46 protein-coding genes and 2 tRNA genes are annotated in these 50,452 nt (G+C 61.8%); 16 read left to right on the plus strand and 32 right to left on the minus strand.

Annotated features, from left to right (window positions below):
- Positions 1-184: 184 nt before the first annotated feature.
- Together E4O92_RS20565 and E4O92_RS20570 are read right to left on the minus strand one after the other, a co-directional pair.
- A complete protein-coding gene (locus E4O92_RS20565; RefSeq protein ID WP_135191533.1) occupies positions 185-2,461 on the minus strand; it encodes a polysaccharide biosynthesis tyrosine autokinase in 2,277 nt (758 codons plus the stop codon).
- 16 nt (positions 2,462-2,477) lie between these two features.
- On the minus strand, positions 2,478-3,590 hold the full coding sequence (locus E4O92_RS20570) for a polysaccharide biosynthesis/export family protein (protein WP_229483620.1): 1,113 nt from the start codon (positions 3,588-3,590) through the stop codon (positions 2,478-2,480).
- Between the two features lie 300 nt (positions 3,591-3,890).
- Between E4O92_RS20570 and E4O92_RS20575 the strand changes: the two genes are divergently transcribed.
- The 9 genes from E4O92_RS20575 (at position 3,891) to E4O92_RS20615 (ending at position 16,036) form a co-directional block, all read left to right on the plus strand.
- Positions 3,891-5,204 (plus strand): family 1 glycosylhydrolase, encoded by a 1,314-nt coding sequence (locus tag E4O92_RS20575; protein ID WP_135191535.1) that lies wholly within the window; start codon positions 3,891-3,893, stop codon positions 5,202-5,204.
- Positions 5,205-5,216: 12 nt separating this feature from the next.
- Positions 5,217-5,954 (plus strand): SDR family NAD(P)-dependent oxidoreductase, encoded by a 738-nt coding sequence (locus E4O92_RS20580; protein WP_135191536.1) that lies wholly within the window; start codon positions 5,217-5,219, stop codon positions 5,952-5,954.
- A 149-nt stretch (positions 5,955-6,103) separates the two neighbouring features.
- Positions 6,104-7,402 carry a phenylacetate--CoA ligase family protein gene (locus E4O92_RS20585; RefSeq protein ID WP_135191537.1) on the plus strand — a complete coding sequence of 433 codons (1,299 nt, stop codon included), beginning with the start codon at positions 6,104-6,106 and terminating at the stop codon, positions 7,400-7,402.
- Positions 7,403-7,978: 576 nt separating this feature from the next.
- Positions 7,979-10,822, plus strand: a complete 2,844-nt coding sequence (locus E4O92_RS20590) for a TonB-dependent receptor domain-containing protein (RefSeq protein ID WP_135191538.1) — start codon at positions 7,979-7,981, stop codon at positions 10,820-10,822.
- A 439-nt stretch (positions 10,823-11,261) separates the two neighbouring features.
- Positions 11,262-12,470 (plus strand): RtcB family protein, encoded by a 1,209-nt coding sequence (locus E4O92_RS20595; protein WP_135191539.1) that lies wholly within the window; start codon positions 11,262-11,264, stop codon positions 12,468-12,470.
- 42 nt (positions 12,471-12,512) lie between these two features.
- Complete coding sequence (locus E4O92_RS20600) at positions 12,513-13,460, plus strand: hypothetical protein (RefSeq protein WP_167759848.1); 948 nt, start codon at positions 12,513-12,515, stop codon at positions 13,458-13,460.
- Positions 13,461-13,608: 148 nt separating this feature from the next.
- Positions 13,609-13,725 carry an SEC-C metal-binding domain-containing protein gene (locus E4O92_RS25520; protein WP_370660019.1) on the plus strand — a complete coding sequence of 39 codons (117 nt, stop codon included), beginning with the start codon at positions 13,609-13,611 and terminating at the stop codon, positions 13,723-13,725.
- A gap of 327 nt (positions 13,726-14,052) precedes the next feature.
- A complete protein-coding gene (locus E4O92_RS20610; protein WP_135191541.1) occupies positions 14,053-15,417 on the plus strand; it encodes a tyrosine-type recombinase/integrase in 1,365 nt (454 codons plus the stop codon).
- Entirely contained in the window at positions 15,386-16,036 is a 651-nt protein-coding gene (locus E4O92_RS20615; protein ID WP_135191542.1) for a hypothetical protein, read from the plus strand. The genes E4O92_RS20610 and E4O92_RS20615 overlap by 32 nt, the downstream gene beginning before the upstream one ends.
- 50 nt (positions 16,037-16,086) lie before the next feature.
- Here E4O92_RS20615 and E4O92_RS20620 read toward each other — a convergent pair whose 3' ends face one another.
- Positions 16,087-16,674 carry a recombinase family protein gene (locus tag E4O92_RS20620; protein WP_135191543.1) on the minus strand — a complete coding sequence of 196 codons (588 nt, stop codon included), beginning with the start codon at positions 16,672-16,674 and terminating at the stop codon, positions 16,087-16,089.
- Between the two features lie 271 nt (positions 16,675-16,945).
- Here E4O92_RS20620 and E4O92_RS20625 point away from each other — a divergent pair, with 271 nt between their 5' ends.
- From E4O92_RS20625 to E4O92_RS20635, 3 genes are all read left to right on the plus strand, one after another.
- A complete protein-coding gene (locus E4O92_RS20625) occupies positions 16,946-17,443 on the plus strand; it encodes a ribbon-helix-helix domain-containing protein (protein ID WP_135191544.1) in 498 nt (165 codons plus the stop codon).
- Complete coding sequence (locus E4O92_RS20630) at positions 17,440-17,787, plus strand: hypothetical protein (RefSeq protein WP_135191545.1); 348 nt, start codon at positions 17,440-17,442, stop codon at positions 17,785-17,787. Before E4O92_RS20625 ends, E4O92_RS20630 begins: the two co-directional genes overlap by 4 nt.
- 64 nt (positions 17,788-17,851) lie before the next feature.
- Positions 17,852-18,754, plus strand: coding sequence for a hypothetical protein (locus E4O92_RS20635; protein WP_135191546.1), 903 nt, complete (start codon positions 17,852-17,854; stop codon positions 18,752-18,754).
- A 689-nt stretch (positions 18,755-19,443) separates the two neighbouring features.
- On the opposite strand, the gene E4O92_RS20640 is transcribed toward E4O92_RS20635, so the two are convergent.
- The 9 genes from E4O92_RS20640 to E4O92_RS20680 form a co-directional block, all read right to left on the minus strand.
- Positions 19,444-19,887 carry a lysozyme inhibitor LprI family protein gene (locus tag E4O92_RS20640; RefSeq protein ID WP_229483622.1) on the minus strand — a complete coding sequence of 148 codons (444 nt, stop codon included), beginning with the start codon at positions 19,885-19,887 and terminating at the stop codon, positions 19,444-19,446.
- A complete protein-coding gene (locus tag E4O92_RS20645; protein WP_135191548.1) occupies positions 19,875-20,615 on the minus strand; it encodes a LysM peptidoglycan-binding domain-containing protein in 741 nt (246 codons plus the stop codon). Before E4O92_RS20645 ends, E4O92_RS20640 begins: the two co-directional genes overlap by 13 nt.
- 29 nt (positions 20,616-20,644) lie before the next feature.
- Entirely contained in the window at positions 20,645-21,136 is a 492-nt protein-coding gene (locus E4O92_RS20650) for an Hcp family type VI secretion system effector (protein WP_135191549.1), read from the minus strand.
- Between the two features lie 589 nt (positions 21,137-21,725).
- Positions 21,726-21,802 (minus strand) — tRNA-Arg (locus E4O92_RS20655).
- 71 nt (positions 21,803-21,873) lie between these two features.
- Positions 21,874-21,950, minus strand: a tRNA-Pro gene (locus E4O92_RS20660).
- Between the two features lie 52 nt (positions 21,951-22,002).
- Positions 22,003-23,343: a phosphoglucosamine mutase gene (gene glmM / locus E4O92_RS20665; RefSeq protein ID WP_135191550.1), complete on the minus strand. Its 1,341-nt coding sequence runs from the start codon at positions 23,341-23,343 to the stop codon at positions 22,003-22,005.
- Between the two features lie 21 nt (positions 23,344-23,364).
- A complete protein-coding gene (gene folP, locus E4O92_RS20670; RefSeq protein WP_135191551.1) occupies positions 23,365-24,201 on the minus strand; it encodes a dihydropteroate synthase in 837 nt (278 codons plus the stop codon).
- 73 nt (positions 24,202-24,274) lie between these two features.
- On the minus strand, positions 24,275-26,161 hold the full coding sequence (ftsH, locus tag E4O92_RS20675) for an ATP-dependent zinc metalloprotease FtsH (RefSeq protein ID WP_135191552.1): 1,887 nt from the start codon (positions 26,159-26,161) through the stop codon (positions 24,275-24,277).
- Between the two features lie 195 nt (positions 26,162-26,356).
- Positions 26,357-27,037: an RlmE family RNA methyltransferase gene (locus E4O92_RS20680; RefSeq protein ID WP_135191553.1), complete on the minus strand. Its 681-nt coding sequence runs from the start codon at positions 27,035-27,037 to the stop codon at positions 26,357-26,359.
- 45 nt (positions 27,038-27,082) lie between these two features.
- Between E4O92_RS20680 and yhbY the strand changes: the two genes are divergently transcribed.
- Entirely contained in the window at positions 27,083-27,553 is a 471-nt protein-coding gene (yhbY, locus tag E4O92_RS20685; protein WP_135191554.1) for a ribosome assembly RNA-binding protein YhbY, read from the plus strand.
- Positions 27,554-27,648: 95 nt separating this feature from the next.
- Here yhbY and E4O92_RS20690 read toward each other — a convergent pair whose 3' ends face one another.
- The 13 genes from E4O92_RS20690 to pstS form a co-directional block, all read right to left on the minus strand.
- Positions 27,649-28,092 carry a DUF4149 domain-containing protein gene (locus E4O92_RS20690; RefSeq protein WP_135191555.1) on the minus strand — a complete coding sequence of 148 codons (444 nt, stop codon included), beginning with the start codon at positions 28,090-28,092 and terminating at the stop codon, positions 27,649-27,651.
- The gene (greA, locus tag E4O92_RS20695; RefSeq protein ID WP_135191556.1) at positions 28,092-28,565 is read right to left on the minus strand and encodes a transcription elongation factor GreA; all 474 of its coding nucleotides are present in this window, start codon (positions 28,563-28,565) and stop codon (positions 28,092-28,094) included. The genes E4O92_RS20690 and greA overlap by 1 nt, the downstream gene beginning before the upstream one ends.
- A gap of 106 nt (positions 28,566-28,671) precedes the next feature.
- Complete coding sequence (gene carB / locus E4O92_RS20700) at positions 28,672-31,902, minus strand: carbamoyl-phosphate synthase large subunit (RefSeq protein WP_135191557.1); 3,231 nt, start codon at positions 31,900-31,902, stop codon at positions 28,672-28,674.
- Entirely contained in the window at positions 31,903-33,069 is a 1,167-nt protein-coding gene (gene carA, locus E4O92_RS20705; protein WP_135191558.1) for a glutamine-hydrolyzing carbamoyl-phosphate synthase small subunit, read from the minus strand.
- A 359-nt stretch (positions 33,070-33,428) separates the two neighbouring features.
- Positions 33,429-33,839: a heme-binding protein gene (locus tag E4O92_RS20710; protein WP_135191559.1), complete on the minus strand. Its 411-nt coding sequence runs from the start codon at positions 33,837-33,839 to the stop codon at positions 33,429-33,431.
- 9 nt (positions 33,840-33,848) lie between these two features.
- Positions 33,849-34,772: a patatin-like phospholipase family protein gene (locus E4O92_RS20715; protein WP_135191560.1), complete on the minus strand. Its 924-nt coding sequence runs from the start codon at positions 34,770-34,772 to the stop codon at positions 33,849-33,851.
- Between the two features lie 288 nt (positions 34,773-35,060).
- On the minus strand, positions 35,061-36,353 hold the full coding sequence (gene phoR / locus E4O92_RS20720; protein ID WP_135191561.1) for a phosphate regulon sensor histidine kinase PhoR: 1,293 nt from the start codon (positions 36,351-36,353) through the stop codon (positions 35,061-35,063).
- Positions 36,354-36,374: 21 nt separating this feature from the next.
- Positions 36,375-37,061, minus strand: coding sequence for a response regulator (locus E4O92_RS20725; protein ID WP_135191562.1), 687 nt, complete (start codon positions 37,059-37,061; stop codon positions 36,375-36,377).
- 5 nt (positions 37,062-37,066) lie between these two features.
- Complete coding sequence (gene phoU / locus E4O92_RS20730) at positions 37,067-37,768, minus strand: phosphate signaling complex protein PhoU (protein WP_135191563.1); 702 nt, start codon at positions 37,766-37,768, stop codon at positions 37,067-37,069.
- A gap of 28 nt (positions 37,769-37,796) precedes the next feature.
- The gene (gene pstB / locus E4O92_RS20735) at positions 37,797-38,585 is read right to left on the minus strand and encodes a phosphate ABC transporter ATP-binding protein PstB (RefSeq protein WP_229483624.1); all 789 of its coding nucleotides are present in this window, start codon (positions 38,583-38,585) and stop codon (positions 37,797-37,799) included.
- 25 nt (positions 38,586-38,610) lie between these two features.
- Positions 38,611-39,474, minus strand: a complete 864-nt coding sequence (pstA, locus tag E4O92_RS20740) for a phosphate ABC transporter permease PstA (RefSeq protein ID WP_135191565.1) — start codon at positions 39,472-39,474, stop codon at positions 38,611-38,613.
- Positions 39,471-40,463 (minus strand): phosphate ABC transporter permease subunit PstC, encoded by a 993-nt coding sequence (pstC, locus tag E4O92_RS20745; RefSeq protein ID WP_135191576.1) that lies wholly within the window; start codon positions 40,461-40,463, stop codon positions 39,471-39,473. The genes pstA and pstC overlap by 4 nt, the downstream gene beginning before the upstream one ends.
- Before the next feature lie 122 nt (positions 40,464-40,585).
- Entirely contained in the window at positions 40,586-41,626 is a 1,041-nt protein-coding gene (pstS, locus tag E4O92_RS20750) for a phosphate ABC transporter substrate-binding protein PstS (protein ID WP_135191566.1), read from the minus strand.
- Positions 41,627-41,910: 284 nt separating this feature from the next.
- On the opposite strand from pstS, the gene sixA reads away from it, so the two are divergent.
- Entirely contained in the window at positions 41,911-42,369 is a 459-nt protein-coding gene (gene sixA, locus E4O92_RS20755; RefSeq protein WP_135191567.1) for a phosphohistidine phosphatase SixA, read from the plus strand.
- 22 nt (positions 42,370-42,391) lie between these two features.
- On the opposite strand, the gene E4O92_RS20760 is transcribed toward sixA, so the two are convergent.
- The 3 genes from E4O92_RS20760 to alr form a co-directional block, all read right to left on the minus strand.
- Positions 42,392-42,712 carry a PilZ domain-containing protein gene (locus E4O92_RS20760; protein WP_135191568.1) on the minus strand — a complete coding sequence of 107 codons (321 nt, stop codon included), beginning with the start codon at positions 42,710-42,712 and terminating at the stop codon, positions 42,392-42,394.
- A gap of 231 nt (positions 42,713-42,943) precedes the next feature.
- A complete protein-coding gene (gene radA / locus E4O92_RS20765; protein WP_135191569.1) occupies positions 42,944-44,320 on the minus strand; it encodes a DNA repair protein RadA in 1,377 nt (458 codons plus the stop codon).
- Complete coding sequence (gene alr, locus E4O92_RS20770) at positions 44,313-45,419, minus strand: alanine racemase (protein WP_135191570.1); 1,107 nt, start codon at positions 45,417-45,419, stop codon at positions 44,313-44,315. Before alr ends, radA begins: the two co-directional genes overlap by 8 nt.
- A 128-nt stretch (positions 45,420-45,547) precedes the next feature.
- On the opposite strand from alr, the gene lplT reads away from it, so the two are divergent.
- Entirely contained in the window at positions 45,548-46,798 is a 1,251-nt protein-coding gene (lplT, locus tag E4O92_RS20775; protein ID WP_135191571.1) for a lysophospholipid transporter LplT, read from the plus strand.
- Positions 46,799-46,940: 142 nt separating this feature from the next.
- Here lplT and E4O92_RS20780 read toward each other — a convergent pair whose 3' ends face one another.
- From E4O92_RS20780 to tsaB, 4 genes are read right to left on the minus strand one after another with little or no spacing between them, the layout of a single operon-like run.
- Positions 46,941-47,894, minus strand: coding sequence for a DUF1853 family protein (locus E4O92_RS20780; protein ID WP_135191572.1), 954 nt, complete (start codon positions 47,892-47,894; stop codon positions 46,941-46,943).
- Positions 47,878-48,693, minus strand: coding sequence for a uracil-DNA glycosylase (locus E4O92_RS20785; RefSeq protein WP_135191573.1), 816 nt, complete (start codon positions 48,691-48,693; stop codon positions 47,878-47,880). The genes E4O92_RS20780 and E4O92_RS20785 overlap by 17 nt, the downstream gene beginning before the upstream one ends.
- On the minus strand, positions 48,690-49,151 hold the full coding sequence (rimI, locus tag E4O92_RS20790; protein ID WP_229483626.1) for a ribosomal protein S18-alanine N-acetyltransferase: 462 nt from the start codon (positions 49,149-49,151) through the stop codon (positions 48,690-48,692). Before rimI ends, E4O92_RS20785 begins: the two co-directional genes overlap by 4 nt.
- Before the next feature lie 2 nt (positions 49,152-49,153).
- Complete coding sequence (gene tsaB / locus E4O92_RS20795; protein WP_229483628.1) at positions 49,154-49,876, minus strand: tRNA (adenosine(37)-N6)-threonylcarbamoyltransferase complex dimerization subunit type 1 TsaB; 723 nt, start codon at positions 49,874-49,876, stop codon at positions 49,154-49,156.
- An 81-nt stretch (positions 49,877-49,957) separates the two neighbouring features.
- Between tsaB and E4O92_RS20800 the strand changes: the two genes are divergently transcribed.
- A complete protein-coding gene (locus E4O92_RS20800; RefSeq protein WP_135191574.1) occupies positions 49,958-50,386 on the plus strand; it encodes a thioredoxin family protein in 429 nt (142 codons plus the stop codon).
- Positions 50,387-50,452 lie beyond the last annotated feature (66 nt).

The following is a 50,452-nucleotide window of genomic DNA, read 5'->3' on the forward strand; positions in this document are numbered from 1 at the left end:
GGTCCTGGGGCGCGGCGCCGGTTGCTGCGCTTTCGGCGCGCCCATCCGTCAGCTTGGCGTGGATCTGGTCGGCCAGCCCGCTGCGTCGTGGCCAGGTCGCGCAGCCCGGCTTGTGCGGCTCCGGTGGGCGCCGGATCGCGTCGCGCACCCGGCCCCACGGCGCGCACCGAGCGCCTGCGACGCCTCAGCCCGTATACTCCAGCTGGGCCGCATAGCCATACTCGCGGCCGTACGCCTGCAGGCGCAGCGGCATGTCGTTGAACAGCACGCCCTGCGGCGAGATGCCGGCGTGGTTCAGGCGCTTGATCGACTCGTTGATCTCGGCCTCGGTCGTCACCCCCGAGCGCGCGATGATGAACACGGCGCCGGCGTGGGCACCGATGATGAGCGCGTCGGCGACCGGCAAGATCGGCGGCGGGTCGAGCAGCACCAGGTCGTAATCGGCGCTGACGGCGTCCAGCAGCTCGCGGAAGTTCAGGTTCAGCAGGAAGTCCGAGCGCTTGCGCGGCAGTTCGCCGGTCGGAATGAAGTCCAGGTTCTCCAGCACCTCATGATGGATCACCTCCGCCACCGGCAGCGCCCCGGTAATGGCGCGCGACAGGCCGCGCTCGCGGCCGATGCCAAAGTAGCGGTGCAGCTGCCCGTTGCGCAGGTCGGCGTCGACCAGCAGCACCCGTTTGCCGCTGGCCGCGACCACGGCCGCGAAGTTCGCCGCCACGAACGACTTGCCAAGGCCGGGCGTGGCGCCGGACAGCATCACGATGTTGTTGCGGAAGTGGGGCATGGAGAACTGCAATGCCGCGCGGAAGCTGCGCAGGCTCTCGATGGCGACGTCTTCCGGCAGTTCCCTGGCCAGCAGCGGCAGCGGGCCGCCCTCGCTCTTGAGCTTGCGCATCATGCGTTCCTGGTTGCTGCTGTGAGGAATGGTCGCATAGACCACCCGCGCCTGCAGCATGCGCTCGATCCGTTGCGGGTCGTCGATGCCGCCCTTGATCGCCTTGCGCGTGAAGGCCACCAGGGTCCCGAGGAACAGCCCGGACACCACCGACAGCGCGACGATCAGCGGGCGGTTCGGCTTGATCGGGCTTTCCGGCGCCATCGGTGCATCGACCAGCCTGACATTGCTCACCCGCCCCACCGAAATCAGGCGCAGCTGCTGGGCGGTGTTGGACAGGGCGGTGTACAGGTCGGTGTTGACCTTGATGTCACGGGTCAGGCGCGCCTGGTCCTGCTCCAGCCCCGGCAGCGCCTTGATCCGCGCGGCGATCTGCGCGATTTCGTCGTCGACCTCCTTGCGTTGGCGGTTGATCGCCGCCACCAGCGGGTGGTCCTCGGTAAAGCGGGCGAGCAGCTCGGTCTTTTTCTGGATCAGCTCGATGCGCCGCGCGCGCGCCGCCGCGGCCTGGGCCAGGCTCATCTTCGCTTCCTCGTTCAGGTCGACGGTGCCGTGGGTGTTGCGGAACTGGTTGTAGCGGTCTTCCGCCTGTTCCAGCTGGTGCTTCAGCGCCGGCAACTGCTCATTGAGAAAGGCCAGCGACTTCTCGGCTTCCTCGGTCTTGCGCGCCAGGTTCTGGCGCATGTATTCGCGTCCAATTTCGGTCAGCAAGCTATTGATGCGCTTGGGATTGTCCCCCTGCATCTTCACTTCGATCACCCCCGACTGCTTGCCCTGTTCGGCGATGACGAGGGCATTCTGGATCGACTGGATGGTCGCCAGGCGCGACGCGCGGCTCAGGGTGAAGATGGCGCCCGGCCTGGCCAGCATTTTGTCGACCTTCAATTCGAGCACGCCATCGGCGGTCGGGACCCGGTAGAGCTGGCCGACCTCGCCCTCGATCACGAGCGGCTGGTCACCGCCAAAGAAACGGAACCGGTTGTCCGGGCGCGCCAGCAGAGTAAACTGCCGCCCCTGCCAGGCGTCGGGCACGTCGAACGCCGATACCTCGGCCTTCTCGCCGCCCCACACGTAACCGCCGTGGCCGAAGAGGCCAGGCTCGGACAGCTGGTTGGCGTTGCGGTTGGCGAACCAGAAGCCGACCAGCGGGAAATACTTGGGCTTGACGTTGAGGTACAGCTGGAGATTGTCGACCGCGCGCGAGATCACCATGCGCGAGCGCAGCAGCTCCATCTCGGCAATCGCCGCCTTCTTGGTTTCGAACAGGGACGACGCTTCGCTCAGGATGTTTTTCGCAGCGTTCGGGCTCTCTTCCTCGACGTGGATCATCAGGTTGGCTTCGTACACCGGCTTGGCCACCAGCGCGTACAGCACCGCGGCCAGGGTGATCAGGGCCGTGATGGCCCCGATCAGCCAGCGGCTGTCGTAGAGTGTGTTGATGTAGCTTTTCAGGTCGATCGCCGGCTCTTCCGATGCCGGATCCATCGGCGACTCGAACGGGATCGACCGGATGGGTGGGCTGTGGACGACTTTGGTCAGGGAGTGGTGTTCGCCGGGGGTGCTCATGTAACGCTCCGTTTGCTCAAGGCTTGGTGATGCTGAAGGCCTGGGTCAGCGCGCCCGGGAACAGCAGGCTCAGGCTCCTGTTCCAGTTGGCCAGCGGCGAGGCGGCGACATAGACCACGTCCTTCGGCCGCAGCTCGAACGCCTCGGCCATGGCGAGCGAGCCGGTGTCGCGCGCATCGAGCCGGAACACGCGGGTACGCTCGGGGGTCTTGCGCACCACGTAGATCTGGCGCGTGTCGCCGCTGAGCGGATTGATGCCGCCAGTCTCGCCGAGCGCCTCGTTCAGCGTGAGACGCCCGTCATGCATGGTCAGCGCCCGCGGGCTGATCACCTCGCCCGACACGAACACCTTGCTCTCGTCGCGCGAATGCACCCGCACCACGTCGCCCGGCGCCAGCATCACGTTGCCGGGGCTGATATTCTTCTGCACCAGCTCACGCAGGTTGATCGTATAGCGCTCCTCGCCGCGCTCGAGCGTGATGCGGCTCTGGTCCGCGGTCGGTTGCAGGCCGCCGGCCCGGTTGAGCGCCTCCATCAGCGTCATCGGGATGTCGTTGATCGCTTGCAACCCCGGGGACTTGACCTCGCCGTCGATGTAGACCCGTTTGCTGCGATAGGCCAGGACCCGCAGCGTCACGTTGGGGTTGGCGATGTACTTGGCCAGCTTGTCGGCCAGCTGCGTGCGGGCCTGCTCCTCGGTCAGCCCCTCCACCTTGAACAGGCCGGCGAACGGAAACTGGATGCGGCCCAGGTGGTCCACCACGAAGCCCTGGGGGGTGGCATTGGCCGCGTTCATGGCGGCGATGCCGTTGTCGCCATTGGCAGTGGCGGCCGGCATGCCGGCGCCGGCCAGCTCGGGGTGGTCCCACACCACGATCGAGAGCACATCGCCGCTGCCGATCACGTACGGCGGAGGATTGCTGACGATCAGGCGCGACAGGTCCTGCGCGGCGTGCTGACCGTTCTGTTGCCGCTCGGCCTGAATCAGTTGCTCGGTGATCAATTCAGTCGGCGGGGCCGCGTTCTCGCCCCCCGCTGAATCGGACGAATTGAAATGTAGCGTGGAAGCGCACCCGACCAGCGCCAGCAAAAGGAGCGGAGTGGAGCGCAGCAGCAATGCAATACTCATAGAAAATTTCATGGTAGCGCCTATCCGAATGGTCCCTGCGTTGCGGCTTTCAGGCTCAGGGTAAGGCGTCCGTCCAGCTCGGCTTTGCTGCACCTCAAACGCACTGTTCAATCGGGACGGGCTGGCACAGACCATGCAATGATTGACGAAATTTTAACGAAAGCCCTTGCTTCAACGCATCTTCCGGCTGCCTTCCGGCCCCGCTACCCGGCAGTGCCAGTTGGTGCGCACGCTACGTAGCGTGCGAGCTCGACACAAGCAAGCGGGCTAGAATGAAATCCCGCGATAAAAGGAGTCGCCATGGCCGCCCCAGGATTCATATTTGCGACGGGTATCGAGAACAGCGCCCCCACGATCCAGCATGGACGCGTGCGCATGGACGAAATGGAGAAATGCGGCCATTACCGCCACTGGCGGCTCGACTTCGACCTGGTGCAGGAACTGGGATTGAAAGTGCTGCGCTATGGCCCGCCCCTGCACCGGACTTTCCTGGGCCCGGGGCGCTACGACTGGGAATTTGCGGACCTGACGTTCAACGACCTGCGGCTGCGCAACCTGGCCACGATTGTCGACCTGTGCCACTTCGGGGTGCCGGACTGGATCGGCAATTTCCAGAATCCCGATTTCCCGGAACTGTTCGCGCAATACGCCGGCGCGTTCGCCCGGCGCTATCCATGGGTCCAGATGTACACCCCGGTCAACGAAATGTCGGTGTGCGCACTGTTTTCAACCTTGTACGGCTGGTGGAACGAACAGGAGCGCACCGACCGCGCCTACGTCACCGCGCTCAAGCACATCGTCAAGGCCAACATCCTCGCGATGCACGCGATCCTGGCGGTGCGGCCCGATGCGCTGTTCGTGCAAAGCGAATCCTCGGAATACTTCCATGCGGAGAGCCCGGCGGCGATCAGCCCCGCGGAATTTCGCAATTCGCGCCGATTCCTTTCGCTCGACCTGAACTACGGGCGCCGGGTCGACTCGCAGATGTACGAATACCTGCTCGACAACGGATTGACGCGCGACGAATACCATTTTTTCCTGAGCCACAACCTGAAGCATCACTGCATCATGGGTAACGATTATTACCAGTCCAATGAACATCACGTGACGGCGGATGGAACCACCTATCCGTCCGGTGAAATCTTCGGTTATGCGCTCATCACCCAGCAGTATTACAACCGCTACCGGCTGCCGGTCATGCACACCGAAACCAACCTGAGTGAAGGACCACGCGGCGACGAAGCGGTGCGCTGGCTGCGCAAGGAATGGGCGAATGTGCTGCGCGTGAGGAATAACGGTGTTCCGCTCGTCGGTTTCACATGGTATTCGCTGATCGACCAGGTTGACTGGGATAGCGCGCTGACGCAAAACAAGGGCAATCCGAACGCGCTGGGGTTATACGACCTGAACCGGAATATCCGGCCCGTCGGCATCGCCTACCGGGAACTGGTACGGGACTGGATGGAAGTACTGCCGACCAAGAGCGTCTGCCTGCAGGTGCCGATTGTTATGCCTTACGAGTACGACGTCAATTCGAGCGGAGCCGAATGGAGTGGTGCCGGCGGTGTGGAAAGCGGACCGGCAGCGCCCAATTCGGAGGCGAACACACAATAGACGGAGACTGCCATGCGATTTACGGGAAAGGCTGCCATCGTCACCGGCGCCGCCAGCGGCATCGGCCTGGCTGTCGCGACCAGACTGGCAAACGAAGGCGCCAACGTAGTGCTGGCCGATATCGATGCGAACGGCATTGCCACGCTCGAGCAACAACTGCTCGCGGCCGGTTGCCAGGGCGTCTTCTGCAGTCCATGCGACGTGTCGGACGAGGACCAGGTCCAGCGCGCCGTCGACGCGGCGATCGGCCGTTTCGGACGGCTCGACATCGTGGTCAACAATGCCGGCATCATGGTGTTCAAGCCGATCGAGCTGCAGACCAAGGATGACTGGCTGCGCGTGCTTGGCGTCGACCTGCTCGGTGCATTCTTCTTCACCAAGCACGCATTTCGCGCGATGACGCATGGCGGCGCAATCGTGAATGTGTCCAGCGTACACGCGGTCGAAACCGAGCCGCTGATCGCGCCCTACGCCGCAGCCAAGACGGCGCTGGTGTCCCTCACCCGTTCAGCCGCGCTCGAAGGCAAGCCCAAAGGAATCCGGGTCAATGCCGTGCTGCCCGGCGCGATAGACACCGATATGCTGTGGTCGAACCCGAACGTCAAATCGGGCCAGGAAAAAATCGCTACCAACGACGTGGGCAAGGCGGAAGATGTGGCCGCCGCCATCCTGTACCTCGCTTCCGATGACGCCGCCTTCGTTCAGGGGGCGATGCTGCGCGTCGATGGCGGGCGGCTCGACCGCCTGTAGCACCGCGCACGCCAGGCGCAGCCTGATACGGCGCCAGTAATGGCGTGCTCATCTCTTTTCCTGCTATTTTGCGCAGCATCAAGCCTTGACTGATCAGCCGGAACAGAATCGTGTTCAGTTCAATCTGAAGCGGAAAAGGAGGCACAGTCATGGGATTGGCATTGCGCTACCGCCTGATTGACCTGGCACGGGGAACCCGCTCCGTCGCGCTGCTGGCGACCCTGCGGCGGCAGCAGTTCGCCAGCGAGTCGCAATTGGCCGCCAGCGGGAGGGATGCGATCGAGCGCTACTTCGCGGCGCTGCGCAAGGCCGTGCCCAGGTTCCGGGATGTGGCCAGTTTCCATGACCTGCCGATCATCGACAAGCGTTTCGTCAACGAGCACCGTGACGAACTGATGAATCCGGATTATCGCGGCAAGACGATTCGCAAAAAAACCGGCGGATCAACCGGCGAACCGCTCGTCTACTACACCGGCACCCAAACCCAGTCGTACCTGTGGGCGGGACTGATGCTGGCGTGGGAAGCCGCCGGCTACCGGCTGGGCGACAAGGTGGCATCGCTGGCCGGCTCGGCCCTGTACGGCACCGGTCCCAAGCAAACGCTGTACTACCAGCTGCTGAACGTAACACTGATGTCGGCGTTCGACATGTCGGCCGAGCGCATGGAACAGTATGCGGCCCAACTGAGCTCCGGCGGCTACCGGCTGTTGTACGGTTATGCCTCGGCCATTCATCGTCTGGCGCGGCACCTGCTCAATCAGAAGCGCACGCTCAAGACCAAGCTGCGCGGCATCGTCTGCACGGCGGAGATGCTCACGCCGCCAATGCGCACCGATATCCAGGCTGCCTTTGGGGTTCCCTGCCACAGCCAGTATGGATGCCATGAGGCCGGGGTTTCGGCCTTCGAATGCGAACTGCGCAACGGGTTCCACCTGCTCTCGCCGCGCGCCCATGTCGAGGTGCTGGCCGATGGCAGGCTGATCTCGACCGATCTCAGCAATGATGCGATGTTCCTGCCGCGCTATAACACGGGCGACCTGGTACGCATGTCGGGGCGGCTCTGTCCATGCGGCCGCGGCTTGCCGCTGATCGATGAGATTATCGGGCGCCAGAACGACATCGTGGTCGATCCGCATGGCGGCGCTGTCCACTCCGAATTTTTTACGCACCTGTTCCGGGAAGACCTGCGCATCCATGCATTCCAGGTGAGCTTCGATCGGCACGCGCTGGTGGTCAACTTGCACCTGCCAGCCAAACCGGCCGATGAGCTTGCCGCCATCGCCAAACCGTATCGTGACCGCATCGCGAAGTCACTGCAGTTTGAAACGCTCAGGATCGTGTTCAACCAACCTTTCATCGCCCAGGCCAACAGCAAACATCGCTTTGTCGTCCGGCTGGACCAGGTCGCGAGCGAGCACGCGCTCGACAGCGAAGCGGCGACGCCCTGACCCTCTACCTCACGGAGGACGCCGCCGACGTTGGTCAGCGGAAAAGATAATTTCGCTCTAGTCCTGGTCGATGTGTGCTTGGGAGCAAACCTCGACTGCGGCTGTTCGACTTCTGACTTCGCCTTCTATTCTCCGCAGCTGATTGCCGGTCCGATCGTTCACTATTCGGCGCTGGCTGTTTGCCCCTGGCTGGATCACCCCTGATCAGCTTTATCTGGTTATTCCAGATACCTCCCCCGTTTGACAGTATTTCCGGCAAACATCGCAAGATCTAGACCTCGGTCGTCATCCACATTGCGCGATCTAAACGACTTAAATAGGTAACCAAGCTGTTACCTAAAGTCAACGCCTGCATTATTCCGGTGAAAGCTGTTACATAAAGACAACAAACGCATCATTCCGGTGCAAATTTGCAACTGTTGACGGTTTACGTATCGTATTGTATGCCTCGTGTTGCGAAATGTAACACCGTATCCAACAGGATGGATGACAACTTTGTTCATATGGGGAGATGGAATGATTCAAGAGAAGACTTTGGCACGTGCCGTAAGGTTAGTTGTATCAGGAGGCTTATTGATGGGCGCCAGCACTTTCGCGCTGGCCCAGCAACAAGAAGGCAAAATCGAGACGGTGCAAATTACCGGCACCCGCATCACCACCCCTGGCGCAACATCGAATAATCCGATTTCATCCATTTCCGCAGAGGAGATCAAAGCTGCCCAGCCAGTGGCGGTGGAAGAATTCTTCAAGGGCTTGCCGGCCGCTGTGCCAGCTGTGGGTCCGGGCACCAATAACGGTACCGGCGGCGCTGCGACCATCGACCTGCGTGGGCTGGGCACCAACCGCTCCCTGGTGCTGATCAATGGTCGCCGCATCGTGCCGTATAACCTGAACGGCGTGGTCGATACCAACGCCATCCCGATCGCACTCCTGAACCGCGTGGACCTCGTCACCGGTGGCGCCTCGGTGGTGTATGGCGCGGACGCCGTGTCTGGCGTGGCGAACTTCAACTTGAAGCGCAACTTCACTGGCGTAGACCTGACGTCCTCCTACGGTGTGTCCGGCGAAGGTGACGGCAAGCGCCACCGAACCGATTTGACCGTGGGCGCCAAGCTGGACGACAACCGCGGCAATGTGGTCATGTCCCTCGGCAAAACCAAAGTCGACCCAGTAACCCAGGGTTCCCGGCCCTATGGCATGACTAACCTGAACTCGGTGACCGGTGCGCCGACGGGCTCGGAGACGGGCGTGCCTGCCGGCTTCTCCACCGGCCAGGCCACGGGCGGCACCAGCACCCTGTCCGGCAAATGGCAGATCGACCCGGCCAGCGGCAAGCTGGTACAGCCTCTCGTGCCTTACAACACCAATCCGCTGAACTACTACCAGACCGCCCTTGACCGCAACCAGGTGACGGCCCTGGGCAATTACAAGATCAACGACTGGGTTGAAGTGTATTCCGATGTCTTCTACACCAGCAGCAAGGTCGCCTCGACCCTGGCGGAATCGGGCACCTTCGGCAACACCTTCCAGGTCCCGATCGGCAACCCCTACATGCCGGATGCGATGCGCCAGCAGCTGTGCGATCGTCGCGCCATCAGCGCCGCTAACTGCGTGGTCGGCAATGCCACCATGGTGCCACTGTTGGTCGATCGTCGCTTCGTCGAGTTGGGCCCGCGCTTGAACAACTTCGACACCAGGACCCTGCAGTACACCGTGGGCCTGAAGGGCGACCTGCCGTACGAATGGAACTATGATGCCTACTTCAGCCGCGGCATTTCTGACCAGACCCAGACGCGCCAGAATTGGGGCTCGTTGTCCAAAGTAGGCCAGGCGCTGAACGCCCTGTCCAAGACCTCCTGCGTGAACCCGGCCAACGGCTGCGTGCCGTTGAACGTGTTCGGCGCGGCGGGTTCGATTACTCCGGAAATGCTGAAGTTCATCAACTTGTCGGCGCTGCTGATGCAGTCGGTCCAGCAAGACGTATCGGCGATCAGCGTCTCGGGTGACCTGGGCCAGAAGATCAAGTCGCCGTGGGCTGACAATCCGATCGCCATGTCTCTGTCGGCGGAGCAGCGCAAGATGATCGCCGGCACCCAGTCCGACAGCGCATCCCAGATTCAGGGCGAAGTGCTGGGCACCGGCGCGCCGTTGCCTGACCGCAGCGGCAGCTTCCGGATGCGCGAAGAGGCGATCGAACTGGCCATCCCGGTCGTGTCCAAAAAGCCGTTCATCGAGGCCCTGAACCTCGAGGCGGGCTACCGCCACACCGAGTTCACCACTGTCGATTCGCGAAGCTACGGTAGCTGGAAGGGCGGTGGTGAGTGGCAGCCGGTCAAGTCGCTGCGCTTCCGCGGCATGGTCCAGAAAGCGACCCGTGCACCGAACGTGAACGAACTGTTCGCGCCGCAGGTGACGGGCCTGTCCAACTTGGCGGTGGACCCATGCCAGGGTAACCGCATCAACAAAGCCGATGCCAACACTGCGGGCACCTTGTCCAATCTGTGCCGCCTGACCGGTGTGCCAGCGTCCGAAATCGGCAGCCTGCCAGCGCCGTCTTCCGGTCAGATCAACTACCTCAGCGGCGGCAACCCGAACCTGGGGCCTGAAGAAGCCAAGACCAAGACCCTGGGCCTGGTTTGGGAACCGGTGTCGCGCATGATGGTGTCCCTGGACTGGTACAAAATCAATATCGACAAGGCAGTGTCCTCGCCGTCTACAACCGACATTCTGGACGGCTGCTACAGCGCCGCCCTGAATCCGGGCCTGACGATGAACACGGCGTGTGGCATGATCGGCCGGAACACCCTCAACGGCACTTTCAACGGCGTTGAATCGCGCGGCGTGCTGACCCCGCAGTCCAACCTGGGCACCCAAAGCACTTCCGGCTGGGATCTGAACGCAGCGTACCGCTTCAATGCCAATCAGCTGGGCCTGGACAGCAAGTGGGGCAACTTCGACGCGTCCTTCATGTATACCCAGGTGCAGAGCTACAAGTTCCGTGCGACCCCGGCCTCGATCGAGCGTGACTGCCTGGGCCACTATTCCGTGGCCTGCGCCAACATTGTCAATGCACCGGTGTTCAAGCGCAAATTCAACCAGCGCGCCAACTGGAACCTGGGCAGCTTCAGTGTGGGCTACAACTGGCGTTATATCGGCGCCGTCGATGTGGAACCGGGTGCCACGAAATTCCTGCCGGAATTCTCCCACATCAAGGCCTACAACTACCTGGACCTGAGCGGCGTGTATAACTACAACAAGCACGTGCGCTTCAACGTGTCGGTCAATAACGTGGCCAACAAGAAGCCGCCTATCGTCGGCGGCACCATTGGCGGTACTGGCCCGAACAGTGGCAACACGTTCCCGCAGACCTACGACGCTATCGGCCGCTACTTGACGTTCGGCGCGTCGGTCAAGTTCTGATCGCAGCATAGGGTAAAGCGGTCCTTTTGCAAGCTCCGGGCTTCGGCCCGGGGCTTTTTTCTTGATACAGGAACGCTTGGGATTCGTGATCACAGCTCTTTATCGACATCCGCAGCGCGCAGCGTTGTCCTTTTGTCACACCTCGATCCATCTCAATACAAACCTATTGACAGCGTTTCATCACGTCCCGCAGAATCACACCGCATCATTTTTTACCAACGAATTTTTCGCGAAAGGAACGGCCATGCCACGTACGGCTATCAACAATTCTCAAGACAGATAGCCCCGCGCAACGCTGCTCGGGGCCAGGCACTCATGCCTCCTCGAGCCGGCCGTTCCCTTCAGAACCCGGTGAGGAAACTCGCCGGGTTTTTTGTTTTTCGGAAGGCCCACTTCCGACACAAGAACGCCGGCATAACGAACTCTCGAAGGACAAGTTATGCCCATCGTACAAACACTGCACAAGGGACGGGTCCCGGTGCACATTTACACGGACGAGATCGACCACTCGGCCCTGCGGCAACTGCTGAACATAGCAGGACTGCCCATTGTTCATCCGTATGTCGCGGCAATGCCTGACGTACACGCAGGCATCGGCGCCACCGTTGGCAGCGTGATCCCGACTCAGAGCGCAATCATTCCGGCTGCGGTCGGCGTCGACATCGGCTGCGGCATGAATGCCGTACGCACCACGCTGACCTCAAGCCAGCTGCCCGATAACCTGGCACGTCTGCGCAGCGCAATCGAAGGTATGGTGCCCGTCGGTTTCGAGCAGCACGCCTGGGACAAGGTGCGCGGATCGGCACATGCGCGCGTCGGCCGCCCTCTCAACGACAGGCTCGACCGCATAGTGGCGAAGCACAGCGGCATTATGAAAATGCAGCACAAGTTCGCACAGACCTGGATCTGCCAGCTCGGCACGCTCGGCGGCGGCAATCATTTCATCGAAAACTGCCTCGACGAGGAGCAGCGCGTGTGGATCATGCTGCATTCGGGATCACGCGGCGTTGGGAATGTGATTGGGCGTTACTTCATCGCGGCTGCACGCAAGGACATGATGCGCCACCAAATACATCTGCCGGACAAGGACCTGTCCTATTTCAGCGAAGGGTCGCCACTGTTCGATGATTACGTCGAAGCGGTCGAGTGGGCGCAGGATTACGCGCTTATCAACCGGCGCGAGATCATGCGGCGTGTAGTCGACGTGCTGACGCAGCAACTGCCGCCATTCAAGCTCGACGGTGAAGCGATCAACTGCCATCACAACTACGTTGCGCGCGAAACGCACCGTGGCGAACGCTTGTTCATCACGCGTAAAGGTGCAATCTCGGCGCGGCAAGGCGAGCTCGGGATCATCCCCGGCAGCATGGGCGCGAAGAGCTACATTGTGCGCGGCAAGGGTAATCCGGATTCGTTCTGTTCATGCTCGCATGGCGCAGGACGGCGCATGAGCCGCAGTGAAGCCAAGCGCAGTTTCAGCCGCTTCGATCTCGCCGCACAGACGGAAGGCATTGAATGCCGCAAGGACGGCGGCGTGGTCGACGAGATCCCGGCCGCTTACAAAGACATTGACACGGTCATGCAGCATCAGACCGATCTGGTAGAGGTCGTGCACACGCTGCGCCAGATCATCTGTATCAAGGGATAACTATGAAGCTGATTAGCAAACCCAGCAAACCGCGTAACCCGCATGCAATTGCTGCGAAGCGGCGAAATGCGGGTGCACATGGAGCATATCTGGCCGGACGCAGGCAGCGGCGCAATGAGAAACAGGCGTTGCGCTCGCTGGTCATCGGCCAAAGAAAAGAAGGCGGACACGATGCGTGAAGATATGTTCAAGGTCATCGTGGAGCGACCGCGTCTCGTCAACAGTAACGGCTACAGCCGCGACGGGCGCAAGTACCGCAATCACGAAGAAACACCCAATCATTTGGGCATGAAGCGCGGATACAACTTGAAGAAGTGGCTCAACGAGAATTTGGCACCGTTGCGCCGCTACCTGGAAAAGCAAGTGAACCGTCCTTGGAACAAGGTCTACGGTGAGATCCGCGCAACGATTGATCCACGCAGTACGGTAAAACTGCACGTTCTCCAGCACATTGATGACTTCGTTGCGATCGATACCCACTGGGTAGAAACAGCGTCCGGAGGAAAGATCATCATCCGTGGCCAACGGTGGCCACGGAAGGACGTGCCGCTGGAGGAATCGCGCATGATCCTCTACGTCCATCCTCGAACAGGCATTTTGCTGCGCAATCGACACTATGTCTCGTACGACAAGCGACGGCGGCTGGAACGCGAGGCAGCGCAAACCGGAAAGCTGGGCGTGCGCCGCATGATCAGCGACGACGAACAATTGCACTTAATTGGCGGGATCTGGTACCGCGTCACCCTGGGAGTCTTGCCCCCAGCGCGAATGCGGATAAGGCAATCAGGAAGCGAAATTCAGAAGGAGACTGTCAACCACGCATGCTGGGACGTTGTGCGCAAGGTCTGGGTGTCGCGCCAAGACGGGCATATCGACGCCAAAGACGGGCAGCCAAGCAACTTCGAGCTGTATGGCGACCCGAACAAATATGCCGTGTCAAAACAACAGCTTAATGCGCATGAGCTCAGGAATTACGGATTAAAGACATAGCGCAATCTGTAAGCCAGACGTCGTTCCACGTTTAACTTAACCCATCAGGAGGTCATCATGAAAAAAGAACACATCGACCAGATCTGCTTTCGAAATCACCAGCAAGCGCAGGAAGGGATTCCCGTCTGAAACGCAGGTGAAACGCGGCATGCGATTCGTGCACGGGAATAAGGAACTCTTGGAAAAGCTGGGCCGTAACGATCCCTGCCCCTGCGGATCCGGGCAGCATTTCAAGAGGTGCTGTCTGAAATCTGGGCGCTTTTGACGGTGCGAACAGAGAGGAATATTTCCGCTAGGGCGCGAGCGTGGCGGTGATGCTCCGCAGAGGAGTGACCGCGCTGCAACTGCTCTGTTGGCCTGCCCAGCAGGGTTCGAACCTGCGACCCTCAGCTTAGAAGGCTGATTAATAAGACATATATGTTGCTTGAAATTTATTTACAGAATCGAAAAATATACTAAAAATCAATGACATAGCAAAATGCAACTGTAGTGCCGACATTGAATGGCATTGAACAAAATTGAGCAAACTGGATTACAAATAGCTTACAATCCCTGCTTTTTATTACAAGCAACAGCTTGTGCAGGGTGAGCAGTGGCTAAGATAAGACTTACAACAGGCAAGATTGCCACCTTCGTTTGTGGCGAGAAGCAATTGCAGGCATTTCTATGGGATCAGTTGGCACCGGGGCTAGGTGTACGAGCCAACCCCGGCGGCGCAAAGTCGTTCATGTTTCAGTCCAAACTTGAGGGAAAGCCTCTAAGGATAACAATAGGAAACGTTGAAATTTGGACAATCGAGGCGGCACGCACCGAAGCACGACGACTCCAGACCATCATTGATGGCGGCAGAGACCCGCGCAAGGTAAAAGCGGACGCCATCGCAGCAGAGCAAGCGCAACGAAGCGCCGACGCAGCCGCCGCAGCATCTGAGCGAATCGAACAAGAACGGCAAAGTGTAACGCTTGGCCAAGTCTGGCAAACCTACATTGATGACCGCAAGGCAAAATGGAGCGAAGGCCATCTTGCAAACCACATCAACCTTTCAGCTCCTGGCGGACAAGTCAAAAAGCGCGGTAAAGGGCTGACCGTAGCAGGCCCCCTAGCGCCCTTAATGAACGTTCCACTATCGGACCTAACAAGCGACCGTATCGCGAGCTGGCTGGCCTTAGAGGCCGAAACACGGGCCACCAATGCCGCCCAGAGCTTTCGCATTCTGCGCGCATTCATCCGTTGGGCCGACGACACCCCGGCATACAGCGGCATCATTCCACCCGGCGCTTACAGCGCCCGCAAGGTACGTGATGCCACACCGAAGAGCGAAACCAAGAAGGATGACAGCATCCAGCGAGAACAACTGCAACTTTGGTTTAAAGGCGTGAAGCAACTTACGAATCCAATCCGCGCCGCTTATCTGCAAGCCCTTCTGTTGACCGGCGCGCGGCGGACCGAGCTAACCGAACTGCTGTGGGACAACGTGGACTTCCAATGGCAAACGCTTTACATTGGCGACAAAATCGAAGGTATGCGAACCATTCCGCTGCCGCCCTACCTCTCACAGCTTCTTGCCACCCTGCCCCGCAAAAACAAGTGGGTCTTCTATAGCTCCAGGTCGGAATCAGGCCACATCGAAGAACCGAAGGACGCCCACGCCAAAGCCCTTACTGCTGTCGGCCTGCCTCACGTCACGATACACGGCCTGCGCCGCTCTTTCGGCACGCTGGCAGAATGGCTTGATGTGCCGATTGGCGTTGTTGCCCAAATCAACGGTCACAAGCCCAGCGCCTTAGCCGAAAAGCACTACCGCCGCCGCCCAATCGACATCCTGCGGATGTGGCACGTGAGGATTGAGTCCTGGATACTGGAACAAGCCAAAATAGACCCGCCAACGCAGCCGAATAGACCTACCAACGCAGCAGAAGTAAGAGATGAAAACAGTACCGCCGTACCCTGCCCCTGACTGGGATGCTTGGTTGCATGTAGAAAAAATCCGCAAATTGGACGCGCTTTGCCTCAGCATGAATATATGTCCACAAGTGGCGAACGAAGACTACGGAATTATTGATGCAATGCGCGGGGACGAGGACGAAGACTCGGGCGGTCCTCGCGTGGATGACATCGCCGCCGTAATCACATTCCAGCGGCGACGGTTTGCCATGCGCGAATTGCCCAATACCTTAACCCTGTCGCAATTCCTGGCATTCGCAAAAAAGTTGAAATGGAACATGCCGCCGGAACTTGCACCGGAAGCAATACAGGCAAAAGATCACCCGCCCCCATCAAGCCCAGTCAGAGGGTACGGCACTGCCCCGAAGGAAGTAGGCCGAAGTGATGAAACGACAATTAAGGAACCAAGTAATGCCGATTCAGGAGAAACCTTCCCATCAATTGACCTGGACACGCGAACGCATGTTTCGACAGCATGTGCCGCCTTTTGGCTAGGCAGAAAGCCGCAAACGCTGCTTATGTGGAACTGTCATGGAACCGGGCCAATGCGCCCTATCAAGAGCGGACGCCAACTTATGTGGCCGGTGGACGAAATCAGGAAGCACCTGAGACTTAAATCGAAAAAGCCCTAATTGCTTGATCCAGTGCCAGCAATCACATATTGCTGGCGCTGGTTGGCGGATCAGGCCGCGACCCTGCAATACCGCTTCACCGTCGCCTCCGACAAACCGAACTGTTCGGCAGTCTGTCGGAAGCTCGCCTTGTTCGCATCACGCCACGCCACCACCGCCGCCTTGTCGCCCTTCACTGGCCGCCCCATGCTGTCCTTGCCCTTGTGAGTCTTGCCGGTAGCCGCAAGCGACGCGATTGCCGTTACCCGGCCCGCTGCCGTGCGCGCAATGATTTTTTCACGCTCCATGTTCGCCACCTGCGCCAGCACGGCCACGATAAGCTCACCGACACCGCGACCGATCGGACCCAGACCGTGAACGTCCACCGTCACACCCTTGTCGATCAACTTGCGCACGGTCATTTGAATGTCGATGGCATCACGGCCCAGACGGTCTACAGCGTAGACGAACAGGGTGTCGCCTTCGCGAACGAACTCAAGCATCTTGGCAAACCCAGGACGATCAGCAGCAGGCACCGCGCCAGACACGCCCTCATCTTTGAACTCTTTATCGAATGTGCGACCACCCGACAGCGCGGCACGCTGCGATTCGATGGACTGGTCATTGGTGGAAACGCGATAGTAGGCGATGTTGCTCATGTTGAATTGTCCCGCAAAAAAAGCTCAAAAGTTATGAGTCACATTATGACACAGATCATAAGCATTGAACAGTAACTTTTGACACAAGCAAAACACCTGTTTTTGCCCGGTGTCATTAGTTACAAGTATTGCGCTAGACAAAACAACAATGCGCGCCCCTTCACCAATCTTATAGCCCATTAAACCAAAAATACAGTTTAGGCAACATTGGTTGCGACTGTCTTTCTAGGTATGTATATTCGTTTCCAGTCAATACACCAGAAAGAATTACATGATCGAAGTAAAACAAACCCGCGGAATCACCCTGAACGACGGCAAGAAAACGAGCCTGCACCTAGAGTCGGCAACGTGGGCCGCCATCGACTACATTGCAGCCTGTGAGGGTCGGAAGTGGACACGATGGGCAAGTGAAGTTTTGGAGGCGAACCCGGCCGCAACCAATTACTCCAGCGTCATCCGTGCTGCCGTCGTGGACTACCTCCTAAGTCGCCAACTGGAGGCCGATCAGGCGATGCATACTCAAGTGCTGGACGAAGATCACGAGATTGTCGGCAGCGAGTATTACCGCCTGGACGACGAGGCACTACAAAGCGAACTGGACGCTGCACGCATCACGCACCGCGATAGCTCCTTTAATGGCTTCGAAGTCATCGCAGGATATCGCGGCATTCCGGGCGACCCGCCAGCGCCCTTCCTGTGCATCCGTAGCGCACTGCGCGGCGATTTGCACGCCTTCATCGTCCAGACCGATCAGGAAGCGGTCCAATGAGCATGATCGAGGTAAAGGCAATGACCGCGCCCGAAACGGCCGCATTCCTTCGTCAACAGCTTGGCCCCATCGTCGCATGGGATGATTGGTTGAGCGACCGACGGCGCGGTCGAGGCGATCCGCTGGCAGACTTTGATTTGCAACCGTGCGCCTCCCTGAAAAGCCGATGCCGCCGTCCTGTGTATGCCATTAAGGATATTGTCGAGTTCATCCGATCAGTACGCCGACGCCACCCGACAGCGCAACCGGGCATCAAGCCGAGCGTCCTGACCATCAAGCTAGACAGCGAGGACTGCCGCAGCTGGAGAATGAGGCCACCGACACCAGCGTGCGCGGCGGCATAGACTCACGACAAAAAAATCACGCCATAGCCGGGAAGCTGGCGTGATTTTAGTAATGAACAGTAGCATGAACTATAGCATTTTCCGCTTTGAAGCCGTCGTTGACTTCATCGAGGTACGGATTCACACGACGACCCGAAATCAAGGCTGGAAGATCAAGGGCGCGCTGGCGCTGCACGGCATTTCATACGTCGAGCCGGTACAGCCAGACGCCGCAGGATGGTCATCGCACTTTAGGATAAAGTTGTACGACCTGAGAACCCACGCCGCCCTGCAATCGAAGCTCGCCAGCATTGAGAGCGAATGCCCGTTCGCCAGCCCGCCAGTCGTCACCATGATCGAAGTCGCCTTCGATGGCTACCTGAAAGACCCAGCCGCGCCCACCAACCACAATCACCTCGCAGCACTGGCGGCGCGCATGGCCTACCAACTGGCGGCACCAGTCAGCCCCAACAGCCGAATTTACCGGGATGGCAAAGGAGGGCCGACCGCACTACCCCGCACACTGGAAGCAATTGAGCGCAAAATGGTCGAGGGCTGGAATGTCGGCTTTGGGGACAAGACCGCCGACCAGTACCAGCACGGCTACCTGAAAACGACCGACCACAACAAGAAGCCGATCCCGGTCGAGATCCACCGCGCACGCTTTGAAATTCGACTTGCTGGCGCTGCCCTACCGGACCAAGACATCGACTCTTGGAAGAGCTTCAAGTTCGAAAGTTTGGCCCCGTACATAAGCTTTAGAAAAGCAGACCCGACCGCCGACCAGATGCAACAGGCCATCATCGCCGGGTACGCTGACCGGGCAAGCCACCGGAAAGCAATCCCCCGGAAAGACAGCAGCAACACCCGCGCCCACATCATGCCGGCCGATACCGAACTGAATCAGATAGTAAAGAGGCAACTGCAACACCTGACGAGGCGCTGGTCATACGTGCGAAAATCCGCAAAAATTAGCACCAAAAAATAGCATTCTTTTAACGTCGCAAGCAACCCTCTTCATAGGAGAAATCCACATGGAGACGAGTCCGCTTCTAATAACTACATTAGCTTTACTACCATCCCCTCACAGACGACCGAACCCGCCTGGAAAAACAGACCCCAACAGGGCGAAGCCAGACTTATCCGACTTACATACCCCGCCACCTCCACCACAAGAGGCCCCATACCGGCAGACCTAAACAGGGTGGGTAGTCTTAGAAAAAAAGCACTTTTCCCTGATGCCCTTCATTGAACAGCGCACCCACTTTCCAAAGCGATCCTTATATAAGAATCCAGAGCAATAAGCCGTTCGTTCCTTCAATCGAGCTTGCCCCAAAACTCGACTACGCGGCGATCAGTTGCCGGTTATTGTCCGAAGGGTATCCAAAGAGTTACCGGAAGCGCCGATGCTGCTGGCGCTGGTTGACGACAAGCTTGGGTCAGTCATGTCTAGGCCGCCATCGCGTATGATCACGGCACACGCGCCAACTACTCGCCGCGCCTGGCACGCAATTAACGGCGAAGCCGCGCGTTATCCGCCACGACGCCAACAAGAGTGATGGTAAGTAGTGCCCCACGCATCGTTCCCGAGGCAATGCCAGAATGCCCAAGCGGCCATAATTTGCCGGGAGGGCTACCAGCAGGTTATTCCGCCCATGATTCTCCCGTTGCTCACTGTTACTTCAAGGGCAAATCAGACAGCGCATCGCGTAGCTGCTTGACTCGATTGCTATTAAGTTCCGTAATGCAAGCCAGACGTCCTATCTCATGAGCATTACCGGCACCGCCGCCGCGCAGCGAAGCCAAAAATTCGCATTGAGAATCACGGTGCTTAGCAAAGTCTTTGTTGGATGCGGTTAGTTTGGATTTAGCTTGATTGATGTACTTCGCATCCTCATCCCATCTTAGAAGAGTGTTAGCCACTTTCTCTTCAGCTTGCCGCAATGCTTTTTGACTGTCCTCAGCTTTTTTTGCCAAGCAGTCGCGCATTCCCGCTTGAGAGAAGGCGCTGCACTCCTCGCGAAAGGCTCGCTCGCTAAAAGCGGGCGCAGCCGAGGCCGCAAAGGCTGGTAGTGATAAATAGGCAGCCAGCCAGAAACAGATCAGCTTCATGGTTCGCATAGAACAGCCTTCCCTTTGCGCATCAGCGACAATGCGTAATCGAGTTTCTTTGCGTAGTTGGGATCGCCGCCACCATTATATCGCTGTGCCACCAGCGTCGTGGATATGGAACGCCAGTTTGTGATGACACGCTGTACCGAGGCTTTCTGGCACTTCAACACCTGCCCAGGTCGCAGAACGAAGGCTGTCGGATTCATTTCTTTCAGCGTTTCGACTGTGCACCCTTGGGCTTTCGCAATCTTGTCCAGACTGTCGCCCGGTTTAACAGCGGCCTCATAGACCTTGGTATCAGTACTCCGCACGCTACGATACTCGTAATTGGCCATTTTCATCAGCAGATAGCCTATTCCAGCGCGAATGTTATGTGCCGGTATTGTTCTGACCGACCCTGTCGTCAGCTTCCGTTTCCAGATTGGCGGCAGAATCAAGTCACCGCCTTCGTTTCCAAATAGAAGCGATGTCATCCCCGGATCGCCAGCCACTCCTATTTGCATTGGCTTTGTTTTCCACTCGGAATTATTGGCTCCGGATTCGACCCACATCATTGCCTTAATAAGGTGCCAATCGAGTGGAAAATATCCTGCCGTACCGGAAAGATGACGGTTGTATTCATTGACGGCTGTCTGAATTTCGCAATCCCAAGCATCCCATTTGGCATCACCAACGGCCTTGTTTATACCGTCCTGCCATTTCTCGAAACCTGTCTTCGTAGGCGCGTGAACCGTCATATATCACTCCAATTCGCGTTCGGTGAAGATCAGGCTGCGGCCTTATTCGCTGCCAAATCCCAGCCGCCGCCCGTGCTCCCGCCGACACCGCCGCCGATCTTCTGCTGGGTGTACCGTTCGGTGATTTTGGCGAAGTGCAGCGTGAACTGTTCAACCAGCAGACCGTGCCCGCCGAAGGTTTTTCTGCTACTGGACACGAGCACGTTTGCCAGCACTACCTCGTAGTACTTGACCGGGCCACCGCCATCCGCGCGGAAGAATTCAAGCTTGGCATTCGGGATCGTCTTGCCCTGAGCCGCCAATTCCATCAATTTCGGAGAAGCGAGATCGACTGCCTTCTTAATGTTGATCGCATCAAAGACAGCACGTCCAATCGTATGGCCGCCAGCGGTTGACACAGTGCCGGCCGTTGGCTGTGCGACGCCCCAGTCGATGGCCTGGACCTCGATCCATCCCTTGTGCTTGTCGTCGCTAGATTCGCCGTTGACGCCTTCAATTTGCAAATAGACATCAGATGCCATGATGATATTTCTCCCGTTGGATTGGTTACTTGGTTGGGCTTGTGCTGTGGCTGCGGCACTTGCGGCTGTGGTTAAGCTTCATAAGTACCTGCAACCCCAAAGCCATCGAAATTCCACGCTGGGCGAACGTGCTGGCGGTGGGTTGACCATAGGCGCACAGAGCGGCCCCAAGAACGCGCACGGGCATTTCTGCATCAAAGCAACTCTCGGTGCTCCGACGTTCGACCCAGCCGCCTGGTTGATCCCGCTCTTGCATGACGATGCCTCATGGAATAAGGATGGCATGCCATTGTTGCTTGACTTGCCACGAGATGGATTGGTGGGGATCAACGGTGGCAAGAGATTGCGATCAACAGTTGAGACGCCCTGGCCGCGTCATAGACTGCCCCGATGAAGTGCCCAAACGGGACACCGAAGGCTAGTTAGGTCAATGCAATGACTTAGCGGCTCAATGTAGACGACGGTTCCATTCCCGCCGCCTCCATTCCTCGCACGCTAAAAGGCTTACAAATGGATTACAACCGATTGCGCGCGCATGGGATCAACTGCGACGCGACCGAGAAGAAATTGAGTAACCCTTTGATTTTATTGGCCTGCCCAGCAGGGTTCGAACCTGCGACCCTCAGCTTAGAAGGCTGATGCTCTATCCAACTGAGCTATGGGCAGCTTATGATGCGCTCGCGAGCGCGCGAGGCATAAGAAAACGGGCCGTCAACGGACAGCCCGCTTGCGAAACGTGGTCGGAGTACAAGGATTCGAACCTTGGACCCCCTGCTCCCAAAGCAGGTGCGCTACCGGGCTGCGCCACACTCCGATGCAGCCGATCATACCCCGCCAGGGGTGGCGCGTCAATGTGAGGACTGGCCTTACGCGGCCAGCGCGGCGGCGATCCGCCTGGCCGAGTTCTCGGCCAGTTGCGCGCTCTTGGCCTCGACCATCACGCGGATCAGCGGCTCGGTGCCGGACGGGCGGATCAATACCCTGCCCGCATCGCCCAACTCCCGCTCGACCGCTTCCTTCTCGGCGACCAGCGCCGTGTTCGCGGTCCAGTCGGTGCCCGGCTCCACCTTCACATTGATCAGGGTCTGCGGATACAGCTTGAGCTCGCCGCAGCAGTCGGCCAGCGACTGGTTGCTGCGCTTTAGGGCCGACAGCACCTGCAATGCCGACACGATGCCATCCCCGGTGGTGTGCTTGTCCAGCGCCAGCAGGTGGCCCGAACCCTCGCCGCCGAACAGCCAGCCGCGCTCTTGCATTACCTCGAGCACGTAGCGGTCACCGACCTTGGCGCGCGCGAAACCGACACCCAGTTCCTTGAAGGCAACTTCGAGCGCCATATTGGTCATCAGGGTGCCGACCGCGCCCGCGACAGGCCCGGTCGCCATGCGGTCGCGCACCATCACGTACAGCAGTTCGTCGCCGTTGTACAGGCGCCCGCTGGCGTCGCACATGATCAAGCGGTCGGCATCGCCATCGAGCGCGATGCCAAGGTCGGCCTTTTGCTTGACCACGGCTTCCGACATCGCGTTGGGCGCCGTCGCGCCAAAGCCGGCGTTGATGTTGAAACCATCCGGCGTGGCGCCGATCGCGATCACCTCCGCGCCCAGTTCATGGAACACGTGCGGGGCGATGTTATAGGCCGCGCCGTGGGCGCAGTCGACGACAATCTTCAGGCCGCGCAAGTCCAGTTCATTTGGGAAGGTGCTCTTGCAAAACTCGATGTAGCGGCCCTGGGCGTCGCGCAGGCGCGTGGCACGGCCCAGCTTGTCCGAGGACACGCAGCCCATCGGCTGGTCGATCGCTTCCTCGATCTCGTGCTCGACCGCATCCGGCAGCTTGGTGCCATGTTGCGAAAAAAACTTGATGCCGTTGTCCTGGAACGGGTTGTGCGAGGCCGAGATGACCACGCCGGCCTGCAGGCGCAGGGCGCGCGTCAGGTAGGCAATTGCCGGGGTCGGCATGGGACCGGCCAGCATTACGTCGACGCCGGCGGCCGAAAAGCCGGCTTCGAGCGCCGCTTCCAGCATGTAGCCGGAAATGCGGGTGTCCTTGCCGATGAGGACGGTCGGACGGCCGCTGCTCGATGTGATTCCCTTTGCCAGCACTTTGCCGGCCGCGTAGCCGAGACGCATGACGAAATCCGGCGTAATCGGCGCCTCGCCAACCAAGCCGCGCACGCCATCCGTACCGAAATATTTTCGAGCCATTCTTATTCTCTTGTGAGAGGATTAATCGGCGGTCGCCGCACGCCAAACCTTCAGCGCATCGACCGTTTCAGCAACATCATGCACCCTGACAATTCTAGCGCCATGTGCGACCGACGCCAACGCTCCAGCCAGGCTGCCGGCCAGGCGCTGCTCAACCGGCTTGCCGATCACGGCGCCGATCATCGACTTGCGTGACAGGCCTGCCAGCACCGGCAGGGCCAGTTCCTGCCGGATCTGCCCGAGGTGGCGCAGCAAGGCATAGTTGTGTTCGATGGTCTTGCCGAAGCCGAAGCCGGGATCGACGCAGATCCGCGCGCGCTCAATGCCGGCCGCGACCATCGTGTCAACCCGCTCTCGCAAGAACTCGATCACCTCGCGCACCACGTCCTGATAGACCGGCTGCTCTTGCATATGTTGCGGAGTTCCCTGCATATGCATGACGCAAAGCCCACAGTCGCTATCGATCACCGCCTCGAGCGCGCCCGGCGCGCGGAACGCATTGATGTCGTTGATCATGTCGGCGCCGGCCAGGATCGCCTCGCGCATCACTTCCGGCTTGCAGGTGTCGACCGACAGCGGCTTGCCCAGCTCGCGCAGCGCATACAGCGCCGGCATCACCCGCTGCAGCTCCTCCAGCGCCGGCACGCTCGGCGATCCGGGCCGGGTCGACTCGCCGCCGACGTCGATCATGTCGACCCCGTCGGCAATCATTTCCTCGGCCCGCGACAGGGCGAACTCCAGCCCCTGGTAGCGGCCGCCATCGGAAAACGAATCGGGGGTGACATTCAGGATGCCCATGACGAGCGGCAGGCCGTCCAGCTTCAGGTCAAACCGGCCGCATTTGAGAATTTCACGCATCAGAAAGAAGAGAAAGAAGTTAACGAACAAAAGGCATCCGGACGGATGCCTTTTGTCAGGGACTACGCGCCGATCAAGCCGGTGCCGTGGTGGTCTGGGGCACGTCGCCCGAGCCCTTGTCGCTCGGCGGCGGACGCTTGGTCAGCAGGCCGGTCTTCGGCGGGCGCGGCTCCTGGCCGGCCATGATGTCGTTGATCTGCTCGGCGTCGATGGTTTCCCAGTCGAGCAGCGCCTTGGTCATCATCTCGACCTTGTCGCGGTTCTCTTCCAGCAGGCGGCGCGCCAGCGCGTACTGCTCGTCGAGGATCGCGCGGATCTCGGCGTCGACCTTTTGCTGGGTGGCCTCCGAGATGGTCTTGACCGGGCCGCCGAAGAAGCCCTCGCCTTCCGCGTCCTCGTAGACCATCACGCCCATGCTCTCGGACATGCCGAAGCGGGTGACCATCGCCCGGGCCAGCTTGGTGGCGCGCGCAAAGTCGTTCGAGGCGCCGGTCGACATCTGGCCGACGAAAATCTCCTCCGCAATGCGGCCGCCGAACAGGATCGAGATCTCTTCCAGCATCTTGTCCTTGTAGCCCGACAGGTTGTCGTGCTCGGGCAGCTGCCAGGTCAGGCCCAGCGCATAGCCGCGCGGCATGATCGTGACCTTGTGCACCGGATCGGCCTTCGGCAGCAGCTTGGCGATCACCGCGTGGCCCGACTCGTGGTAAGCCGTGTTGCGGCGCTCTTCCTCGCGCATGACCATCGACTTGCGCTCCGGCCCCATGAAGATCTTGTCCTTGGCGTCCTCGAAGTCGCTCATCTCGACCAGCCGCTTGCTGCGGCGGGCGGCGAACAGCGCGGCCTCGTTGACCAGGTTGGCCAGGTCGGCGCCCGAGAAGCCCGGGGTGCCGCGCGCCAGGATGTCGGCCTTCACGTCGGTGCCGATCGGCACCTTGCGCATATGCACGTTCAGGATCTGCTCGCGGCCGCGGATGTCCGGCAGGCCCACCATCACCTGGCGGTCGAAGCGCCCCGGGCGCAGCAGCGCCTTGTCCAGCACGTCGGCGCGGTTGGTCGCGGCGATCACGATCGTGCCCGAAGTGGCCTCGAACCCATCCATCTCGACCAGCAGCTGGTTCAGGGTCTGCTCGCGCTCGTCGTTGCCGCCGCCCATGCCGGCGCCACGATGGCGGCCGACCGCATCGATCTCGTCGATAAAGATGATGCACGGCGAATGCTTCTTCGCGTTCTCGAACATGTCGCGCACCCGCGACGCGCCCACGCCGACGAACATTTCAACGAAGTCGGAGCCGGAAATCGAGAAGAACGGCACCTTGGCTTCGCCGGCGATCGCGCGCGCCAGCAGGGTCTTGCCGGTACCCGGCGGACCCACCATCAGCACGCCGCGCGGGATGCGTCCGCCCAGTTTCTGGAACTTGGTCGGATCGCGCAGGAAGTCGACGATCTCGCCCACTTCCTCCTTCGCCTCGTCGCAGCCGGCGACGTCGGCGAAGGTCACGGTATTGTTGGTCTCGTCCATCATGCGCGCCTTCGACTTGCCGAACGAGAACGCCCCGCCCTTGCCGCCGCCTTGCATCTGGCGCATGAAGAACACCCAGACGCCGATCAACAGCAGCATCGGGAACCAGGAAATAAACACTTGCTGCAGGAACGACGGCTCCTCCGGCGGTTTCACGTCGAAGTGCACGTTGTTGTCGCGCAGGTCGCCAATCAGGCCGCGATCGAGGCCCGTCGCCGTGGCGCGCACCTTGGTGTCGTCGCTGCGCGTCGCGGTAATGGTACTGCCCTCGATCAGCACATCCTTGATGCGGTGCGCCTTCACGTCATCGAGCAGCTCGGAATAAGCAATGGTCTTGCTGCCGCCGGCGACGCTGTGGTTGTCGAACTGCTTGAACAGCATAAACAACAGCAGCGCGACGACCACCCAGATGGCGGATTTGGATAACATATTATTCACGCAGACTCCTCCGATGCTGGCGCATCTTTACAGATTTCAGAACGCCGATTTTACTCGCAATAAGCAGGCCGTGCCACGCACCGCCTGCCGTGATGCCGAAATACCACTTTTTACGGCCTTCCACTGTCGCTGCCACCCAAGTACACAAATCGTGGCAGCCTCACGCACGACCATGTGCGGTTGCGAGCGCAAAAATCAAGGGTGAAAATCCGGTTCAGCGCCGGGTTTTCGCTCCGAAGGATGTTTCAATCCGCGCCCGAGCAGGAAGATTTCGGACGACTTGTCGCGGCTCGCCTTCGGTTTGACCTGTTTGACGGTCTTGAATTCATCGCGAAACTTCTCGACGATCTGGGTGAAACCCATGTCCTTGAAGCACTTCACCAACAATGCGCCAGTTGGCTTGAGATGAAATTGAGAGAACTCAATGGCGAGGTCGATCAGATGTTCCATACGGGCAGCATCCGCGGACGGAATGCCCGACAGGTTCGGGGCCATGTCCGACAACACCAGGTCGGCTTTGCGCCCGGCCAACACTTCGTCGAGCTGGTCGAGCACCTCCAGCTCGCGGAAGTCGCCCTGGATGAAATGCATATCGGCAATCGGATCCATCGGCAGGATGTCCAGGCCGATCATCGTGCCCTGGATCCCGCCCCCTTCGGCGCCGGCCAGCTTGCGCCGGGTGTACTGCCCCCAGCTGCCGGGCGTACATCCGAGGTCGACAATGACCTGACCCGGCCTGATTAATTTTTCACTTTCATCAATTTCTTTTAGCTTATAAGCGGCCCGCGCGCGGTACCCCTCTTTTTGCGCCAGTTTCACGTACGGATCATTAATATGGTCGTGCAACCAGTTTTTGTTGAATTTGTTCTTTGCCATTCGCGTAGAATACTGCTTTTAAAGGTTCATCCAAATAGAATTATTATGCTTACACTCACTCCCGCCGAACGTTCCGCGCTGCGCGCCGAAGCCCATGGGCTCAATCCGGTGGTCATGATCGGCGAGGCCGGCCTGACTCCGGCTGTCATGAAGGAAATTTCGTCGAGCCTGGATGCGCACGGCCTGATCAAGGTGCGCGTGTTCGGCGACGAGCGCGAAGAGCGCGTGGCCATCTACGAACAGATCTGCCAGGAACTCGATTGCGCCCCGGTCCAGCACATCGGCAAGCTGCTGGTCCTGTACCGTCCTAAGAAAGATGTGGTCAAGGAACGCAGCGACAAATCCGGCAAGGGCATGCGCATGGTTACCATCGTCAAGCCGAGTCCGAGCGGCACCAAGAAACCCACTGTCCAGAAAGTTTTGCTCAAGGGGAATGAACGGGTGACGGCGGGCGGCAACATCAAGCGTGCCAAGCCGCGCCAGGCCAGCACCAAGAAGAGCGCGCTGAACAAGTAAAACACGACCGGGGCCCGTCCCCGGTTTTTCATGCCCTGGCGCCTCTGCACGCGGTTTCGAAAAACGCCGTGCCGGCACAGCAGGCAAGGTTGCCGCTAGCGGATTCTCACCACCAGGACCACGCCAAGCACACTCTGGGTCACGTAGATCAGTTGCGACAGGCCGTGCAGCATGGCGAACTGGCCCCACTGCGGCGAATTGCGCACCCCGCCCGCCCCGGCCGCCTCGCGCAGCTGCGCCATCACAGGCTGCAGGCCCAGGTACACCACCAGCGTACAGGCCAGCATCGCCAGCACCACGACAACGAGCTGGCGCCTGTGGCGCGGCTCAAGCTCCGCCGCCAAGCGCAGCAGCGCCAGCATCGCCAGCGCGCACGCAATCGACAGCCAGGCTTCGCTGCGCAGCAGGTGTCCGACCATTTCCCCGGCCAGGCTGCTGTCCACGTGCGCAAACAGGGTCGGCGCGACCAGGTAGCCGACCGCCCACAGGCTGCCGGCCCACAGGCTGGCGACCAGCCGGCGCGCCGCGGCCAGTTTCATCAGATGTAGCGCACTTCCAGGATCTCGTACTCGCGCGTGCCGGACGGCGCCTTCACGTCGACCACGTCGCCGGCATATTTGCCGATCAGGGCGCGCGCGATCGGCGAGGTCACCGACACCTTCAGCACGCGCAGGTCGGCTTCGTCCTCGCCGACGATCTGGTAGGTCACCTTCTGGCCACTTTCCAGGTCCTCCAGGTCCACGGTCGAGCCGAAGACCACGCGCCCCTCGGCATCAAGGGTTGACGGATCGATGATCTGGGCCGAGCTCAGTTTGCCTTCCAGCTCGGCGATGCGGCCTTCGACGAAAGCCTGGCGCTCCTTGGCCGCGTCGTACTCCGCGTTCTCCGACAGGTCGCCGTGCGAGCGCGCTTCGGCGATCGCATCGATGACGATACGGCGCTCCTTGGTCTTGAGCTGATGCAGCTCTTCCTTCAGGAGTTCGGCGCCGTACTTGGTAAGTGGAGTGTTCATGTCGTATCTGCTTCTGACGTTGTTAGTGGACGTACCAAGTGAAAACCACAGAGGCGCGCGGCGCATGCCACGCGAGCTCTGTGGTTTTACGGGTACTGCTTGATGCTTAGTTTAAGGTTTTATGCAGGCCTTGTAAATCGTAGACCCGCAACTCGTCCAGATGGCGCATCCCCTGGATCGCGGCCTCGGCACCGGCGATCGTGGTGTAAGTGACCACGCGTGCGGCCAGGGCCGAGGTGCGGATGGCGCGCGAATCGGTAATCGCGCTGCGCTTTTCCTCCACCGTGTTCACCACCATCGCGATCTCATGGTTCTTGATCATGTCGACGATGTGCGGACGGCCCTCGATCACCTTGTTCACCGGAGTGACCGGGATGCCGGCGGCCGAAATGACCGCGGCGGTGCCACGGGTGGCCACCAGCGTGAAGCCCAGGTCGACCAGGTCGCGCGCGACCTTGACCGCGCGCGGCTTGTCTGACGCCTTCACCGACAGGAACACATTGCCCGACTCCGGCAGCCTGATGCCCGCCCCCAGCTGCGACTTGACGAACGCCTCGCCGAAGGTCGCGCCCACGCCCATCACCTCGCCGGTCGACTTCATCTCCGGTCCCAGGATGGTGTCCACGCCCGGGAATTTCACGAACGGGAACACCACTTCCTTCACGCTGTAGAACGGCGGCGTCACCTCGCTGGTGATGCCCTGCTGCGCCAGCGACTTGCCGACCATGCAGCGCGCCGCGATCTTGGCCAGCTGCAGGCCGGTCGCCTTCGACACGAACGGCACCGTGCGCGAGGCGCGCGGATTCACCTCCAGCACGAATACCGTATCTCGCAGCTTGCCGTCCACCTCCTGCTGCTGGATCGCGAACTGCACGTTCATCAGGCCGACCACGTTCAGCCCCTTGGCCATCAGCGCGGTCTGGCGCTTGAGCTCATCGATCGTCTCCTGGCGGAGCGAATACGGCGGCAGCGAGCAGGCCGAATCGCCCGAGTGAACGCCGGCCTGTTCGATGTGCTCCATCACGCCGCCGATGAACGTGGACTCGCCATCCGAGATGCAGTCCACGTCGACCTCGATCGCGTCGTTCAGGAAGCGGTCCAGCAGCACCGGCGAATCGTTGGACACCTTGACCGCCTCGCGCATGTAGCGCTCCAGGTCGCGCTGCTCGTGGACGATCTCCATCGCGCGCCCGCCCAGCACGTACGACGGACGCACCACCAGCGGGTAGCCAATCTCCTTGGCCAGTTCGAGCGCCTCGGTCTCGGTACGCGCGGTGCGGTTCGGCGGCTGGCGCAGGCCGAGCTTTTGCAGCAGTTGCTGGAAGCGCTCGCGGTCTTCGGCCGCGTCGATCATGTCCGGGCTGGTGCCGACGATCGGCACACCGTTCGCCTCCAGGTCCAGCGCCAGTTTCAGCGGGGTCTGGCCGCCGTACTGCACGATCACGCCTTCCGGCTTTTCCAGGTCCACGATCTCGAGCACGTCTTCGAGCGTGAGCGACTCGAAATACAGGCGGTCCGAGGTATCGTAGTCGGTCGACACGGTCTCCGGATTGCAGTTGACCATGATAGTCTCGTAGCCATCCTCGCGCATCGCCAGCGCCGCGTGCACGCAGCAGTAGTCGAACTCGATGCCCTGGCCGATCCGGTTCGGGCCGCCGCCCAGCACCATGATCTTCTTCTTGTCGGTCGGGTTCGACTCGCACTCCTCGTCATAAGTCGAGTACATGTAAGCGGTGTTGGTCGCAAATTCGGCGGCGCAGGTATCCACCCGCTTGTAGACCGGGCGGATGCCGTATTCGATGCGGCGCTTGCGCACCGCGTCGGCCGTGGTCTTCATCAGGAATGCCAGGCGGCGGTCCGAGAAGCCCTTCTGCTTCAGGCGGTACAGGGTCGCCTTGTCCAGCTCATCGAGGCTCTGGTGGTCGAGCCACAGCTCCAGGTCCACGATCTCCTTGATCTGTACCAGGAACCACGGATCGATCCTGGTCAGCTGGTGCACCTCCTCCAGCGTGAAGCCTTGCGCAAAGGCGTCGCCCACGTACCAGATGCGCTCCGGACCTGGCTCGCCCAGCTCCTCCTCGATCGTCTCGCGGTCGCGCGTCTTCTCGTTCAGCCCGTCCACGCCCACTTCCAGGCCACGCAACGCCTTCTGGAACGACTCCTGGAAGGTACGGCCCATCGCCATCACCTCGCCCACCGATTTCATCTGGGTGGTCAGGTGCTTGTCGGCCGCCGGGAACTTCTCGAAAGTGAAACGCGGGATCTTGGTGACCACGTAGTCGATCGACGGCTCGAACGAGGCCGGGGTCTGGCCGCCCGTGATCTCGTTGCGCAGCTCATCTAATGTGAAGCCCACCGCCAGCTTGGCCGCCACCTTGGCGATCGGGAAGCCGGTGGCTTTCGAGGCCAGCGCCGACGAACGCGACACGCGCGGGTTCATCTCGATGACGATCATGCGGCCGTCCTTCGGATTGATCGCGAACTGCACGTTCGAGCCGCCGGTATCCACGCCGATCTCACGCAGCACGTTGATCGACGCGTTGCGCATGATCTGGTATTCCTTGTCGGTGAGCGTCTGCGCCGGCGCGACCGTGATCGAGTCGCCGGTGTGCACGCCCATCGGATCGAGGTTCTCGATCGAGCACACGATGATGCAGTTGTCCTTCTTGTCGCGCACCACCTCCATCTCGAACTCCTTCCAGCCGATCAGCGATTCCTCGATCAGCAGTTCGGAGGTCGGCGAGGCTTCCAGGCCGCGCTTGCAGATGGTCTCGAATTCCTCTTCGTTATACGCGATGCCGCCGCCAGTGCCGCCCATCGTGAACGACGGACGGATGATGACCGGGAAGCCCAGCTCGCGCTGCACCGCCCACGACTCGTCCATCGAGTGCGCGACACCCGAGCGCGCCGAACCCAGGCCGATCTTCGACATCGCTTCCTTGAACTTGGCGCGGTCCTCGGCCTTGTCGATCGCCTCCGGCGACGCGCCGATCAGCTCCACGCCGTACTGCTTGAGCACGCCGTTGCGGTGCAGGTCCAGCGCGCAGTTCAGCGCCGTCTGGCCGCCCATGGTCGGCAGGATCGCGTCCGGGCGCTCCTTGGCGATGATGCGCTCGACCACCTTCCAGGTGATCGGCTCGATGTAGGTCACATCAGCCATCTCGGGGTCGGTCATGATGGTCGCCGGGTTGCTGTTGACCAGAATGACCCGGTAGCCCTCGTCGCGCAGCGCCTTGCATGCCTGCGCACCCGAATAGTCGAACTCCGCGGCCTGGCCGATGATGATCGGGCCCGCGCCAATGATCAGAATACTGTTGATATCACTACGTTTTGGCATTTACTTTTTCTCCCCGGCGGCTTGCATCAGGCCGATGAAACGGTCAAACAGGTAGGCTACGTCGGTCGGGCCGGGCGACGCTTCCGGGTGCCCCTGGAAGCAGAAGGCCGGCTTGTCAGTGCGGGCGAAACCCTGCAGCGAACCGTCGAACAGCGACACGTGGGTCACGCGGCAGTTGGCCGGCAGCGTGGCGGTGTCCACCGCAAAGCCGTGGTTCTGCGAGGTGATCAGGACCTGCTTCGAATCGAGGTCCTGCACCGGGTGGTTGGCGCCGTGGTGGCCGAACTTCATCTTCAGCGTCCTGGCGCCGGAAGCGAGCGCCATCAGCTGGTGGCCCAGGCAGATGCCGAAGACCGGGATGCCGGAATCGATCAGCTCGCGGGTGGATTCGATCGCGTAATCGCAGGCCGCCGGATCGCCCGGACCGTTGGCCAGGAAGATGCCGTCCGGGTTCATGGCCAGCGCGTCGGCCGCGGTCGACTGCGCCGGCAGCACCGAGATGCGGCAGCCGCGCTCGGCCAGCATGCGCAGGATGTTGCGCTTGGCGCCGTAGTCAAAGGCGACCACATGGAATTTGGGTTTGTCCTGCTTGCCGTAGCCCCGGCCCAGTTCCCACTCGGTCTCGGTGAATTCGTACGGCGCGCGGGTGCTCACCACCTTGGCCAGGTCCATGCCGTCCAGTCCCGGGAACGAGCGCGCCAGTTCCAGCGCCTGCGCCTGCGACGGCTCGTTGCCTTGCGTGCCGGTCAGGATCGCCCCGCTCAGCGCCCCCTTCTCGCGCAGAATGCGGGTCAGCTTGCGGGTGTCGATGCCCGCGAGCGCAACCACGTTCTCGGCCTTGAGATAATCGGACAGGGACTGGGTCGAACGGAAGTTCGATGCCAAGAGCGGCAGGTCGCGGATGATCAGGCCCGCGGCGTGGACCCTGGAGGCTTCCACGTCCTCGCGGTTCACGCCCGTGTTACCGATGTGGGGATAGGTCAGCGTGACGATCTGGCGTGAATAACTGGGATCGGTCAGGATTTCCTGATAGCCGGTCATGGCAGTGTTAAACACCACCTCGCCGGTCGTGTGACCGGTGGCACCGATCGAATATCCTTTGAAAATGGTGCCGTCTGCAAGGGCCAGGATGGCTGGCACGGCGGGGCCGGAATAAAATGGCGGCAAGGGCAACTCCCGTGAAAGTTACCGCAGCGCGCCACGTCAGACCAGTTTCCACGCACGTCAGACGTTTTATTTATCGCCCAGCATGGAGTCATTCGTGTCAGTGATGGTGGTTCGTCGCTACGGCAGGTGGGTGAATGGCTAAACCCTCCAATTATAGCTTGCCGAACCCTGCCCGGCAATCGAGTGACGGCCGAATCCTGGTCCAAATGCGTGTTGGCGGGGGAAGTTGACACTGCCCGTGAATGGCTGAGCAGATCGTGATGCGGAATGTATATAACTGAGCAGTTTTGCCGCAGATCGCTTTGCGGCAGGTGGCGCGCCGGGAATGCTGCTCGAACCTTCCCGGCGGCGCGAATCGATCAGGCCGCAGTGCCCAGGGCAGCGATGCCAGCCTTTGCGATTTGCACGTCTTCGGTCGACTTCACGCCCGAAACGCCCACCGCGCCCACGACCTGGCCTTGCACGACGATCGGCACGCCACCTTCCAGCATGCCCTGCATCGGCGCGGTCAGGAAGGCGGTCCGGCCATTATTGATCAGGTCCTCGTAGGCTTTCGACTCGCGGCGGCCGAGCGCGGCGGTCTTAGCCTTCTCCGGCGCAATGTAAGCCGACACCGGCGCCGCGCCATCCAGGCGCTGCAGCCACAGCAAGTGGCCGCCGTCATCGACGATCGCGATCACGACGCCCCATTTGTTCTTCACCGCCTCGGCTTCCGCGGCGGCGGCGATCTTCTTCACATCCTCGAGAGTCAGGACGAATTTGGTCTGCATGGTATTTCCTTAATTTACAGTTACGTATTTGGCCTTCAGTTTGGCCTTCAGATCTGGCATGACCGCGGCAGCGGCCTGCTCACCGGCAAGAATTGCCAGGTTGCGGCTATTGAAATCGCCGCTGCCCATTGTGCCCAGGGCGGGGGTGATGACGACGTCGGCGTCCTTCAGCTCGAAATGGTTCAAGCGCTGGCCCATGATGCTAAAGGTCTGCATCAACACATCGAGAGAGCTGGCCGTCACCTGCCCATCTGTCTGGCTAGATATATTCACCGCAATGATAAACTCCGCTCCCATTTCGCGCGCAAAGCGCACTGGCACCGGAGCGACCAGGCCGCCGTCCACGTAGGTGCGCCCGCCGATGCTCACTGGCTGAAACACGCTCGGTACTGCAGAGGACGCGCGCACGGCCATGCCGGTATTGCCGCGCCGGAACAAGATGGGCTGGCCAGTCTTCAAGTCGGTGGCCACGCAGCCGAAGGGAATCTTCAGCTTCTCCATAGGCACGTTGCGCACCGCCTTGTTCACGTAATTCTGCAGCGCCTCGCCCTTGAGCACGCCAGACGACTTGCTAAACAGCGGCAACGCCCAGTCGGAAATGGTCGACTCATCCATCTCGAGCGCGGTTTTCTGCAGGGCGAAGCCGTTATACCCGGAGGCATAGAGCGCGCCGACCACGGAACCGGCGCTGGTGCCGACAATGATGTCGGGCACGATGCCCTGCGCCTCAAGCGCCTTGATCACGCCGATATGGGCAAACCCGCGGGCCGCGCCGCCGCCCAGGGCGAGAGCGATCCTCGGTTTGCGCAGGACGGGCGCGGGGGGCGGAGGCAAGGTCGCGACGGGGGTGGCCGGGGGAAGCTTCGGTTCGCTGCCGCAGCCGGCGAGCACCAGGCCCGCCAGCGCGAAAAGGGAGGAGCGTCGAGAAAGCATAATCATTGGAAGAAAGAACGACGGGCGATTGTACCCTTCCGCGGACTCAGCCGCACATGCTCTTGCCAAACAAAGAGGGTCAGAGTCGAATTACTCGGAACATTTCCATGGAAAAACAACAACAATGAGGGTCAGAGTCGAATTAATCGGAACCTTTCCGATATTGCGAATAATGAGGGTCTGACCCCTGCGTGTGCTTGCAGGAAGGAAGCAAACAAAAGTGGGGTCAGTGTCGAATTAACGGGAAATTTAACAATGTTCCGATTAATTTGACTCTGACCCCACTTTTTAGGTGGGAAGCGAGGTGTTGGGCAGCAAGGCGGTAAAGGTGCTGCCGGCGCCCGGTTCCGAGCTGATCGTGAGCCGCCCGCCGTGCCGCAGCAGCACGTGCTTGACGATCGCCAGCCCCAGGCCGGTACCCTGGGTTTCCCGCGAGCGGCTCTTGTCGACCCGGTAGAAACGCTCGGTCAGCCGCACGATGTGTTCCGGCGAGATGCCGATGCCGCTGTCGCGCACCGAAAAGCGCAGGTCATTCTGCCCGCGCTCCCAGGAAAGAACGATCCTGCCGCCATCCGGCGAATAGCGCACCGCGTTCGAGGCCAGGTTGCCGAAGGCGCTGCGCAGTTCCTCCGCGCTGCCCATCACGTCCGGGCCGTCCACCTTGACGTCGATCTCGTGCCGCCCACCCGACAGTGCCCTCGCCTCCGCGGCCACCGATTCCACCAGCGCCTTCACGTTCACCTGTTCGCGCTTGAGCGGGTATTCGTCCGATTCCAGCCGCGACAGGGTCAGCATGTCTTCGATCAGCCGCTGCATGCGCTGGGCCTGCTCGGTCATCAGTTTCAGGTGCGCCAGCCGCGTCGCCGCGTCCAGGCCCGGATCGTTCATCGCGATTTCGAGGAAGCCGACGATCACCGTCAGCGGCGTGCGCAGCTCGTGCGAGGCGTTGGCGATGAAGTCGCGCCGCATCGCTTCGATGCGCTCGCTTTCGGTGGCGTCGTGCGTGACCAGGATCTGGCGCCGGGTTTCGAACGGGATGATCCGGATCTCGAGCTTGCGCCCGCGGAAGGTGAGGGTCAGCGGCTGCTCGTAGCGGCCCAGGATGATGTAGTCGATGAATTCGGGATGGCGTACCAGGTTGGTTACGCGCCGCCCCTTGTCCCGCTCATCGGACAGGCCCAGGTGCCGCTCAGCCGACGGGTTGCACCATTCGAGCTGCAGCACGTCGTCCATGATCGCCACGCCTTCCGGCAGCAGTTGCATCGCCTGGCGGAAGCGCGCCAGCCATTCGGCCAGTTCGGCCTGGTTGCGCTCGTCGTCGCGCCGGATCCGGTACAGCCGCGCGAACACGTCGGTCCAGGCGCCCCACCCGTCCGGCAGCTTGACGCTGGTAGGGTCGCCCAGCCATTCGCCGAGTTGGCGCAGATAGTTCAGCTGGACCACCAGCACCGCCACCACCACCAGCAGCGCGAACGCCAGCCCGGATACCGGCCCCGACATCCACCAGACGACGCCGGCCGGCACAAACAGCAGGGCCAGGCGCAGCAGCGCCGGGACCCAGAACAGCAGCTTTGGATTCATGTAAGCTCGGGCAGATGCCTGTTATTTTTCCGACAGCATATACCCTACGCTGCGCACCGTGCGGATCAGCCGGTCCCATTCCTTGAGCGCCTTGCGTAGCCGGAGCACGTGCACGTCGACTGTCCGCTCTTCGATCGTGGCGTGGTCGCCCCATACCTTGTCGAGCAGCTGGGCGCGCGAGAAGACGCGCTCGCGGTGCGCCATCAGGAATTTCAGGAGCTTGTATTCGGCATTGCCGATGTCGATCAGCTGGCCGTCGATCGTCACGCTGCAGCTGCCAGGGTCGAGCGTGACGCCGCCGGCGCGCATCGGCGCCTCGGCCAGGTGCGGGCTCTTGCGGCGCAGCAGCGCGCGTGCGCGGGCCAGCAGTTCGCGCGGCGAAAACGGTTTGGTGACGTAGTCGTCGGCGCCGGTGTTCAGGCCCGCGATCTTGTCCTCTTCCATGCTCTTGGCTGTCAGCATGATCACCGGAACGTCCTGGAAGTCGCGGTCGCTGCGCAGGCGCGACAGCAGGCGCAGGCCGCTCTGGTCCGGCAGCATCCAGTCAAGCAGGATCAGGTCCGGCTTGGCCTGGCAGATCTTGTCCCAGGCCTGGGCCGTGCTGTCCGCCGCGTCGACCTCCCAACCGGCTTCGCGCAGCGAATAGGTCACCAGCGTGACGATCGCCGGCTCGTCCTCGACGATCAGGACGCGCGTGTTGTCGGCCATCCGGTTCAGCCCTCCACCTGCTCGCTGCCCACGAGCTTGCTGTGGCGGATGTCACGCCCTTCGACCACGTAGATGACGTATTCGGCGATGTTCTTGGCGTGGTCGCCAATGCGCTCGATCGCCTTGGCCACCCACAGCGTGTCGAGCGCGCTGGAGATGGTGCGCGGGTCTTCCATCATGAAGGTGATCATGTTGCGCATGATGGTGCGAAATTCGTGATCGATCACTTCGTCGGCGGCGATCAGTTGCAGGGCCTGTTTGCCGTCCAGCCGGGCGAAGGTGTCGAGCGCGTCGTGCAGCTGGTCGCTGGTGGCCTTGGCCATGGTGCGGATCATGTCGTAGTGGTTGAACCCGGTCACGCCGCGTTTGTGCAGGCTCTTGGAAGTGCGCGCGATCTTGGTCGCTTCGTCGCCGATGCGCTCGAGGTCGGTAATGACCTTGATCGTGGCCATCACGGTGCGCAGGTCGTTGGCGGCCGGCTGGCGCCGCACGATCAGGTGGCTGCAGGCGTCGTCCAGTTGCACCTCGAGATTATTGACCGCATGATCGTCCGCCATCACCTTGTCGGCCAACTCGGCGTCGCCCACGCGGAAGCAGTTGAGCGCTTCGTCGAACTGCGTTTCCACCATGCCGCCCATCAGCAGAACCTTGGAGCGGATCGCTTCCAGCTCCTGGTCGTACTGCTTGGATGAATGCTCGCCTATCATTGCTGCTTCTCCCTAATTCTGTTTGTTGTCAACCGAAACGGCCAGTGATGTAGTCCTGCGTCTCTTTGCGCGCGGGGTTCATGAACAGTTGGTCGGTCTCGCCGAATTCCACCAGTTCGCCCAGGTACATGTATGCAGTGTAGTCCGAACAACGCGCAGCCTGTTGCATGTTGTGGGTGACGATCGTGATCGTGTAGTCCTCTTTCAGCTCGCTGATCAGTTCTTCGATCTTGGCGGTCGAGATCGGGTCCAGCGCCGAGGTCGGTTCATCGAGCAGCAGCACGTCCGGCTTGACCGCCACGCCGCGCGCGATGCACAGGCGCTGCTGCTGGCCGCCGGACAGCGACAGGCCGCTCTTGGCCAGCTTGTCCTTGGCTTCTTCCCACAGCGCGGCCTTCTTGAGCGCCCATTCCACGCGCTCGTCCATTTCACCTTTGGACAGGTTCTCGTACAGCCGCACGCCGAACGCGATGTTGTCGTAGATCGACATCGGGAACGGGGTCGGCTTCTGGAACACCATGCCCACCTTGGCGCGCAGCATGTTCACGTCGACGTCCGGGTCGAGGATGTTGCGCCCGCGGTAGCGGATCTGGCCCTCGGCGCGCTGGCCCGGGTACAGGTCGTACATGCGGTTGAGCGTGCGCAGCAGCGTCGACTTGCCGCAGCCGGACGGGCCGATGAAGGCCGTCACCTGCTTGTCGTGGATGTCGAGGCTGATGTTCTTCAGGCTCTGGGTTTTACCATAGTAGAAATTCAGGCCCGAGATCTCGATGGTCTTGGTCTTGTCGTTACCCGCGCTCGGCATCGGCGTTTGCATTGCTTGTGTCATATGTCGTCAGGAGTTATCGCGGAGTCTTTTGGCTGAACACGGTCCGCGACAGGATGTTCAGCAGCAGCACGGTAAAGGTCACCAGCAGCGCGCCGCCCCAGGCCAGCACGCGCCAGTCGTCGTATGGGCTCATCGCGAACTGGTAGATCACGACCGGCAGGTTGGCCAGCGGCGCGTTCATGTCCTTGGAGAAGAACTGGTTGTTCAGCGCGGTGAACAGCAGCGGCGCCGTTTCGCCGGCGATGCGCGCCAGTGCCAGCAGCACGCCGGTGACCACGCCCGCCTTCACGGCGCGCAGGCGCACCAGCATCGCCACCTTCCAGCGCGGCGCGCCCAGCGCGAACGCGGCTTCCAGCAGGCTGTTGGGCACCAGGCGCAGCATGTTGTCGGTGGTGCGCACCACCACCGGCACCGCGATCAGCGACAGCGCAATGGTGCCGGCATAGCCCGAGAAATGCTTGGCGTGGGCGACGTAAATGGCGTACACGAACAGGCCGATCACGATCGACGGCGCCGACAGCATGATGTCGGTGACAAAGCGCGTGACATGGGCGAACTTGTTGCGCTCGCCATACTCGGCCAAGTACATGCCGGCCAGGATGCCGATCGGCGTGCTGACCAGAGTCGACAGGCCCACCATCAGCACCGTGCCCACGATCGCATTGCGCAGGCCGCCGCCGGCGTCGCTGCCCGGGGCCGGGGTGTCGTGCGTGAACAGCATCGGCGATACGGCGCCGAAACCCTTGACCAGCAGCGTGGCCAGGATCCACAGCAGGAAGGCAATGCCAATCGCCATCGCGGCGATCGACAGCGCGATGCCGATGCGGTGCCCCAGCAGGCGCCGGCGGTAGACCGGATTGGTCGACGCGGTATTCATTTCGTTCCTTCCTTGCGGGACATGCCCACCAACATCAGTTTCGCCGCAGACAGCACGATAAACGTGATCGCGAACAGGATCAACGCCAGCGCGAACAGCGAGGACACGTGCAGCGGCGAGGACGCCTCCGCAAATTCATTGGCCAGGGTCGAGGCGATCGAGTTGCCCGGCGCCAGCAGCGACCACGACAATTCGTTGGCGTTGCCGATCACGAAGGTCACGGCCATCGTTTCGCCCAGGGCGCGGCCCAGTCCCAGCATCACGCCGCCGACCACGCCGTTACGGGTGTACGGCAGCACCACCTTGCGCACCACTTCCCATTTGGTGCAGCCCAGGCCATAGGCGGACTCCTTCAGCACCGCCGGCACGATCTCAAACACGTCGCGCATCACGGACGAGATGAACGGGATGATCATCACCGCCAGGATCAGGCCGGCCGTCATGATGCCGATGCCCATGGTCGGGCCCTGAAACAGCGGGCCGATGAATGGCAGCTGGCCCAGCGTTTCCTTGAGCAGCGGCTGCACGTGGTCGGCAAACAGCGGGGCGAACACGAACAGGCCCCACATGCCGTAGATGATGGAAGGAATGCCGGCCAGCAGCTCGACCGCGGTGCCCAGCGGGCGCCGCAGCCACACGGGGCAGATCTCGGTGAGGAACAGGGCGATGCCAAAGCTGATCGGAAACGCCACCAGCAGCGCGATCAGCGAGGTGGCAAGCGTGCCCCAGATCGCGATCAGGGCGCCGAAGTTGTCGTTGATCGGATCCCATTCCACCGTCGTGATGAAGCCGGGCCCGAAATGCTGGAAGGCGGGCGCCGCCTTGATCGCCAGCGAGACGATGATACCAAGCAGCACCAACAGCACGGAGGCGGCGAACAGCAGGGTTATTTTATGGAAGAAGAAATCCTGGATCCGCTGCCTGCGCATCGTTTGGCGCAGGGCGGCAAGGCTGGCTTCGGCATCGGCGCCGTCCAGCGCTTCAGGCATCACAACAGGTAGGGGTGCACTCATGTGTTTCTGTGAATTCGAGGGCGCCGTGACCATGACCCATCCCGCGGCGATGCAGGATGGGTCAAGCAGGTTCGCTCGGCCGGCGCCGCTTCAGGTGGTTACCAGATGGCCTTGCCGGAAGCATCCTTCAGGTTGGCCGTCCACGCGCTGCGCACCAGCTTGGTGACCGAGTCGGGCATCGGCACGTAGTCCAGCTCAGTCGCAGCCGGCCCGCCGTTCTTGTAAGCCCAGTCGAAGAACTTCAGCACTTCCTTGCCTTTGGCCGCATCGCTCTGCTGCTTGTGCATCAGGATGTACGAGGCGCCGGTGATCGGCCAGGCCGCCTTGCCGGGCTGGTCGGTCAGCACGATCGCAAAGCCCGGCGCCTTGGCCCAGTCCGCACCCGAGGCGGCGGCCTTGAACGCGTCGTCGCTCGGCTGCAGGAAGTTGCCGTCCTTGTTCTTGAGCTGGGTGTGAGTCATCTTGCTCTTCTTGGCGAAGGCCCATTCGACATAGCCGATCCCACCCTTGATGCGCAGCACGTTGGCCGCGACGCCCTCGTTGCCCTTGCCGCCCACGCCGGTGGCCCACTTAACCGCGGTGCCGGCGCCGATCTTGCTCTTCCATTCCGGGCTTTCCTTGGACAGGTAGTCGGTGAACAGGAACGAGGTGCCGGAGCCGTCGGCCCGGTGCACGACGGTGATGTCGGTAGCCGGCAGCTTGACGCCCGGATTCAGTGCTGCAATTTCCGCCGCATTCCACTTGGTGATCTTGCCGAGGAAGATGTCGGCGAGGACCGGGCCGGTCAGCTTGAGCTGGCCGGGCGCGATCCCGTCGAGGTTGACGACAGGGACCACACCGCCCATGATGGCAGGGAACTGGAACAGCCCTTCCTTGTTCAGGTCGTCAGCCGCGAGCGGCATGTCGGATGCGCCGAAATCCACGGTGCCGGCCTTGATCTGCTTGATGCCGGCGCCCGAACCGACCGACTGGTAGTTCAACCCGACACCGCTGACCTTCTTGTACATCTCGGCCCACTTCGCGTAGATCGGGTACGGGAAGGTCGCCCCGGCGCCCGTGATGTCGGCCGCCTGCGCCGACACGGCGAAGGCCGCCTGGGCGGAGAAGGCGATCGAGATAAACAGCTGCTTTATGCGCATATCGAGTTCCTCTTTAGGTTGCGGAGCGCAACAGGCGCCCTTCTTGTTTTGATTGCCGGGCAGTGTAGCGGGCAAATATGACATGTTTATGACACAACGGCGAACGTCGTAACAAAAGCAATAATTTTTATGACATGGGCAGGAGGTTGATGACAAGCCACCGGTAACAAGCCCGTGCGTGTTGCGCATCTTGGCGCGATCCGCGATTGGCTGTCACACAATAGACACGCCGTGGAACCCGGGCACGGCGCAGCGCTCGAAATCACCTGGATCGAGGAGGATGAATGGAACTGATAATCTGGCGCCACGCCGAGGCCGAAGAAGGCGCACCCGACCTGCGGCGCGAACTGACCGCAGCCGGCCGCAAGCAGGCGGCGCAGGTGGCGGACTGGCTCAACGTCCGCCTGCCGGAACATTGCCGCATACTGTGCAGCCCGGCGGTGCGCGCCCAGCAGACGCTCGATGCGCTGGAACGCGATTATGAAGTCGATCCGGCAATCGGCCCGGGCGCCGACCCTGCCGCCGTGCTGCACGCGGCCGGCTGGCCGGCGCGGCACGGCTCGGTGCTAGTCGTCGGCCACCAGCCCACGCTGGGGCGACTGGCGGCACTGCTGCTGTCGGGCCGCCAGCAGGAATGGGACATTCCACGCGGGGCGCTGTGGTGGTTCGACCAGCCCGACCCGCACCTTCCCTACGGGCCGACCCTCAAGGCGGTCGTCACGCCGGAAATGCTGCTCAAGTGACGGCGGCGCCGGAGCGCGGTCTTTAGCGCAGGAAGCGCGAGATGGCCGACATGCTGGCCAGGTCGAGGTTGACAAACTGAAAACCGACCTTGAATTCGCCTTGACTAAAAATGCAATATTGCGCCTTGGCGCGTGCAGTGATCGCGGTGAGCTTGCCGTCAACGAAAAGATCGAACTTGATCTGGCCAGCCTGGCCGGCCGCCAGCGGATCCGGAAAGCTGACGCTGATGCCATCCGCACTGAGGTCCGTCGTGCGACCCTGGATCGCGCCCTGCCCTTCCACCACCAGGGTGGCCTTGGTTTTTACTACTTTTCGAGCCGATTTCCGTTGTTCCGTAATCACAGTATTCTTTGTAAAGCAAAGTCAAAACGAGCTGAGCATTATAGGACGAAAGCGTACAGCTTGACAGTGACGTACTTGCTAATACATAGAAGCGTGCTTGTTTCCAACATATCGTTAATCGCTCGCTAACGTTATCATGAATGCAATGCGCATCCCGTCGTTCCCGCGCAGGCGGGAACCCATACTGAGCGCCCTTTCACGCTGCCTATGGCGGGAACGACGATTGCCGCTTCAGTCCAGCTCGCGCAGCTTGCTGAACGCCTCCTCGATGCGCTCGACCGCGACAATGGTCATGCCCTCGATCTTTTGCTTTGGCGCGTTCGCCTTCGGGATCACCGCGATCGAAAAGCCGAGCTTGGCCGCCTCGCGCAGGCGCTCCTGCCCGCGCGGCGCGGGGCGGATTTCGCCGGCCAGGCCCACTTCGCCGAATACCACCAGCCCACGCGGCAACGCCTTGTTGCGCATCGATGAATTGATCGCGAGCAGTACGGCCAGGTCGGCCGCCGGCTCGGTGATCTTGACACCGCCCACCGCGTTGATGAACACGTCCTGGTCGAACGCGGCAATGCCCGCGTGGCGGTGCAGCACCGCCAGCAGCATCGCGAGCCGGTTCTGCTCCAGGCCCACCGACAGGCGGCGCGCGTTGGGCAGGTGGCTGGTGTCGACCAGCGCCTGGATTTCGACCAGCAGCGGCCGGGTGCCCTCCTGCGTCACCATCACGCACGAACCGGGCACCTGGCTGTCGTGCTGGGACAGGAACAACGCCGACGGGTTCGACACGCCCTTCAGGCCTTTCTCGGTCATCGCGAACACACCGAGCTCGTTGACCGCGCCAAAGCGGTTCTTGATCGCGCGCACCAGGCGAAAGCTCGACTGCGTATCGCCCTCAAAATACAGCACCGTGTCGACAATGTGCTCCAGCACCCGTGGCCCGGCCAGCGCGCCCTCCTTGGTCACGTGGCCGACCAGGATGATGGTCACCCCAGTCTGCTTGGCCACGCGCGTGAGCTGCGCCGCGCATTCGCGCACCTGGGCCACCGAGCCGGGAGCCGAGCTTAACGCGTCCGAATACAGCGTCTGGATCGAGTCGATCACCGCCACCTCGGGCCTGAGATCGGCGATGGTGCCGAGGATTTTTTCGAGCTGGATCTCGGCCTGCAGCTTGAGTTCGCCCGCGTCGACCGCCAGCCGGCGCGCGCGCAGCGCGATCTGGGCGCCGGACTCCTCGCCGCTCACGTACAGGGTGCTGCGCTCGCGCGCCAGGTTCGACAATGCCTGCAGCAGCAAGGTCGACTTGCCGATGCCCGGATCGCCGCCGATCAGCACCACCCCGCCCGCCACCAGCCCACCGCCCAGCACGCGGTCGAATTCGTCGATGCCCGTGCCAAAGCGCGGCACGTCGATCGCCTCGATATCGCTGAGCGAGAGCACGGGCGCTGTCTGCGCCAGGCTCTTGTGCTGGGCCTGCGACATGCGATTGGCGCCGGGACTCTCCACCACGGTTTCGACCATCGTGTTCCAGGCCTTGCAATCGGCACACTGGCCGGTCCAGCGGCTGGCGATGGCGCCGCACTCGCTGCAGACGTAGCTGGTGCGCGCCTTAGCCATGCGTGCCCAGCCGGCCTTCGTTCACGCGCACGCGCTGTGCCAGGGCGCACATGAGCTCATAGCCGATGGTGCCAGCGCTCGCTGCCACCTCGTCGATCGGCAAGCCGTCGCCCCACAGCGTCACCTTGCTGCCCACGCGCGCGTTGGGCACGCCGGTCAGGTCGACCGTCATCATGTCCATCGACACCCGGCCGATCAAGCGGGTACGCACGCCGTCGACCACGATCGGGGTGCCGTGCGGCGCGTGGCGCGGGTAGCCGTCCGCATAGCCGCAGGCCACCACGCCGACCGTCATCGGCACCTCGGCCACGAAGCGGCTGCCGTAACCGACGGTGTCGCCCGGCACCAGGTGCTGGATGCCGATCACCTCCGAAGTCAGGGTCATGGTCGGCAGCAGGCCGATGTCCTCCGCGCTCTTGCCGCCCGGGCTGCCGCCATACAGCATGATGCCGGGGCGGATCCAGTCGTTGTGCAGTTCCCTGGACAGTTCCGCCTGGTGCAGCACGCCGCCCGAATTGGACAGGCTGCGCTGCCCCGGCAGCCCGTCCGCGCCCTCGCGGAAGCGCCGCACCTGCTCGATGATCGTCAGGCGCGGATGCTCCAGCTCATCGGCATTGGCAAAGTGCGTCATCAGGGTGATGTTGCGGATGCCGGGGATGGCGCGCAGCCGCGCATACGCGGCCGGGTAATCCGCGGGCGTGAAGCCGAGCCGGTTCATGCCGGTGTTCATCTTCAGGTGCACGTCGATCGGGCGGTACAGCTGGGTGTACTCGAGCATCTTGATCTGCTCGATCGAGTGCACCGCTGAGTTGATGTCGTGCTCGGCCAAGAGCGCAATGTCGGTGGCGTCGAAAAAGCCTTCGAGCAGCAGGATGGGCTTGGTCCAGCCAAGCTGGCGCAGGCGCACGGCGTTTTCCAGTTCGATCAGGGCCAGGCCGTCGGCCGCGGCAAAGCCGCGCATCCCGCGTTCCAGGCCATGGCCGTATGCATTGGCTTTCACCACCGCCCACACTTTTGCGTCCGGTGCGCAGGCACGCGCCCTGGCCAGGTTGTGCTGCATGGAGTCGAGATGGATGGTAGCGCAGAGCGGGCGTGGCATATTGCAAATGTGAGAAAACAGAAAACCATATTTTACCGGAGAGGCGCAAACGCACAGCCCGTTTTCTTTTGGCGAGCCGATCTTTCATGGTATAAAGCAACCCAACGATCGCTTTTAGAATCTCTCGAATGAACCGTGGTTTTTATACCATCATGGCGGCGCAGTTTTTTTCGTCGCTGGCAGATAACGCGCTGATAATTGTCGCGATCGATCTGCTAATTTCTATGAAGGCCCCGGAATCGCTCAAGCCGTTGCTTAAGCTGACATTCGTGCTTTTCTATGTTCTGCTGGCCGCTTTTGTGGGCGCCTTCGCCGATTCCCTGCCCAAGGGCCGGGTAATGTTTATCGCCAATGCCGTCAAGGTAATTGGCTGCGGCTTGATTTTCGTCGGCGTGCATCCGCTGGCGGCCAATGCCATCGTCGGTTTCGGTGCCGCCATCTATTCGCCCGCCAAGTACGGCATCCTGACCGAACTGCTGCCGCCGGAAAAACTGGTGGTCGCCAACGGCTGGATCGAGGGCCTGACCGTGCTGTCGATCATCCTCGGCATGGTGCTGGGCGGCGCGCTGGTCAGCCCGGCAGGCGGCGCCTTCCTGCTCGGCTTCGGCGTGCCCCTGCTGCATACCTCGAACGAGGCCTCGCTCGCGGTGGTCGTCGCCATCTACGCGCTGGCGGCCCTGTTCAACCTGCGCATTCCCGACACCGGCGCCCGCTACCAGCGCCAGGAACGCAATCCGCTGCGCCTGATCGCCGATTTCTCGAACTGCTCCACCATTCTGTGGAAGGACAAGCTGGGCCAGATCTCGCTGGCCGTGACCACGCTGTTCTGGGGCGCCGGCGCCACCCTGCAGTTCATCGTGCTCAAGTGGGCCGAGCGTTCGCTGGGCATGCCTCTGGATAAAGCCACCAGCCTGATCGGCGTTGTCGCGCTCGGCGTTGCGCTTGGCGCGGCGGCGTCGGCGCGCATCGTGCCCCTGAAACGTTCACTGTCCGTGATTCCGCTGGGGATCATCATGGGACTGGTCGTGGCCAGCATGTCGCTGGTGCATTCGGTGGCCGTGGCCTACGTGCTGCTCACGCTGATCGGTGCGCTGTCGGGCTTCTTCGTGGTGCCGATGAACGCACTGCTGCAGCACCGCGGGCACGTCCTGATGAGCGCTGGTCACTCGATCGCGGTTCAGAACTTCAACGAGAACCTGTCGATCCTGACCATGCTGGCGGCCTACGCCGTCCTGATCACGCTGAACGTGGACGTGAACGTGATCGTGGTGGTGTTCGGCCTGTCGCTGGCCGGGGTCATGTACCTGATCCAGCGGCGGCACGTGACCAACCAGCTGCAGCAGGAAGCACTCGCGCTGATCGGCGAACGGAAACATTAATTCCCCCAGCCGACGCGACGGCCTGTGCACCGTAGGGTGCGCACCTGTGCGCACCCGGTCACCGTAGCTGGCTTGCGGCTGCCGCGTCGTAATGCGGCGTTCGCGAACCGCGTGCGCACAGGTGCGCACCCTACGCCTCCGTTTAGCCATTACTCTTAAGCCGCGGTGACCTAGCCCGCTCGCGCCAATCGTTCGGCACGATAAAGCCGCGTTCCACTTCGAGAATCGCCCCCGGCTCCTCGCGCACCACGGCCACCAGCACCGGCGTCGGCGATTCTTCGAACTGCGCCTGCAGCTCCGCCGCGAGCTGGGCGCGGTTCATCAGCCAGGTCGCGGACGCGGCCTTGAACGGCGGCAGCCACTGCAGGCGCGGCAGGATCAGGAACGCGTTGCCTTCCAGCTCGCCGATCTCGTCCTGTGCGCACCAGAAACCGCGGCAGTGCCGTGGCGAGACCCCTTCCATGTCGGCGCTGGCCCCGTGCGGATAGAACAGCCACCCCTTCACCAGCGCACGCGAACGTACCACCGGCCGCGGCAAAACAGCCTGCGCCGCCGGATGCGCGCCAAGCTCAAGCTGGCGCGCGAACACCTTGCGCAGCTTGGCGCCCAGGCTGTCGGCCAGGTTCGGGCCTACGAGGGCATCGAGGTTGCCGCCGGCTGGTTCTCCGAGCAGGTAGAACTTGGTGGCGAATTCGATGTGTTCGACCGCCTGCGGACCGGCGTCGAGCAGGAAGTCGAATTCGCCGATCGTCTCGTTGCGGTTGGCGCGCACCTGCAGGCTGTGCGCGACCAGCTGTCCCTGCTCCTGGAAATAGAACGCCATGAGCTTTTCCGCGTACAGTCCCAGGCGGGTGTGCACGCGCGGGCCGAGTGCGGCGTCCAGGCGCGAAGGATCGGCATCGAGCTGCGCCAGCCAGCGTTCGATCTCGGGTGTGACCGGGGCAAGCGAGGCGATCCGGCCCTGCCATTCGGGCGCGCCGGCGTCCAGCAAATCGGGAGCGTCCAGCAGCCACGCCAGCGCACGTACGCGCGCACGTCGCAGGTGGCCCCAGCGGCGGTGGAAATATGCGTGGTAACTGTCAGCCGGATCGCCCATCGGCCGCCCTCGCGCGGCACAGGTCGGCCCAGGCCAGCGCCTTGTCGGGGCCGCGCCGCAGCAGTTCACCAGGGTGCAGCGTGGCTACCAACGGCACACCGGCTAACTCGTGCACGCTGCCGCGCGCGCCGGCAAGCGGTTCGCTCAAAGGCTTGTCCAGCAGCGCATTGGCAGCGATCTGACCCAGCGTGAGCACGGTCCCGGCCCGGGTGAGCGCCAGTTCGCGTTCCAGATAGGGCCGGCAAGCCGCCGCTTCCTCCGCAGTGGGCGCGCGGTCGCCGCCGTTTGCGCTGGCTGGACGGCACTTGATCAGGTTGGTCACGTAGACGTCGCGCTCGCGCGACAGGTCAACAGCGTGCAGCATATTGTCGAGCAGCTTGCCGGCATCGCCAGCCAGCGGCTGGCCGGCCTTTTCATCGAGTGAAGTCGTGGCCCCGGCCGCGACCACCCAGCGCGCCGTGCGCGCACCACTGCCGGCGACCGGCTTGCCACCCGCGCGGCAAGCGCTGCAGCGGCTGCAACTGGCGATTGCGGCGCGCAGCTCGTCCCAGCCCATGCGGCTGATGTCCGGTTCGGTCGCGGGCACATCCTCTTCAACCCAGGCTGGTTCAGCGCCTGGGGTTGGGGTACCCTGCCCGGCCGCCGGGGATTGCGCCTGCACGGGGGCGGCCGTCACTTCTTCCGCCTCCTCCCATGGCGCTTCCTGCACGGGAGCTTCGGCCGTCTGGCGCAGTTGCCACAGTGGTCCGATGCCCATCTCGGCCAGGAAGGCGGCGTCGCGCGCGCTCATGCCGTTCATAACACAAACCTCATCACAATTGCATCCTCGCGCCCGCCGCCGGAGGCCGGATAATACCCCTTGCGGCGCCCGATTTCGGCAAATCCGTAGTGCTTGTACACCTGTTGCGCACGCACGTTGGACGGGCGCACCTCAAGAAATATCGACACCATGCCCTTCTCGCGGCAACGGGTTACGATCTTATCGAGCAGGTAACGGCCCAGGCCTTGTCCCTGCCGGTGCCCGGCAACCGCCACATCGAGCAGGTGCGCCTCGTCGAGCGCATACATCAACAGAAAATACCCGATCAGCGCGCCGGATTCGTCGCGCAGCACCCAGCCATCGTAACCGCTGGCCAGCGAATCGACGAAGTTCGCCCGGCTCCACGGATACGGAAACACGCTTTGTTCGAGCGCGTGGACCGCGTCCACGTCGGACGCCTGCATGGGCATATAGTCGAGCAGGCCGTGGTCGCGCATCGTCACAGCCCTTGCGCCTTGGCGGCATTGATCGCCTGCCGCTCGGCACTGGTGTAGGCGACCTTGTTGCGCAGGTAAAGCGGCTGCGCCTGCGCGGCAGGGACCGCCTGTCCGGCGGCCAGCGCGCTGCCTGCCAACTGCGCCAGTTCGCGAGCGTGGGGCATGATGTCGGCCAGCGCGCCGTGCGCGAACGGCTTGTCCGCGAACGCCTCCGGGTATGCGGCAAAGCCGTTCCCGCAGGCGGCCAGACCCGCAACCGCCTCCGGCGCCACGTCCTGCGGCGCGCACAGCGCCGGTGCGCACACCACCTGCCAGCCGTCGGCAAAGCGGTACTGCGCCCAATAGACTTCGCCCATGCGCGCATCGAGCACCGCCAGCACTTCGCTGGCGCCGGTACGCGCCCGGCATGCCTGCGCCATCGCCTCCAGGGTCACCATGGGCAGCACCGGCAGGCCGGCGCCGAACGCCAGGCCCTGGGCCACGCCGCAGGCGGTGCGCACGCCGGTGAACGAACCCGGCCCGGCGCCGAACGCGACCGCATCGATGTCAGAGAGGTCAATACCGGCCTCACCGAGCAGTTCCTGCACCATTGGCAGGACCGACTGGGAATGGGTGCGCACGCCCGCGGATTGGCGAAAGATGACGGAGTCGCGAGCCAGCAGCGCGCACGACGCCAGCTCCGACGAGGTTTCGATGGCAAGGATTTTAGGCAGGTTTTTAGGCATACCTAATTTTAACCCGGCGCGGCGTGCGGCACGAAGCCCGGGCTGTGCGGCAGCCGTTCGGCCGGGGTAGAATTGGCGCCTATGCCTAGCCTCACCCTCGAGCTCGATAACCGCGACGAGATTGCCGAAGTCCTGGACAGCGGCCGCTGGATCGTCGCCTGCCTGTGCGCCGCCTGGTGCGGCACCTGCACATCCTACCGCACGGCGTTCGACACGCTGGCCGAACGCCAGCCGGATATCGCCTTCCTCTGGATCGACATCGAGGACCAGGCCGACGTGGTCGGCGACCTGGACGTCGAGAACTTCCCTACCCTGCTGGTGCAGCGCGGCGACACGGTCGCGTTCTTCGGCACCATGCTGCCGGAGGCGGCGCTGGCGCAGCGCATGGTGCTGTCGCTGATTGAACAGTCCGACGAGGAGCTGGCGCGGCTGGCGCATTCGAGCCAGGAGCGGCAGCAGTGGCAGCGCGACTGCAACCTGCTCCGGCTGCTGAAAAACGCGCAGGCGTAATTTTAGGGAGGCGTACAACTTGTGAATTTTTCGATTTTTATGCTGCTGCGTCGATTACGTTGAACG

The sequence above is a fragment of the Massilia horti genome (assembly GCF_004614195.1).
Lineage (GTDB): Bacteria > Pseudomonadota > Gammaproteobacteria > Burkholderiales > Burkholderiaceae_D > Telluria > Telluria horti.

Excerpts from the sequence above, each read along its gene's own strand:
- greA (WP_135191556.1), bottom strand. The coding sequence starts at position 28,565 with ATGAACACTCCACTTACCAAGTACGGCGCCGAACTCCTGAAGGAAGAG.
- E4O92_RS20580 (WP_135191536.1), top strand. The coding sequence starts at position 5,217 with ATGCGATTTACGGGAAAGGCTGCCATCGTCACCGGCGCCGCCAGCGGC.
- E4O92_RS20710 (WP_135191559.1), bottom strand. The coding sequence starts at position 33,839 with ATGCAGACCAAATTCGTCCTGACTCTCGAGGATGTGAAGAAGATCGCC.
- E4O92_RS20565 (WP_135191533.1), bottom strand. The coding sequence starts at position 2,461 with ATGAGCACCCCCGGCGAACACCACTCCCTGACCAAAGTCGTCCACAGC.
- E4O92_RS20625 (WP_135191544.1), top strand. The coding sequence starts at position 16,946 with ATGATCGAAGTAAAACAAACCCGCGGAATCACCCTGAACGACGGCAAG.
- phoU (WP_135191563.1), bottom strand. The coding sequence starts at position 37,768 with ATGATAGGCGAGCATTCATCCAAGCAGTACGACCAGGAGCTGGAAGCG.
- E4O92_RS20630 (WP_135191545.1), top strand. The coding sequence starts at position 17,440 with ATGAGCATGATCGAGGTAAAGGCAATGACCGCGCCCGAAACGGCCGCA.
- E4O92_RS20640 (WP_229483622.1), bottom strand. The coding sequence starts at position 19,887 with ATGCGAACCATGAAGCTGATCTGTTTCTGGCTGGCTGCCTATTTATCA.
- E4O92_RS20680 (WP_135191553.1), bottom strand. The coding sequence starts at position 27,037 with ATGGCAAAGAACAAATTCAACAAAAACTGGTTGCACGACCATATTAAT.
- lplT (WP_135191571.1), top strand. The coding sequence starts at position 45,548 with ATGAACCGTGGTTTTTATACCATCATGGCGGCGCAGTTTTTTTCGTCG.
- E4O92_RS20585 (WP_135191537.1), top strand. The coding sequence starts at position 6,104 with ATGGGATTGGCATTGCGCTACCGCCTGATTGACCTGGCACGGGGAACC.
- E4O92_RS20785 (WP_135191573.1), bottom strand. The coding sequence starts at position 48,693 with ATGAACGGCATGAGCGCGCGCGACGCCGCCTTCCTGGCCGAGATGGGC.
- E4O92_RS20620 (WP_135191543.1), bottom strand. The coding sequence starts at position 16,674 with ATGAGCAACATCGCCTACTATCGCGTTTCCACCAATGACCAGTCCATC.
- E4O92_RS20635 (WP_135191546.1), top strand. The coding sequence starts at position 17,852 with ATGAACTATAGCATTTTCCGCTTTGAAGCCGTCGTTGACTTCATCGAG.
- pstA (WP_135191565.1), bottom strand. The coding sequence starts at position 39,474 with ATGAATACCGCGTCGACCAATCCGGTCTACCGCCGGCGCCTGCTGGGG.
- E4O92_RS20575 (WP_135191535.1), top strand. The coding sequence starts at position 3,891 with ATGGCCGCCCCAGGATTCATATTTGCGACGGGTATCGAGAACAGCGCC.
- E4O92_RS20570 (WP_229483620.1), bottom strand. The coding sequence starts at position 3,590 with ATGAGTATTGCATTGCTGCTGCGCTCCACTCCGCTCCTTTTGCTGGCG.
- E4O92_RS20650 (WP_135191549.1), bottom strand. The coding sequence starts at position 21,136 with ATGGCATCTGATGTCTATTTGCAAATTGAAGGCGTCAACGGCGAATCT.
- E4O92_RS20595 (WP_135191539.1), top strand. The coding sequence starts at position 11,262 with ATGCCCATCGTACAAACACTGCACAAGGGACGGGTCCCGGTGCACATT.
- E4O92_RS25520 (WP_370660019.1), top strand. The coding sequence starts at position 13,609 with ATGCGATTCGTGCACGGGAATAAGGAACTCTTGGAAAAGCTGGGCCGT.
- rimI (WP_229483626.1), bottom strand. The coding sequence starts at position 49,151 with ATGCGCGACCACGGCCTGCTCGACTATATGCCCATGCAGGCGTCCGAC.
- glmM (WP_135191550.1), bottom strand. The coding sequence starts at position 23,343 with ATGGCTCGAAAATATTTCGGTACGGATGGCGTGCGCGGCTTGGTTGGC.
- alr (WP_135191570.1), bottom strand. The coding sequence starts at position 45,419 with ATGCCACGCCCGCTCTGCGCTACCATCCATCTCGACTCCATGCAGCAC.
- E4O92_RS20725 (WP_135191562.1), bottom strand. The coding sequence starts at position 37,061 with ATGGCCGACAACACGCGCGTCCTGATCGTCGAGGACGAGCCGGCGATC.
- pstB (WP_229483624.1), bottom strand. The coding sequence starts at position 38,585 with ATGCAAACGCCGATGCCGAGCGCGGGTAACGACAAGACCAAGACCATC.
- E4O92_RS20590 (WP_135191538.1), top strand. The coding sequence starts at position 7,979 with ATGGGCGCCAGCACTTTCGCGCTGGCCCAGCAACAAGAAGGCAAAATC.
- E4O92_RS20715 (WP_135191560.1), bottom strand. The coding sequence starts at position 34,772 with ATGCTTTCTCGACGCTCCTCCCTTTTCGCGCTGGCGGGCCTGGTGCTC.
- carB (WP_135191557.1), bottom strand. The coding sequence starts at position 31,902 with ATGCCAAAACGTAGTGATATCAACAGTATTCTGATCATTGGCGCGGGC.
- sixA (WP_135191567.1), top strand. The coding sequence starts at position 41,911 with ATGGAACTGATAATCTGGCGCCACGCCGAGGCCGAAGAAGGCGCACCC.
- phoR (WP_135191561.1), bottom strand. The coding sequence starts at position 36,353 with ATGAATCCAAAGCTGCTGTTCTGGGTCCCGGCGCTGCTGCGCCTGGCC.
- pstS (WP_135191566.1), bottom strand. The coding sequence starts at position 41,626 with ATGCGCATAAAGCAGCTGTTTATCTCGATCGCCTTCTCCGCCCAGGCG.
- E4O92_RS20690 (WP_135191555.1), bottom strand. The coding sequence starts at position 28,092 with ATGAAACTGGCCGCGGCGCGCCGGCTGGTCGCCAGCCTGTGGGCCGGC.
- folP (WP_135191551.1), bottom strand. The coding sequence starts at position 24,201 with ATGCGTGAAATTCTCAAATGCGGCCGGTTTGACCTGAAGCTGGACGGC.
- pstC (WP_135191576.1), bottom strand. The coding sequence starts at position 40,463 with ATGCCTGAAGCGCTGGACGGCGCCGATGCCGAAGCCAGCCTTGCCGCC.
- radA (WP_135191569.1), bottom strand. The coding sequence starts at position 44,320 with ATGGCTAAGGCGCGCACCAGCTACGTCTGCAGCGAGTGCGGCGCCATC.
- tsaB (WP_229483628.1), bottom strand. The coding sequence starts at position 49,876 with ATGCCTAAAAACCTGCCTAAAATCCTTGCCATCGAAACCTCGTCGGAG.
- E4O92_RS20600 (WP_167759848.1), top strand. The coding sequence starts at position 12,513 with ATGCAATTGCTGCGAAGCGGCGAAATGCGGGTGCACATGGAGCATATC.
- E4O92_RS20645 (WP_135191548.1), bottom strand. The coding sequence starts at position 20,615 with ATGACGGTTCACGCGCCTACGAAGACAGGTTTCGAGAAATGGCAGGAC.
- E4O92_RS20800 (WP_135191574.1), top strand. The coding sequence starts at position 49,958 with ATGCCTAGCCTCACCCTCGAGCTCGATAACCGCGACGAGATTGCCGAA.
- yhbY (WP_135191554.1), top strand. The coding sequence starts at position 27,083 with ATGCTTACACTCACTCCCGCCGAACGTTCCGCGCTGCGCGCCGAAGCC.
- E4O92_RS20780 (WP_135191572.1), bottom strand. The coding sequence starts at position 47,894 with ATGGGCGATCCGGCTGACAGTTACCACGCATATTTCCACCGCCGCTGG.
- E4O92_RS20615 (WP_135191542.1), top strand. The coding sequence starts at position 15,386 with ATGAAAACAGTACCGCCGTACCCTGCCCCTGACTGGGATGCTTGGTTG.